The following is a 57,671-nucleotide window of genomic DNA, read 5'->3' on the forward strand; positions in this document are numbered from 1 at the left end:
CTTCCAATGTTACTTGTTTACCATTTCCAACTTCTTCCATGAGGAACCTTAAAAATTCATCGTTAGGATTGTTTAGAAAAACAATAACAAACTTATCTTCAATTTGATTGACTTCAACAGTATTCTGTAAAACCAGAAATTGAGATATTAAGCAAGATAAATCTGCATGATCATACCCAGTATAGAGAATTTTTGCCATCACTGGATTGACGTTCGGAACACGTACCCACTTTTCGTAATCTTCAACATTGTATTTTATTCTATAAGAGTGATTGAAAGTAAAATATAGCATTATTATTGACGGTATTGAAACTATCATGATGGAAAAAAAACATATGAGTATAAACATCTAGATTCCCTTCAAACAAACAATTTCATTAGCTATTCGTAGTACTTTTTACGGTGGCCATATCTGTGACATCTGTGCCCCTCAACCATGCATTTGTACCAATTCTGTAGTATTTAACATTGGCAGTCAAATTGATTGACCGTCGATCTGTAGACCATTTAGTATCAGCACTAACATGGTCTGTAGTTGGATTTCCATAGTCGTTATAGATCATAGCGTTTGAGTTTGCTCGAATAATTTTACCATGAAGAAATGTTGCCCAAGGTAAAATATCAGTTGCCAAAACGTAACCATCAGTTGAAACATGGAAATAATATGTACCATTAATAATAGCCATAATATCTGAGTACCAATCAGTATTTGGAGCTAAACGAACATTTGTGTATTGTTTTCCATTCTTTGAATAAATGTTAACAAAATTGTCAAGTGTACTAACACCACCACGTAAATCAACAAATGTATAGTTATTTGTTTGAGTATAATCTTGAGCGGCATTTCCGGTGTTTCTTTCAGAATTTGATAAATCATATTTTGAAACATTAGAATAATCATTGTCATGTGTATAGTAATATTTATTTCTGTCTAAAATTGAACTTCGTTCTGCATAATTATCATCATTGCCCATTTCTTGTGCGACATAGATAACTCCCCCTGACGTTATGGTAACCCCAGTACCCATGAAGCCTACATAAGGATTAAGAAGGTTCTTTCTGTGACCATAATTAGGATCAGGATCATTCTTTTCTTGATAGAATTCCTTAATGACGCCTTTAGCAATTGTCGAAGCATTACCATCGATATTTGCAATAGGCATTAAAAGGATATTTTCTTCTGCATCTTGGTTGTATGGTGCCATTGGAATAGCACTCCATCCTTTGTGGTAGTCGAGACTATTTGCATCGGAAAGTGTATCGGCACGTTTCTGAGCATAAGTATCAAGAAATCCAATGTCAGTGAGTGGATTTAATCCATTTTGACTGCGAAGTCTGTTTGTTTCATTAATAATCTCTGACTTGATTGCTGCAACATCATAACTAGAACTTGCTTGAGTAATAGCAATGTTGTTCGTGTTATTAGCATTGTCAGTCTCTTGACTCGATCCCTGTTTGACGTTATTTGAAACGTTTGAATTTGATACTTCGCTTGAATTTGCTTGTAAAGCATCGGTAGTTTCAGCAAAAGTAGTCGTAGCATTAGCAACACTTGTCCCCATAACCAGCATTGTCGAAAATAGAACGGCAATTTTCTTTTTAGTTGAAATCATAATATCCCCCATCTCAATTGGAAAAGTAACTAATGTAATTTTACCCTAAAATGTATATAAAAAAAGGTTCGAACCGAAAATTTGTTCGAATCTTTTTCTGTTAATATTCTTGACTATTTAAGATCTGTCGAAGTCACGTATCCAGGCAATTGCCAGTGCATTCTTTCCTAAATGAACACCAATAACTGGACCAAAATATGAACGATCAACAGTTAAATCAGGATATTTCTTTCGTAAATGTTCCGCCCATTCGTCACCAGATTTTTTATCATCAGCATCAATAACTAATAATCGCATTGGATAATCTGATTCTTTAAGAGCTTTTTTGAGCTTGTCCTCAGCCTTGAGTTTGGCCTTCTTCAAGGATCTTACTTTATCATAGGCAACAATATGATGACTTACCGAATCAAATTCAAGCATTGGCTTGATATTCAGCATAGTCCCAATTACAGCTGAGGCATTGGATAAGCGTCCACCTTTGACTAGATTTTTAAGGTCATTTACTACAAAAGACTCACCCATTGTATTTCTCAAGACATTTAATCTTGCGATAATATCATCAAGTGGTTTGTTTTGTTGTGCCATTTTTGCTGCTTCTTGGACTAAATATCCCATCAATCTAACAGTGATCCAAGAATCATAAACAACCACATTAATATTATCTACAGTCGAGGCGGCACTTTTGAGGTTATTAACGAATCCAGAAATGGAACTTGCCAAGTGAATGGAAATAACGGCATCATAGCCTTTTTGAGCTAAATCATCATATAATTTAAGCATTTCACCAATTGCAGGTTGTGTTGTAGATGGAAGTTCTGGTGATTTTTGTAATAATTCATAAAATTCAGATGTTGTAATATCGATATCTTCTCGATATGTTTTGTTATTAAAAACTACTTCAATTGGTACAATAGTAATGTCGTATTTTTCAACTATTTCTTGAGGCAGATAAGATGTACTATCAGTTACGACGGCAATTTTCATATATTTATCAATTCCTTGTTTTGGTCACGTATAATGAGTATAACCATTTGATTATATCATATTAAAGGCATATTATATTTAACGCACTCTAAAAAGTAAATGGTTAACAAACAGTATAGATTAATAAACCATTCTTGAATAGAACGAATTTTATATAAACCATTATAAAAAATAGAATTAGAAATAAGAGGTCACTAAATGTCATTTGACGGTATGTTTACCCATTCAATGGTAAACGAATTAAATAGAACGTTAAAAGGTGGAAGAATTTCGAAAATTCAACAACCTTTTGCAAACGAATTAATTTTGACAGTTCGAAGTAATCGTAAAAACGAGCAACTTCTATTGTCAGCACATCCTAGTTATGCAAGACTACAAGTTACAACTCAACCATTTGCCAATCCCGCAAAGCCATCAACTTTTGTTATGTCTTTAAGAAAATACATTACAAGTGCAATTGTGCAAGGATTTAGACAGTTGAACAATGATCGAGTTGTTATGATCGATTTGAGTGCAAAAAATGAACTAGGTGATATTCATCAATATACACTCACGATTGAAATCATGAGTAGACATAGTAATATCTTTTTGATCAATAACGAAACTAATAACATCGTTGATTTGATCAAACGTGTTTCCCCAGAAAATAATAGTTTTCGAGGACTACTACCCGGCGATACTTATCAACTCCCACCTTCACAAAACAAGATGAATCCTTTTACTGCCACTAAAGAAGATTTCGAAAATTTGGATGATGCCAATGCAATCAGAGAAAAATTTGAAGGTATTGGTTTGGATACATCTGATGAACTTGAAGAGATTATGAAGAAAAATGGAGATCCCATTGAGTTTATCAATAATTTTGATGAACTGATCTCGGCAAACACTGCTAATCTTCACAAGAATAAGAAGTTGGGATTCTTCCCGATTGAATACAAAAATACCACTGATATCATTGGATACTACCCTACTTTAGGTCAATTGCTGGATAACTATTATCTTGATAGAGCTAGAATAGATAGAATCGAACAACAAACTAAGAGTATTACTCATAGATTAAGTATTATCCTGAAGAAAGATAAATCGAAAATCAAAAAGCTCAATAAGCAACTTGAGCAAACCAAAATTATGGATCAATATAATTTATATGGCGAGTTGTTGACCACTTACATGTCGAAGATAGAACGTGGAAGTAAATCTATCATTCTAACCAATTATTACAATAATGAAGAAGTTAAGATTGCTTTGAATCCTGAATATTCTCCATCTGATAACGCTCAGAGTTATTACAAACGTTATCGTAAGTTACAAAATTCAATTCCACATATCAATGAACAGCTCGAAATAACAACCAACGAAGTCAACTATTTAGATTCTGTTCTGGCATCTTTGGAATATGTCGATATTGAAGACGTTGATGGAATTATTGAAGAACTTGAAGAATCAGGTTACATCAAGAAGAAAAAGAAGAATCAACGTCGTAAGAAGAAAAAGACTGTCGGTGAGAAATTTGAAACTTCTACTGGAATTCAAGTTATTGTAGGTAAAAATAATATTGAAAATGATAAATTAACGATGAAACTAGCACAGAAGAACCATTATTGGCTTCACGTTAAGGGAATTCCAGGTTCACATGTTATTTTGGAATCTAGTGATCCTGATGAACAATCATTAGTCGAAGCTGCATCAATTGCTGCATATTACTCTAAAGCTCGTGATTCAGCAAAAGTTCCCGTTGATTATTTACAAGTTAGAAATATTCGTAAACCGAATGGAGCAAAGCCTGGTTTTGTGATTTTTGAGGGTCAGAAAACTATGTTAGTTGATCCAGATAGAAATTTAGTTAATAAACTAAAAGTTGACACCAAATAAAAATATCAATCCAAATTAAAATGCCCTACAACTGTTAGACAAAAATTCTAACAATTGTGGGGCATTTTTTAGTAATCTTTTATTTCCTCATTTAGAAGTGTTTGTGTCTCTTTAAAATCAAATGTTTCAAATTTTTTATCGTTGATGGTAACTAGGTATTCGTCATCATCATTATAGAATATTTCATCAATATCCATTCCAATTTTAAACTTATTACCTAAGATCATTTTTACAAGTGTATCGATAACATGAACGGAACTTGCTAGTTCATGTCTTATTATGTCACCGTTCATACCTTCAGAAATCAACGTAACTAACCAATGTCCATTACTTTTTACTAATTCAAAATTAAAGACATTTATTTGGTTATTGTCAGACAACTCTTGTTTAACTATTTCCAGAATTTCATTCTTTTCTGGCTGAGTTAAAAAGTTGTTAAACGAACTAATTTCGTAACTTTTATCATTGATTGATTTTCTAAAAATTATTGATGGTATCGTAAAATTATCACCGTCAGAGACAACAATAATTCTCATTGTCGTCTCCCCTTTTACGTCAAGTGACTTGATTTTCTTTGAACTTATTTGGAAAACTTCATTATTTTCAACATCTTCTGCCGACAAAGTCTCTGAAAAATCAATAATTTTGAAAACAGATTCATTAGGTATCAAATTTAAATGGCGTAATTCCATATGAGGATCAGCAATCTCATAAGCGATATCGCGGATTTCCAATGGAGTACTCCAAGGTTCACGACCCACGATAACTGCTTCCAATCCATTTTGGTTGATTGATTTGACCAATTGTAAAAGAACAAATTGTCTGACCATAATATTCTTTTTTGAAGTAATAATTGGTGATCTTACAACAATTTTTTTACGATCTGTCATTTCAATATCATTACTGATACCACTAGTTACAAAATAATTTCTGTTTTCGAAATTTTCTGATGCAACTGAAATCGACTTTTTACTTTTAACAACCGATTTCGTTACTATTTCATCTCGATCTAATAAGACTTTGCTGTATCCGACACCTTTCACGCCCATTTCCACGAGTCGTTCAATGTTTTCTTCGTCGACAGCATCATCTCTAATGATCGCACTGTTTTCCATGATTCGTTTTAACACGACAAGATAAGGCATATTTATTCCCGTCACTTCAGAAAGTACCGGCAACTCAAAATCTCGTCTAATCGCTTCAAGTAGAACATCTAGCATCCAACTAGTCGGGTGAATTATTTTTTCGAATAATTGATCATCATCTAGTTTGTGCAACTGCTCGTATCTGGTCAAATTATCATTCAATTTATCGTTTAATGGTCCTTTATTGAAGACTTCTTCAATACTGAATCCATTGACTATGATACTTGAATCAGAAGTTTTACTAGGACCGATGTAACGTTGCTCTTTAGAATTCCATTGTGGAAATCTTGAAGTAATGTGGTCCATAAATGGTTCTTCGGCTCCGTTAAAACTATTTCCAGAGTCCAGCTGAAGTTTGTCTAATTGATATCCGAGATTTAATTCAACTGCAACGGTTGCTAACGGATAACAAGTAGCGTATTCCAAGAATTTTGTTTCTTCACTCATCCTAGGAATGAATTCTGTCAGGTAACACTCCCCTGTTTTATGATTTAACGCGAAGTGAGCCGTGCAGACTCCAACGATATCAAAGACTCTTGCTAATTTAATTGAATAGTTTCTTAGCTTTTGTAATTTTGAATCATTCAATGATAATGCTGGTGAAACCAAGTTGGAATCCAAATGGTGAATACCAATAGGTTCAATATCTTCAATAGTTCCAATCAATGCAGCATTATCAAATCTATCTCGAACTACAGTCATGGAGTATTCACTAAAGCCTCGGATACTACGTTCTATTTCAATCTTGGTAGTTTTGTCATCCTCTAATGCCATGAAATTATCAAGTTCAAACAGATTGTTGATATTTGTCCAACCACTTGAATGACGGTTGGAGAATCTTCGTCTTGCTATGATTGGAAAACCGATCGAACGAATGAAATCATATAATTCGTCTTCATCGTCAGATGAAATAAAGTTGATGACAGGCAGTTTATTTTGATTTAATTTGCTGATGAACAACTCACGTTTGAATGTTGCCAAAGCTGCAAAGTAACTCGTACCTAGGACTTTAGTAGTCGAAATTTTACCATTTAGACCAGAAACTATACCTAACGCATTCCGATCGCCGACCGTTGGCAAAATTGCATCAGGTCTGAATTGATTAACGTAATTAAGAACATTTTCACCATTAACTTTTTCAACTACAACACGATCAAAGAAATCTCCAGAGGACAATAAGGCAGTTGGGTTTTCAACGATTATCGTCGTTTTGTATCCGAGCTTATGCAAAATATCCGCTGTGTCGTAGAGTGCAGTAGATAGATCAACGTTTTTATCGCTGTTGGTTGGTCCAATAATCAATATGTTATGTATTCCACTTATTGCCAAACTATCTACTCCAATCTTGATGATTGATCGAGTCAATCAAATCTATAAACTCATCAAAAACATAGTATCCATCTGTAGGTCCAGGTGCGGCTTCAGGTTCGAAAAGAACACTCATAATTGGTAAATATTCATGTCTTATTCCTTCGATACTACCATCGGACACACAAATATTAGTCACAATGAAATCCGATGAACCAATCGATTTTTGATCGATCGTGTATGAATGATTGTGATTAACAAAGTCTATTTTCCCACTGGCTACTTCTTTGACAGCCAATGAAGATTCATGATGTGGATGAGTCAGTCGTGTTATTTTGCAATCATTAGCAATTGCAATCAATAAACTACCCAATCCGATTCCTAAAACTGGAAATTCTTTTTGAAGAACTTTTATATTTTTAATTGTTTGTGTTAAGTCATTGGGATCTCCAGGTCCATTTGAAAAAATAATCCCATCTGGATTTAGATTAGCAATTTCTTCTGGAGAAGCATTATAATTCACGATTACCGAATTGCAGTCTCGGTATGATAACTGTCTCAAAATAGAATATTTCAATCCCAAATCAACAATGACCATTTTCGTACCAATATTGGGATTGGGATATGATTGCTTAGTTGAGACCTGTTTCACCAAATCTGGAGGTAGAACTAAGGCTTTTATTTGGTCAATTGCATGTTGGTCATGCGTATCCATGATACTAGCTTTCATTTCACCATTATCATGAATATATCTGGAAAGTGCACGAATATCTACACCCTTGATTCCAGGAATCTCAAGACTTCCGACCCACTCCTCAAAAGGAATTGATCCGTCTACTGTCTCTGAAATACTTGAACCAATTACAACTCCCTTACATTGAGAATTGATTGATTCGTAGTAATCACGATTGATGCCAGAACTTCCTACTCCAGGAATAGTAAAAGCCATGATTTGACCTTCAGCATCAGGATCTGTCACTGATTGCTCGATTCCAGTTCGATTATTCGAAACTACTAATTGACCTGTGGTAATTGCAGAAGAACCAAATCCTTCACCAGGAAAGACTTTTCCATCTTCTAAAATTAAATAACGTTTCATTATGTCACTCCAATTGATTATCTATTCAATTTCGACTTTATCTTCGCCATCAATTTCTTTCATGAAGACTCTGATTTTTTCACGTTGTGAAGTTGGAATGTTTTTACCAACAAAGTCAGCTCTGATAGGTAATTCACGGTGTCCCCTGTCAACTAAAACAGCAAGTGAGATTTTCTTAGGGCGTCCAGAACTCATTAAAGCATCCATTGCAGCACGAATGGTACGGCCAGTATAAAGAACATCATCTGTAAGAATTACGTGCTTATTAGTGATGTCAAAATCTAGCGGAGAGGCCTTAACATCCCCAGTATCATGTTGATCATCCTTGTCATCGCGATAAGGAGTGATATCTAATTCAGCAACTGGAATACTAATGTTTTCGAGTTGCTTTAAGCGAGATTCAATTCTATGTGCTACAAATACACCTCTCGTTTTTATCCCAACTAAAACTAAATCCTCAATTCCTTTATTTCTTTCAATTATTTCATAAGTTATTCGTGTCAATGCTCGGGTCATAGTTTGACCGTCGATAATTTCTTTTGCCATTGAAGTTCTCCTTATCCAAATAAAGCACCCACAGCGTGAGTGCTCTATTTATTTAATCTCACATATCATAATTTTAGACTATAATACGTCTAATTAAGTGTCAACCGCGCAATTTGTTGAGGGTGTCAGTAAATATCTTCGGTGGCTCCACAGTAAACTCCATCCACTCTTTAGTCCGTGGATGTTCGAATCCTAAAGTTTTTGCGTGTAAGAACTGTCCATGGCCATTTAAAGTATTCTTTGGCCCATATAATGGATCTCCAGCTACTGGATGACCAATATACTGCATATGGACTCTTATCTGATGTGTTCTACCAGTCTCAAGGCGTAATTTTATCAGTGCATAATCTTCAAATTGTTCAATGACCTCAAAGTGAGTAATAGCTTTGCGACCATCATCAACGATTGCTTGTTTTTTACGATCACTTTTAGAACGACCTAGTGGTGCGTCAATGATTCCTTTTCGTTCCTTAAAATTACCGTGAACTATTGCAACGTATTCTCTTAGATTAGTTTTTTCTTTTAACTGATGCATCAATGATTGTTTAGCCAAATTATTTTTGGCGATCATCAATAGCCCTGAGGTATCTTTATCGATTCTATGAACGATCCCAGGACGGATCAAATCATCATCATTGATTTTACTGTGATATAAAATTGCGTTTACCAGCGTACCATCAGGATGACCTGCTGCGGGATGAACAACCATTCCTTGTGGTTTATTTACAACCATAACATCCTCATCCTCATAGACTACATCGATCGGTATGTTTTCTGGAACAGCTTCTATTGGTTTCTCTGCTGGAACGGTAAACGTAACTACATCGCCATTTGAAACTTTAAAGCCGGTCTTTTTGATTACTGAATCATTGACCAAGACTTCTCCGTCTTTAATAAATTTTTGAATCTGTGATCTAGAGATATCTGTGACTTGCTCACTAATAAAGTTATCTAGACGGCCTTTTTTCTCTTCTTCATATTTTAAAGTATATTGATTATTTGTTATTATTTTCACCTGCTGTCGAACGGAATAAATAGATTAAAAGTAGGATCACTCCTACGGTTATGTATGTATCAGCGAGATTAAAGATAGGAAAATTCATAAAGTCTAAGCTGAACATATCAATTACATAATGATGTGTGAAACGGTCGATCGCATTCCCGATCGTCCCAGTAAATAGTAATAACAGTGAAAAACGATATAAGTATTCATTCTTATTAGATTTAATAAATAAATACAGCAGTACTATCACCGCAATGATTGTCACAATAAAGAAGAAAAGCATTTTTCCTTCTAGCATGCTCCATGCGGCACCATTATTAGTAATATTCGTTAATGACACTATACCGGGAATAAACTGATGGGATCCAAATGCTGGAATATTATAGTGAACGTACATTTTTAGAGCTTGATCACCTGCAACTAAAACAATAAATACAACTGCATAAATAAATGGCATTAAAATAACCCACTTATCTTGCCGGCATTATCGACATCCATATTCAATGCAGCTGGTTCTTTTGGTAAGCCTGGCATCGTCAAAACGTTACCAGTTAGAACGACAATAAATCCTGCTCCAAGTTTTGGAATCAGACTTTTGACGTGTAAAGTGAAGTCTTTTGGACTTCCTAATTTTTTGGGATCATCACTCAACGAATATTGTGTCTTTGCGATGCAAACTGGCAGGTCGTCCCAGACATTATCTTTTAAAGTTTGCAGTTGTTTTCTTGCTTGTGTGGAATATTCAACATTATTTGCTCCATATATTTCGGAGGCGATCGTAGCAATTTTTGCTTCAGTGGTTTGGTCATCATCATAAAGTCGTTGATAATGTGACTCTTTTTCAGTAGCTTTAATAACTGTTTTTGCCAAATTAAGTCCACCGGCACTACCCTTGTGATGAATCTCAGTTAATTCAACGGGAACACCGACTTCATCACAGAGATTGGTTAGCAATTTGATTTCATTATCGGTATCTGTAGCAAATTCATTGATCGAAACTACAACTGGAATTTTGTAGTATCTCATATTGGTGATATGACGTTTTAGATTTTTGAAGCCTAAAGTCAAAGCATTCAAGTCTTCATTTTGTAAATCTGCTAATTTTTGTCCACCATTATATTTAAGTGCACGAATCGTTGCGACGATTACGATTGCATCAGGAGCATGCTTTAATTTTGGAGTTACAATATCCAAGAATTTTTCCCCACCAAGATCGGCACCAAATCCACCTTCAGTGACAGTATAATCGCCCAACTTCATGGCTAACTTCGTTGCTAAAATACTGTTGCAGCCATGTGCAATATTTGCAAAAGGACCACCATGGATGATTGCTGGAGTGTTTTCCAACGTTTGTACCAAATTAGGTTTTAATGCATCTTTTAATAGCATCGTAATTGCGCCTTGTACGCCGAGATCACGGACAAATATTGGTTTTCTGTCATAAGTGTAAGCAACTAAGATACTGGAAATACGCTCTTTTAGGTCGTCAATATCTTGAGATAAACAAAGAACTGCCATTAGTTCACTAGCAACTGTTATTTCAAAATGTTCTTCTCTAGGAATTGAATTGATAGGTCCACCAAGTCCCAAAACTATATTACGTAACGAACGGTCATTGATATCTAAAGCTCGTTTCCAAATAATACGTCTTGGATCTATGTTCAATTCATTTCCTTGATGTAAATGATTATCGATCAATGCTGCTAAAGTATTTACGGCACTGGTCAACGCGTGCATGTCGCCGGTAAAATGTAAATTTATATCTTCCATTGGAACTACTTGAGCGTATCCACCTCCAGTAGCACCACCTTTCATTCCCATAACTGGACCTAAAGATGGTTCTCTCAAAGCTAGAACTGTTTTTTTACCAAGAGCTTGCATTGAGTCTGCTAGACCGATGGCAACGGTCGATTTTCCTTCACCCGCGGGTGTGGGATTGATCGAAGTTACCAAAATCAATTTACCATCATCATTTTTCATAGCTTTTGAAATTCCATTACCTGACACTTTAGCTTTGTAGTGTCCATAAGGCTCTATATCTTGTTCATCGAGCCCAACTTTTTTTGCAATTTCAGAAATGTTTTTCATCTTATCATGTTCATTTAGTTGTGCAATTTCTATATCACTTGGAAATGCCATACTTATTCACCCACTCTTTTTCTTAAATTCGAAAGGATCTTTTTAGTCGATGTGACCTTGACTGGAAAATAATCACGGTTATCAAAGTCGATTTCTATTTGCCACTTGTTAGTAGACTTGATTGTTACGTTAGAACGATCAAAACTTCTCGTTTTGTGATAATTAGGTTCTTTAATGATAACTTTGGAATCTGTAACTTTTATCCAAGAACTTTTAATAATGTAATAAATATAGGCTAGGCCAACGATCCAAATGACAATTGGAAGAAAGCTGAGGCTCATAATTTCTAATTGCAAAACCACACCTAAAAAGATGATAATAAGTGCGAAAGACCACAAAACTATGCCCCAGGCGCCAGTTGGCTGAATGTAATACTTTTTCGACATAAAATACCCCCGAAAGGTTTGATTGAATGATTAAATTGTACACCGATGCCGGTTTAAATACTAACTTAAACTTAGCTGCAATCAGCTATGTATTTACCAATAATAACAAAGAATATGAACATGTTCAGCAAGAAAAAAGTCAAGACAATCATTACCTGGAATTTAAAGCAGTAAAAGTCGCACTTTTGAAGTTGATCGAGTTGGATTTTACTGATGAGATTTTGCAATTATGTAGTGATAGTCAAATCGTCGTCGATAGTATTTCCAAGAACTATTCAAAACATTATCAGGAATCTGTAGATGAGATACTTCCCTTGCTAGATAAGTTTCCAAGTTACTTTGTGAAACATATCTCAGATAAGGAAAATAAAGCCGCACATTCGTTGATACATCAAGAATTGATCCATTTAAGGAATTAATCACTAATTATTATTAAATCCTATGAAACTGTGCTATCATAAAATCGCTTACAATTTTATTCATTCAAGGAGGATCTTATTAATGTATTACGTTCTTATGAAAGATCGCGACATTCGTGATAATTTAGCTACTGAGCAATATTTGATGAACAACGTTGAATTTGATGAACCACTAGTTCTTTTCTATATCGAAGGACCATGTATCATTGTTGGTAGAAATCAAAATACTTTGGAAGAAATCAATAGTGATTATGTCAAGGAACACAATATTACTGTTACTCGCCGTATTTCTGGTGGTGGAGCTGTATATCAAGACCTTGGTAACTTATGTTTCAGTTTCGTGGTAGATTCGAACGATAAGAATTTTGGTGATTTTAAATCATTCACGCAACCTATTATTGATGCATTACATCAAATGGGAGCAACTACTGCTGAAGTTTCCGGAAGAAATGATTTATTAGTAGATGGTAAAAAATTCTCTGGAAATGCTATGTATTCAAGAAACGGTAAAACATTCTCACACGGTACACTTTCATTAGACGTTGATTTGAATGTCTTGACTGATGCATTGAATGTTTCAGCAGATAAAATTGCCTCAAAAGGTATCAAATCTATCAGAAGTCGTGTTACAAACTTGAGACCTTACCTTGCCAAAGAGTACCAAGATTTAACTACTGAACAATTTAGAGATCGTTTACTTTTGGAATTATTCCACGTTGATAATCTTGAAGATATCAAAGACAAAGAATATGTTGTTTCTCCTGAAGAACAAAAAGAGATCGACAAAATCAAAGAACAATATTACTACAATTGGGATTGGGTTTATGGTCAATCACCTAAGTTCACTGCCAAGCAACGTAAACACTTTGACATGGGTACTGTCGATGTTCGTTACAATGTTGAAGAAGGTAAAATCGAAAATGTCGAGATTTATGGTGACTACTTCGGTATGAAGGACACAACAGACATTAAGGAAAAGCTTACTGGCGTTAAATTTGATCATGACAGCATTTTAAGTGTACTGGATCAATTCGACCTAGACAGTTATTTCAAGGGAATCCCACAGGATGAACTTGTAAAATTATTTACTCCATAAAATTAAATTACGGAAAACTTGAGGAAACTTACTCAAGTTTTTTTATTATCAAGGGAGATCAATCATGTATTTTTATCGAATGAAATCAAAAGATATTCGTGATAACCTAGCGACTGAACAATATTTGATGAATAACGTTGAATTCGACGAGCCGTTAGTACTCTTTTACATTCAAAAGCCATGTATTATTGTCGGTCGAAATCAGAATACACTTGAAGAAATAAATTCTGAATACATCAAAGAACATAATATTACCGTCACACGAAGAATATCAGGTGGTGGCGCTGTTTATGATGATTTAGGAAACATCAGTTTCAGCTTCGTAGTTAATTCTGATGATGATAACTTTGGTGATTTTAAGAAGCTAACGAAGTCAATTATTGATGCATTAAAAGATATGGGAGCAACGACAGCAGAAGTTTCTGGGAGAAACGATTTGATGGTCGATGGCAAAAAATTCTCAGGAAATGCCATGTATACCAAAAATGGGAAAATGTTCTCTCATGGGACCTTAGCTTACGATGTCGACTTGTCCGTTTTGGCTGATGCATTAAATGTCCCGGCTGATAAAATCGCTTCGAAAGGCATAAAATCAGTAAAATCTCGTGTAACCAATGTCAAACCTTATCTCAAACCAGAATATCAATCACTTACTACCGAGGAATTCCGAGACAAATTAATTTTGGAGCTCTTCCATACTGACGATATGTCAAAAATTTCTGATAAAGAATATCAACTGACTGATAATGATAAAAAAGCTATTCAGAAATTGAACGCTGATTTTTATTATAATTGGGACTGGGTTTATGGAAAATCACCTGATTTCTCTGTAAAAAATCGTAAGCATTTCGATATGGGAACCGTAGATGTCAGATATCAAATCTCACAAGGAAAAATTAAATCTGTTGAAATTTACGGAGATTACTTTGGGAAAAAGGATTCTGAAACGATAAAACAGAAATTAGTTGGTATCCCCTACTCTAAAACATCGATTGAAGAAGCTTTGAACGACTTCGATCTGGATGAATACTTCAGCGGTATTCCTAAAGATGAACTTTATAATCTATTTACAAACTAAAATAGACTCAATACTTAGATTAATCTAAGATATTGAGTCTATTATTTTTTCGTTATCATCACTATGATAAAATAATTTCATGTGAGGGGTACTGACATGATTAAGATTGAAAACTTACAACAAAATTTCAAAATGGTTGATATTGCATCTGAAACTAATCTAAACGATTCAGATCGAACAGAATTGATTGAGACTTACGGTCTTACAAATGAAATTCTCGATTACGCTGATGATGTTAATGAACGAGCTAGATTAGAATTTGACGAAAACAACCAAATTTGGTTAGTTGTTTATTATGTTCAAAATGAAAATGACAAATCAAGTGCATCCAAAAGTACGATGCCGATATCAATGGTTATTAAAGACGATAAATTATTTTTATTTACAAATAAATATACTCACTATGTACGTGATTATGTTCTGAAAGCAGATTCACATTATAGTCCAATTATTAAAGACCGAATCTGGGCATTGATCTTCAATGCTTTTGATAGAATTGCTGACGATTTTAGCGATGAAATTAATGACATCAATGTTCGTCGCAACAGGATCCAAGAACATATTGAGCGTAGGAAAACATCATATAAGCAAATCATCAGTCTTTCAAAACTTCAAGATTTGATGATATATGTCAATACTGCCATCAACAGTAATTATACTGTTGCAAGACAAATTGACGTGATTGCCAACTCTAAAGCAGAGACAGTAAATTTGGCTGCCAAGACCAAAGAAAGATTGCATGATTCAGTTGTTGAAATCGAGCAATTAAGGGATGAAGCTGCCTTGGCATCAGACATCATTGATCGTGTTTCAAACACAAGCAATAACATCTTGAATAATCAAACAAATACAACCATGAAAATATTGACGGTTTATACGATTGTCCTTAGTATTCCAACAATTGTCTCGGGATTTTACGGAATGAATATGAAACTTCCGATTGCCGATAAACAATGGTCATGGATATTCTCGATCATTATAACGATTGCCATGATCATCTTTGTAATTTGGGACCTACACCGTCGGGATAGCCTTTAATTATCTTTCTTTTGCCCAGAATTGATAATAATCGGTTCTAATAGAACCGTTATATAATTTGCGTTTCTTTGTGGCTCTTTCTCCGAAATACTTTTCGAATTCCAAGTCACTAGTTACGATGTACTTGCTCCAAGAGTCGAGTGGATTGAAGACGTCACCCATTTCCTTGTAAAGCTTTCTAACGCCTTCCATATCACTCATACGTTGACCATATGGAGGGTTGGAAATGATTACACCGTCGCGACCTTCAATTTTTAGATCTTTAACGGCAATTTGTTTAAAGTTGATATCGTGCAGCACTCCAGCACCGTGAGCGTTCAATTTAGCGAGATCAATCATAGAACCATCAATATCACTAGCAAATATATCCAATTTTGGAGCACGCTGAACTTCTTTAGCTGCTTCTTTTTCTTTTTCTAAAATCTTAGGATCCATCCAGTCGAAACCTTCAAACGAAAACTTACGTAAGGTTCCAGGTGCTACATTTTTAGCCAATAATGCGGCTTCGATAGCGATTGTTCCAGAACCAGTTGTTGGATCAACGAATGGCATATCATCATGCCAGTTTGTTAACAGAATCAGTGCTGCAGCAAAGTTTTCTTTCATAGGTGCTACACCATGCTCCAAACGATAGCCACGTTTATACAATGAATCACCAGTGGTATCGAGCGTTATTTCAGCAACATCTTTATGAATTCTAGTTTCGATTTGGAAAGTTGCACCAGATTCTGGTAATCTTCCACGTCGTTTATAAACATCTGCCATCTTGTTTACGATGGCTTTTTTTGTGATTGCTTGAATATCACGTTCGGAATGTAATTTCGATTTGACTGTTCTAGCCTTGATCGGAAAAGCAGCATTTAATGGCAACCAGTAATCCCAAGCGATTGCATTGACTTTATCAAATAGTTCCTCGAAACTTCTAGCTTCAAAAGTATCGATCACAATTTTGATTCTATCTGCGCTACGTAACCACAGGTTCGCTTTGGCAATATCTTCATACTCACCTTCAAAATAAACCTTACCGTTTTCCGTAGTTGTCTCATAACCTAAATCTTGTAATTCTTTTGTGGTTATTGATTCAAAACCACTCGACATAGTTGCCATTAATTTCATAAAAATCCTCTTTTAAAATGCAAATTTTTTGTACAAAAAAAGGACGAACACGTCGTCCCTTACCTAGTAAATTTCTATAAGCCACGTTCTGTTCATGTACCGGCTCGGTACTCCGATACAGTTAGTAATCATCTATCTACAATTAAGCCTTCACAGTAGATTCATTTCTCGTTATGAAGCGCCCCTACCAAAGTTTGGGTTGCCCGCTCGTGGGGTTTACCTCGTTCCACCATCAAAGTTTCCCTTGATGCTACGTCTCTGTGGCACTTTCAAGCTAGTAACACATAGTATAACCTTAGTGCTTTCACTGCCGTTACCATAAGGTACCTTGGCTTATTGGGCCAAGCGCGAACACTACAAGCATCTCAGCTCGTGCGGGCGTGGACTTTCCTCAGCCTAGATAACTAGGCCGCGATTACTCAAAATTTACCAATGCGAATATTATACCTAAAATTGACCCATATTTCCATTGTTATTTAGATTTGGGTTAAAAGAATTCATATTTTGACGACTATCGTCAAAATGATTAGGACTCATATTAGGATTTTGGCTAGACATACTTTGATTGTTCAAGCCTTGATTTGACATTGATCCAGGATTGATTTCGTTATGTCCACTTTCAAAGTTTCCACGACTAGAATTCATGCTGTTTGGAACAGCAGCTGATGCGAATTGTTTAACTGGATCACTACCACTGTCTTTTACAGCGGAGTCATTAGGAATTCCATTAGCAAAATCACGACCAAAAACATGCTTCTCAAGGTTAGAAATTCTTCTGAGAATATCATAATTAGTTGAAGCATCTGTTGCCTTTGGTTGACTAGCGTTCATACTTGCCATTGATGCGGCCTTAGGTTGAACAGGAATGCTTCTGCCACTTCTTTGTCTGGATGTTGCTTGTTGTGTATCGTTGTTGCTTGTTTGTGCTTGAGCACCAGAATTGATTTGGGATTGAAGACGATTATTTTCTGACTTCAAACGATTCAACTCATTTGAATAAGCTTCGTAATCTTTAATGATACCATCTAAGAATTGATCAACTTCAGCTTGGTCATAACCACGCATCTTAGTTTTGAACTCTTTTTGTAAAATATCATTTGGTTGGAAATTTAAGAAAAATTTGTCCTCGTTACCATTTGGTTGACCTTGTGGATTAAATCCGTTGCCGTTCATTTGATTCATGTTGTTCATTATTTGCACCCCAATTGTGTTAAATATTTATCTCATAATATATATAATAGCTATTTTTCGGACATCATGTTAGCAAAATCTTGCATTGCATCGAAATCTATCAATTCAAGTGAATAATCATTCCCCTGTTCCTGATAATTCTTCATTGCATCATAATCATATTTAGGCTTGCCCTCATTGTCTGGATCGTAAAATATCAGTGAGCCATCAGTATGTTTTAGCATAAAACTTTGCCAAGTCCTTAGCTGTATACCTGAATGATAACCTAAAGTAGTAAGTTTATTGACATAGTCCGCATTTCTTAAAAAAATATTTAGTAATGACTGGTTTTTCTCATTCCATTGGCCGCCAAAGTTAGAAAATGGCAACATAACTGCATGTTTGATATTATATCCTTTATCCTTTAAAACTTTAACTGCTTTTCCAACAATTTGTTCAGTACCAAGTTGTGCACCAGTCAAAATCCATTCCATACCATCTTCAGCATAATTAATGAAACGTTCTTCAAGGAATTTTTGAATCACTTTTTCTTTTGGATCATCAGGTTTAAAGATTCCCAGTTCATATGAACGGTAACCTGTTACCCATAAATTTTTTATCACGAGGAACCTCCTTTAATTAATATTTCAATCAACATGGTATAATTCTGAAAGTAGGAGTTGATATATTGAATTTTAACTATCCTGACGGACGCAAGTTTCAACGAAGTCAGAAGCCAGCAAAGCTCTCTACCTCACAATCCAAAAAGATACTTTTTGGTGACCGTGGTATGCACCTTGAAGATGAAATTAATGAAAGTAACAAGTATTATAGGGGACACGATATTGCGGTAATATATAAAAAACCGACCCCTGTCCAAATTGTAAAAGTAGATTATCCTAAGAGAAGTCGTGCCGTTATTAAAGAAGCATATTTTAGGCAGGCTTCTACAACCGACTATAATGGCGTATACAATGGTTATTATATCGATTTTGAAGCGAAAGAAACAACTCAAAAGAGTTCCTTTCCGCTCAAAAACTTCCACCAACACCAAATAGATCATTTAAGGGCGTGTGAAAAGCAAAACGGAATCTGTTTTGTGATCATCAAATATGTTGCCTTGAAGCGATACTTTATCATGCCAGCAACTAAGCTTTTTAAATATTGGGATGGGCAAAAACATGATGGTCCCAAATCTATTCAATTGTCAGAAATAGTAAATGATTCTTATGAAATTACACCAGATTATAACCCAACATTGCCTTATATTGATATTATAAATAAATTAATTGAAAGCAGGAAGGAATAACAATGGATAAAACACCTAGACATAGCAACGATGATGTCAAACCTATCTCTCCCATCAAGAATTTCTTTAAATGGGTCGGGATCGTTTTGGGAACGATTGTTGGTATTTTCTTAATAATATTCATTTTTTATGCGTTTAAGGCCCCTGCTATAAGTCAAGAAACTTTGCAAAGCGGTGGTTCCTCCACAATAGTTGATTCTAGCGGAGACCAAATTGCATCTCTTGGTGACAATAAACGAAACTATGTGACAATCGATAAAGTTCCAGAACAGATGCAAGATGCGGTCATATCTATAGAAGATAAAAACTTTTATAATGAAACTTTTGGTATCGATCCAGTTAGAATCGTCAAATCAGCTTTCACTAACGCTACTCAAGGTACTCTACAAGGTGGTAGTACTTTGACACAGCAATTAGTTAAGTTGACTGCTTTTTCAACCGATGCAAAGGATCAAACTTTCAAACGAAAAATGCAAGAAGCTTGGTTAGCTATGAAAGTTAGCCATGATTTTTCTAAACAACAGGTTCTCGAATTTTATGTCAATAAGGTTTATCTAGATAACGGTATTTATGGTATCGAAACTGGTGCCAAATACTATTATGGTAAGTCGTTAAGTGACCTTACCTTGCCTCAAATGGCACTATTAGCAGGATTGCCAAATGCCCCAAGTAATTACGATCCATATACACATCCAGATCAAGCAAAGAATCGTCGTGATTTGGTAATTTCAGCAATGTACAACAATAACAAAATTACTAAAGCCGAAGCCGATGAAGCAATTGCTACACCGATCACTGATGGCCTACAACCATACAAGAAAATCACAACTGATGGAAACACAGATAAGATGATCACCGATCCTTACGTTAAAGAGGCTATTTCTGAAGTCCAGAAAAAAGGATTCGATCCTTATCGTGATAATTTAAAGATCACTGTAAATATGGACTATGATGCTCAAAAACGTTTGTATAATATCGTTAATTCTTCAAACTATGTTCAATTTCCAGATTCAAAAATGCAAGTTGGTTCCACTATCGTCGATCCTAGCAATGGTAAAGTTATTGCCATGATTGGTGGCAGAAATCTTGATAATATTCAATTTGGTTTAAACAGAGCGGTCCAAACTTCCAGAAGTAATGGATCAACAATGAAGCCAATCCTGGATTATGGACCTGCCATTGAATATCTAAATTGGTCAACCTACAAGCAACTGGAAGATTCTAAATATACATATCCAGGTACAGACATTGTCCTGCGTGATTGGGATCAAACATACAAAGGACAAATGAGTCTTCGTGAAGCGTTAGTGACATCAAGAAATGTTCCAGCGGTTAAAACACTTGGCGAGGTCGGATTCACTCGAGCTAAAGAATTCGCAGCGAACTTAGGGATCAAGATCCCAAGTAACCAAGGATTATCAGCTGGTATTGGTTCTGATGCTTCTAGTTTACAAGGTGCCAGTGCCTATGCAGCCTTCTCAAATGGTGGTTATTATTACAAACCAAGTTATGTTTCAAAAATTGAGACGGCAGATGGTATCACTCATTCTTATCATTCTGAACCAAAACGAGTGATGAAATCATCTACTGCCTACATGATCACTGATGTTTTGAAAGGTGTGCCAACATCTGCTGGATTTGCTGACTACGCTCAGATTTCCGGATTACATCAAGCTGGTAAAACTGGTACCACTAATTATTCAGATGATTCTATTTCCAGCAATCCCGCATTGAGTGGACAATCAAAAGATTCTTGGTATAACGGATACACTAAGAACTACTCTATGAGTGTTTGGACCGGATATGATTCTCCAAATGCTAATGGTATTTCTTCAACATATCAAAGTGTTGCAGGTAAGATTTACAAAGCTGAGATGGAATATTTGTCGAAACAATCAACTAATTCAGATTGGAGGAAGCCAAGTTCAGTAGTCTCACTTAGAATTAAAGATAACGGTTCTGAGTCCCCTTCTGTAGCATCTCCAAATGCTTCTCCAAGTTCATACACCAGGGAGCTGTTTGTACGTGGACACGCCCCTAACAATCCATACAAGGGCTATTCCAGTTCTTCAAGTTCAAACAGTACTTCTGAGTCAAGTGGTAATGACGTCATAATTAATCGTCGTCCAAGTGATAATGATACTGACTCTGATGAAACTCAAAACAATGAGCAAAACGGAAACACTACTACCGGCGACGGTACGAATAACAATAATCAAAACAATAACAACTCAAATGGCAATAATACCAACAATGGTGGAAACAACAACGGTGGTACTACTGACAACAATAACAATAATGGAAACAACGGTAACACAGGTGATAACACTGGGAACAACAATAATGGAGATACCGGTGGAAACACTAATAACGGCGGTACCCAGGGTGCAAACACCCAAGGTGCTGTTAATGAAAATGAGTAACAAAAAAGGCCAGAGAAGAAATTCTCTAGCCTTTTTTCATTTCATTTTGTTCATTTAGTTCATCACATTGAATAATCAATTCATTTTCTTCTTTGAGTGGATCGATCTTCATAGAATACTTCTTACCATATTCGATCATGGTGTGATGTGCTTGATGTAGTTCTTCAGGTTTTAAGGATCCGACAATAGTTTTCTCAACTTCTAAAACAGAAGCTTTACTATCAACGAAATGCAATCTCTTTGCAATAGCGGATACATGCGTGTCCACTGCAAAAGTAGGCTGTTCAAATACGTCGCTCAGAACCACGTTGGCAGTTTTTCTACCCGCCCCTGGCAATGACATTATTCCCTTTCTAGTCTCTGGTACGATGTCATTAAGTTCGTTATGAATGACACCAGCAGTTTTGATGATATTTTTAGCCTTGTTGTGAAATAGACCCACACTCTTGATTATTTTTTCAACATCAGTCAAGTTTGCATTCATCAAATCAACTGGTTGAGGATATTTTGAGAATAATTCAGGAGTGACTTTGTTGACGGAAACGTCAGTAGCCTGAGCACTCAAAATAACCGAAATCAGATATTGGAATGGAGTTCTAGAATCTAGAGATGGACCAACGGGACCAATATCCTTTTCCATTTCATGAATTGCCCATGCTATTTGTTCTTTAGTTAACATTAGTATCCCAACTTCTTTCGGCGTTCTTGCAATTGATCTGCAGTTTTTATATTGCTCTTTTCCCAACTTATCAAAATTCGATCCATATACTTCAATGAATAAGCCTGATTTAGTACTGCTTCACGTAGTGCCAAGTCAATCAATTTTAAACTAAAATGGTCATCATCGATCCATTGATGAACTTGTTCTTGCTCGATCGGTGATATTGGTCGACCAAATTCAACTTCTATTTTTTTAAATAGTTCTTGAGTATCGGTCAACAACTTTTGGTGCTGATTATGGTTTTCGTTTTGTTCCAATAAAGTATTGATTCGTTCAAAAACTGGAGTCAAATCATAAATATCACGTTGTTGATGATTTTCAATAACTGTCTTTAAATCGATGATTCCGATTTTGATCAAGTTTTGAATAGTGTTATATACTTCCTCTTCGGAATAACCCGTGTGATCAGCCATTAAGGCAGCACGAGGGAATTGGATCCCCTGTTGTGAAAACATCAATAGATTCAAATAAATTATCAAATCTTTTTCAGTCATTCGTAATTTACGATAGTTCTTTATTAATAAATTACTGATGGTTGTATTACCACTGGATAAAAACTCATTAAATATTTTATTTTCCATAAATTACAACTTTCTTCAAATAAAAAAGGTAAAGGCTTCCTGCCTAATACCTTTTTTTATTTTTTATAATTTGTGATTCCAAATTTACAATTTAAATATTATTAATTAGCTGAACACTTTTGCCTGTTTTAAAATCGACCAAATTGTAACCCACGGTGTTGTTTTTGTTTTCAAAAGCAACTTCCCATGTTGGTTTACCTTTATACAATCCTAAATTTATATGCAAAATTTTGGTAGGACTATATCGATCTGCTACACCCTGCAATACTTTTTCACGTAATGGTGCATTACCTTTATCAAATGTTTCTGTTTTACCACTTTTAGCATTAATAATAATATAACGATATTGTTTTTTATTCGTCAATCCACCGACTGCAAAATAACGATCAGTTCTTGTGTAATCACCAAAGTAATCAGGTTGAACGATATTTGCCTTTTCTTCAGCAATAGAATTTGATTGTGATCTTGCACTAGAATACGGTGCAAATGAAAGATTTATATATGTTATCACCGAAACTATAGCTAAAGTAATCAAAGAAATTACTAGCAATATTTTTGTACTTCTATTCATAAGGTCTTCCTTTTACTTAGTCAATTAAACATAGTATAGCAACTTTGCTTTTAATTCAAAAACTGATTTATGTCTTTTTTAATATAAGGCATGTCTTCATTAATGACAGGTAAACCATCTGGTAACGAGTTTAAAATATCTTTACCATAATTTTTGGTCAAAATACGGTTGTCGAGTAACATTATTACTCCCCTGTCACCTGAAGTTCTCACGAGTCGACCAAGTCCTTGACGCAACTGTAAAATTGCCCTAGGTAATGTATCCGCTCTGAAAACATTTATTCCATGCTTATTCATAATTTCTTGTCTGACTTTAACATCGATCATTTCTGGCGATTCAAAAGGAATTCTAGTAACAATCAATATTTCCAGCATTTTCTTTGGAAAATCCACGCCTTCCCAGAAAGAGTTTGCTCCTAAAAGAACTGAACGATTTCCGATGGCAAAACGTTTCTTAATTTTTTCGTTCGTACCAGTAATGCCTTGGGCAAGTATTTCCCACTTTTCTTTGACGTCTGTTTCCATCAATTTTGAATAGACTGCATTCAAAGTTGCTAATGAGTTAAATAATATCATGGTTTGATAGTCCATGTCGTCCAATATTTGAACAATGTGGTCAGTGACCATGCTGTAATATTCCTCATTTGAAAGCGATGTAATATCAGGAACATCACTGGGAATATATATTTTACTATTTTTTGCCATTTCGTTTGAATCCGGCAAGATAAGCATCTGATTGATTTGTTCCTGGTCTAATTGCATATCCATAATAAAATGTGAAAAATCTTTTTGAACTGTAATGGCAGCACCAATTGCAAAAATCTGGCTAAACGAATCAGTTGTCTCTTTGATCAAACGTTTAATATCGTATTGACGCCAACTAAGTTTCATGCTGTTTGGTTCATAATAGTCACGCATGTCCAATTGCACACCAAAGTCTGCATCAGCAGTCTTCAACAATTGCAACAATTCATCTAACCCACTTAGAACAGTTCTTATCTTGGAGTTTTCAATTATCAAGTTAGAAATAATTTTAGAAAGTTCAATTGAAATAAAGTTTTTTTGAAAATTATATTGATCAAAAAGTACATCGATACGATTAACTACCATCGATAATTCAACGATTAAATCTGATAACAAGTCAGTTAATTCCTCGTTATTAGCACCAAATTGTTTCTTATCCATAATCAAAGAAACCATTTGATTACGTTCCTTTAACCCCACTTGATCTTGAATATAATTTTCAAAAATATTGTATTCTAGTCGTTCCATTAATTCCTTTATTGCTTGAAAATGAGATTCCATATCTTGGAGATCTTGATAATTCCATAATTGTGTGGTCACTTCAGTAAACGCATATCTCAAAGTTACACGATTTTGATATAAAATATCGCTAAGTTTTCTAACAAACTCATTTAATTTGAAGAAATCAATCGTTGGCGACGCCACCTCACGCAGGCTGTCGGCAAAGTGGTTAGCTTCATCAATAACCAAATATGAATTGTCCCCCCACATTGTGCTATCGAGATGTCGAGCCAAATATGACTGATTGGTAACCAAAATTAAAGATTCATGATATCTGTTTTGTTGATACGTCCAAAAATCATCATCACTAAAAATAGTTTTCTCTTTAGCTTCACCTCGATGACGAATTATTGTGAACAATGGATTATTATAATTCGTCAAGTGCAGTTCGTTTAAATCTCCGGTAGTAGTCATAGTTAGCCAGACGATAATTTTCATCTTAAGTAAGGCTGTGTGCCTATGACCAAGATAGTTGTCGAGAGCCTCATAAAATCTATCAATATCAATAAAATTGTAGCTACTCTTAACAACTTCAGCATGATAATTATTATTTGTAACTTGATTAAGTAGTGGAATTGCTTGGTCAACTATTTGTTGTTGTAAAACTTTTGTTGTTGTAGAAATAACCAACTTCTGCTGGCTGTTCACCATATACGATAATGGTAGTAAATAACCCAAAGTCTTACCAGAACCGGTTGGAGCCTCAATCAAATTCCATTCCTGGTCTTTTTTACGATTGTTGGCGTTTTTAAAAATATCGTCCATCAAATCAGATTGATTCTGACGATAATCTAAAATCCCTCGAAGCATTTCACGCTTAGTTTTTTCTGACGATGGATAATTCCTATTTTGATCAATTTGTTCACTGACATGAAAGTCTTTTTTTCTTAGAACAAGGCCATTCTTCTCAAATAAATAATCAGGTAAAAGTTGATTATTGTTTTTCCGTTCTTCATATATCTTTTTAAAAACGATATTTGTTTCTCTTATCGTTTCAGTCCCCAAATTAGCCAGCGATTTCAAGGTCATCGTTGGCAACTCGCTGATTCTGCTAACAAGTACTTGGAACAATTTGGCAGTCACCAATGCATCACTATCAGCACTGTGCGGATTATCATGTTCAATACTTAAATAACTAGTTAAGTCCTGTAACTTGTAGCTACTTACAGTTGGAAAAATTATTTGCGATAATTCTACTGTATCGATTGCCTTAACATTTAATTGATTCATCCCTACCCGACTGAATTCACGATTCAAAAATGGTAAGTCAAAATTAACATTATGTGCAATAAATACCCTATTTTTGAGTAGCTTAAAAATCTTCGGTGCAATTGCCTTAAAATTTGGAGAATCTTTTACATCAGAGTCACTCAAACCTGTCAAAGCAGTAATTCTACTTGGAATTGGCACTTCTGGATTTACTTTTTGATTAAAAATTTTGGTAATTTGGCCGTTTTCGATCAAGGCACAACCAAATTGAATGATACGCCCGTTGTCATGCCAATTAGCATTTGTTGTCTCTAGATCAACAACAGCGTAAGAATTTTTCAATATTAAATCACCACTAATCTAATTTCTCTGCTTGATTGATTTGAAGGAAGTAAAGATATTTACCACTAACTTTTTTATCTTTAATAATGGATGAAATGGCTTCAGAATAAAGATTTAATTGTCCAGAATACTTTTCAATAGCATCTTTTAATTTCCCATTTTTAACATTGTCTGTTTTGTAATCAAAGACAATGATACTGGTATCAAGTTCAATCACTCCATCAATAATACCATGAACTAGTATCTTGTCATCATTAGAGTTATCAACATTATCAGATTTAAATAATTTTTTTGCTGGCATCAATATTGAAAATGGATATTCACGACTAACATGATCCTTATTTTCTAATATCAATTTACCCAAATCACTTTGATAAAACTGAACCAGACTGGAGACATTTATTTTTTTACCTACTGCTGGATCAATAACTTTGCTATCTTCCAAACTTTTGATCAATTGTTCGAAATCTTCAGCGTCAGGTGTCTTGTCTAATGATATTTTTTGCAAAACCAAATGAGTTGCGCTACCAACATCAGTCGCGGAAACTTTGGTAGTCTTTTGAAGAAATCTTGGCGTTTTGAATTGATCAAGAACATATCTACCCTTATCAGAAATTATTTCTGATCTAGCCATCTCATTATCATCAGGATCTGCAAACAGACCTTTGATTTCAGAAACTGATTGATAAGCAGTTGTTTCGACCGCCTCTTGATGTTGATATGTAAATCCTAAAATATTATTAACTGTATCTTTAAAAATCTTGGTCGATGGTTCTTCAGAAATCGTAGAATCGACTTTTTTACTTACAGAATCCTTAAGATCATCGGATTCAATGAACTGAAAGTGTAGTTGGCAGTTTTCATTCACCAATTCATTTGAGTCAGGGACTCTTCTACGCTCATCAGATGAAAGTGTACTCATTCCGATCAAATTCTGGTACGTTCTAGCAGCTAATCTAGAACCAGCATTGATAACACCATCGTCTTCTCGTCTGGCGTGATCCCAAGCACTAAGTGTTTTTTCAGAATCTTTTGAATGACCGATCAAAATTAGCTTTTGTTTTGCTCTAGTTAAAGCAACATACAATAATCTCATTTCTTCAGAAACTGCAGAAATCTTCTTTTGATCACTGATAATTGCTCGTTGGATGGTCCTGACATTTGCACGAGTCGTAGTATCCAGGACATTGATCCCAACACCTAATTTAGAATCAAATAAAGTTTCACTTACATAATCCATATTGTTAAACAAGCCATCGATATTCAATAAAATTACAACTGGGAATTCTAGTCCTTTACTAGCGTGGATGGTCATGACTTTAACTGTATCATCGGTTGCTTCAACACTATTTGGTTGAGATAAGTCACGGTCCATCTTCTGCATTTGCTGAATGAACGCAATAAAACTATGGAGACCTTTGAAATTATTTTGTTCATAATTGTTTGCTCGTTGATATAAAGCATGCAAATTAGCAGTTCTTTGCTTTCCTCCAGGCATCCCTGCAACATATTCAAGAATTCCGGTCTCTTGATATATTTTCCAAATAAGTTTGACCAAACTATTTTTGTTGGCAAAATCACGATAACGCTCCAATCGGACAAAAAATGCAGCTAATTTATCTTTTAACTTGGGACGAATATCTTCTGAATCTAAGGTAATGTAATCCTTCATTGCAGTGAAATAGTCATCTGATTTGTTTGCCAAACGGATCTCGGCAAGTTCTTCTTCATTCAATCCAACGATCGGTGAACGTAAAACTGCCACAAGTGGAATATCTTGGCGAGGATTGTCAACTATTTCCAACATAGACATCATGATCTGCAATTCTGTCGTTTGGAAATAATTCTGTGCATCAGTGACCATTACTGGAATCTCAGCTTTAGCAAAGTATGATATCAAATCAGTATTGCTGTTCTTATTTCTAGCCAAAATAGCAATATCTGAATATTTTAATTCCCGATACTTACCCTTTTTACCATCAAAAACCTTAAAATTCTGTTGCTTTAACTCTTTGATCTTTTTGGCGACAAATCGAATCTTACTGATTCGTTTATTTTCGACCACTGAATCATCCATTTCATCTGTTGACTGGTCATCGTTCAATAAATACATCTCAGTGTCAGCATCAACATCATCAGGGAAACTAGTACCTGCCACAAGTTGAACGCTCTTATCGTACTTTACATCACCGATTTGTTCATCGAATATACTTTTAAAAATAGTATTTACAAAATTATCAACGGGGACTGATGAACGAAAGTTTTTGGACAGTTGTATCAATTCATTGGGATTGTCTTCCTTTTGAAATTCTTGATATTTACCAGTAAAAATATAAGGTGCAGCCTGACGGAACCCATAAATAGATTGTTTGATATCGCCAACCATAAACATGTGATTATTCTTGTTTGATAGAAGTTGGATAATATTTTCTTGCATGGCATTCACATCTTGATATTCATCGATCATAATTTCATGAAATCTGTTTTGGTAGAAGCCTAAGGCAACTTTTTGTCCTTCTACTTCACTTGTCAAAATGCTTACGGCTTTGTGTTCCAAATCATTGAAGTCTAGCACATGTTCTGAAGTCTTGATATTGTTAAATTCCTTGATAAAGGCTAATTCAACCTCGACTAGTTTTGCCATAATCTTTTCGGCGTTATGAATTGTGTCCAGAGTATCAGCTTCATTTTGGATGAAAAAGCTATTGACGATGTCCTTTTCAAATTCGGTTTTGACGTCATCCTTTTGTTTCTTGACCAATTTCAAAATTGAATCATCATCAGATAATTCTTTAGTTTCCTTTGAGACTGGTTTGGCGCGACCATACTTAAAACTCAAAACTTGTTCTCTAATTTCATCAAATGTCTTTTCAGATTCAAGAAGATCAATCGTATTCATTATTTGAACGACAGCTGAATTCATTACTGGCGCGTAATTTTGACTCAATGGGTCATCTTTTGCACGTTCAGCAATACTATTCATTTCGTCTATCAAATTCCTTAGTGATTTAATAACTTGAGGTTTAAAGGATTTTTGGTAAAAGTCTGAATCGGTCAAACTATCGCCAACTTGATAACTATTTGTCAGACTATTAAGCCATCCATTAGTGTCATCATTGGTGATCGCAAAATCATAAAGTTTATAAACAGTGTCTGCCAAACCATCATCTGTCTTATCGTTTGAAAAATTTTCAGTTAGATCAAGGAAATCAGCATCGTTTTTCTTGTAGTATTTATTTCTAACGTTATCAAATGCTCTTTGTTGCATCATAGTCTTTTCGGTCTCATCACTGAGTAGACGAAAACTTGGATCAAGATCGATAACATAATAGAATTTTTTGATAACACTCAGACAAAAAGCGTGCAGCGTACTGATATTTGCCACAGATACTTTGAAAATCTGGCTTTGTAAATGTTGTTTATCTTCATCATCAAGTTCACCAGAAGCGACTAGCTCTTTTATTCTGTTTACAAGTCTCTCTTTCATCTCCAAAGCTGCAGCTTCAGTAAATGTAGCCACTAAGAAATTATCGATATTTTCTCCATTTTTTAACATTTCAATGATTCGTTCAATCAGAATGGTCGTCTTTCCTGATCCAGCGGCAGCTGAAACTAATATGTCATGTCCATGATGAAAAATAGCTTTATTTTGATCTTCTGTCCATTTGGGCATTTTCAGCACCACCTTCCAAAATACTCTTGATTCGGTTCAAAACATCGGTCTTATCACGTTTTATTATTTCGTGATACTCATTCTCTGGTAACATTGCATCAAACTGTAAGATCGAACGGTAATCACTAAATTGCAGACCTGTATTCTCCTGGCTATCACGGTAAGGATTAATTTGTAATTTACCGGAATAAATTTTCTCGCCAGCATTTGTGATCAAGTGTTTGTTGTAATTTAAAATTTTAAATAGATCATCATCGCTAATGGCATTTTTAGGATTAATAGAAACCCCACTTTTAGCATTTTTTAGTGGAAGAATATTGGATGAACGACCTGATATCAAATTATCAAGATTACTGATCAACTCTTCATCATTAACGATCAATCCATCAAGTTTGAACTGTTTAAGTAATTCTGTCTGCAGGTCTACACCCTTTTTCAAAGTGATTTTTGGATTTTGAATGTGTGAATAGAAGGCTCCAGCTATCCTGACATCCAAGTTTTTCGAAAACAGATTCTTATTAGCAACTAAATTTTGAAGATAAGTTGGCATTTGCATCGTCAAACCTTCAAGAAAGGCATCAAATGCGAATTTACGGGCACTGGATTTGTAATCAATAACCGCCAGGTAATCAGCATCCTTTAATGTCATTTGATCAATTCTGTCAATTTTTCCACGAACATTAATAACATGTCCCCCAGAAATCTTATATGTCAGTCCAGGTAAATCTTGATGATTATTTCTGATTCTACCGAAGGCAACCTCAGTAGCAGTCGGTTTAAATTTGTTTCGACTCAACTGTTGTTTGATTGCATTCACTAGTTGCAACAGTGTCGTTTCTGCTTTTTTTGATAGATAACCCATACGATCTGATGATAGATAAATTTTATTTTGAGGTAATTTCAACTGCTCTTGAAAAATTTGACCGACAAAATCCTTTAATTGTGTATCATTTAAATCTCTGATATCGACATCTTTTTGATTGATCAGCTTAACAAATCCATCCAGAACTGCATGATATAGCGAACCATTTTGGGCAGGTGTAATTTCAAATAATTGTCGTGGCTTCAAACGCAAGCCATATTTTAAGAAGTACTCATATTCGTTTTGGTAGAAAGTTTCCAAACGAGAAATAGAAACATTGATGTTATTCCCGTATAGCTTTTCGACTACCATTGGATCGAGATTTGTTGGGACATTCTGATAATTTAGAGAACTCAACGCAAATTTTGAGCGGTCCGAATCGCTACTTAAAAGAGTATTTTGAATATATTTCCACTTGTTTGATAATGAAGTTTTATTGTCCAATGAAGCTCGAGAAACTCGGATCAGATAGTTTAATGTAGAATCCTGTGAACCTACGTACCTCAAAATATTGTTTTCACTAAGGTCATCAGGTTGAGGGTTGAGTAAAACATCTTCAGTCGATATATTGAAATGTTCAATTATTCTTATCACGTAACTTGATAGGTCCTGTTGCTTATTGTCATCAGTAAAATTTGGATAAGTAAAAATCAACCGTTCAGAAGATGTGCTGAACGTCAAATCATGCAAATATGGCTCTGAATTGTTCATTACTTCGTCTGAAGCGTTCAAGTACTTTTCTGAAGATAGATTTTCTGAGATCAATTGACGTTCTTCGTCTGCAATAATACCGTTGGAGACTGAAGTTCCTGGCATATTGTTGACGGTAGAACCCAATATTAAAGTGATTTTTCGATTATTAGGTTGAACCATTCCAATTTCAGAAATATTTACGGCATCCAAAGTTGATGGAATTTGTGAATACTGAGCGCTCTCAAATGCTGAATCAAGTATCTCAATGAATGATTGGCTGTCAAAATTGGTATCGCCAAATACACTGACGTATTCATCCAAAATATCATTGAATTTATCAACGACCTGTTCTGGTTGGTCAGCAATAGTCAACTCATTTTGTTCAATGGCTTGGTTTTGCCATTCTGTCAATCTTTGAAAGACCCCGTTTTGTGTCAAAAATTCATATAGAAAAGAAGCAACATCAGTGGCAGAATGAGTTTCACTCAAGAAGTCATTGAGCTGGGTATAGATCTCAGATAAATAGTTTTTAATTCTATTTATCGATTGATAATCGTTGATGATGTTTTTATCAATTTCTTCATCTAACGTAGCGTCTGATTCAAATTCTTTTCCTAACCATCTACGTCGAGTGATTCCATTTGCAAGGACGTAATTCTCAGTCAAATCTACAGCATCCCTAAATTTTGCAATATTGTCATTTGCAAACCCTTCTGGAATCAGAAGTTCCGTACGTAAAATTGAAATGGCATCATCACTTTGAAAACCGTGATTAACTAAATTAAATAGCAAGTCTATCAGTTGTTTAAAGGGATGGTCAGTCATCTTTCTTTGAAGATCGATAAAATATGGCAATTCATTTTCATCCATGAATGCTTCTACAAAAGAACTATATTGATTCAAATCGCGTGCCAAAATCAAAAAATCGTTATAGCGATATCCTTGATTTGCGACCATCTGGCGAATATAAGTACTTACAGCTGATACCTCAGTCTGTTTATTGGTACACTTCCAAACTTGAACAGAATTCCGTGAGTCGAAGTTGCTGGCCTTGATTGGTTGTAAAGTGCTAGATTGTATCCAATAATCTTCTAATTTCGCCAGGTCATCACTGATCCTGTTCTGCTTAGCAAAATAATTATAGAATGCTACACCATTTTCGTGTGCATAATTATAGAGTTGGTTATATGTTCCAGCTGGTCTGGCATAAAAGTCAGTTTTGTCGATTGGTTTAATAGCTGGATTTTCGAGAACTAGTGAAATATCGACATTAGCACAATTAATTAGCATTGATTTTATAACTTGTAATTCAACCGCTGTAAATGTAGAAAAACCTTCGACATAAAAATGAAAATGTTTGGAATTAAGTGATTTATTGAAAAAATCTGCTAAGGCATCCATTTTGAAATTGTTTGTAGCAAATTGGGCTATTTGTTCACAATAATTTTTATAAATTAAGTTGATTTCATCAATTTTCCCAGTAAATAATTCATCTGACTTTTCTGATAATACTTTGGAAATGTCTTCTGGAGCAACTTCCCCATTTTGGAATTCTGTAAACTGAGACGATAATTGATCAATGAAGCCCGGTTTGTTTGACATCCCTGACAAAATTTTTAAGTGAGATTTTTGTTGATTGATAATATTACGGATTATCATTGCTGACTTTGTATCTGTTAAAGTTTCAGTATTGAAAATATCAGTCCCACGCAAAAAATACCAAGCTAATCGAGTGAGTGAGAAACATTGAACTTTGTTTGTCGCCACCAACCCATCAATTCCTTGGATATCACCGAAGTCTTTTAACATATTTATTTCGGATTCAAATTTTATATGATTAGGTACAATAAAAAAGAATTCATCATTTTTAAATTTACTAAAATCATCGCTAAATAGCTTCATTATTTCATGATGATGATCTTGTTGATTCTTACCTAGAATAAAATTAAGCGTCATAATATATCTCCTTGTAAAAATTCTATCATAGTTAAACCTTCAGACAGTGGAATTATGTTTCGAGTATGTATAAAATATATTCTTAGAGAAACTGAGGTGAATGCTGTGCGTAACGGTATTGGAAAAAGTCATGGAAAAATGATCATGATGGGAGAACATGCTGTAGTTTACAATTATCCAGCTATTGCACTCCCTCTTGTTAGTATCCCAGTAATAATTAGAGTAAAAGAAAATTCAGATAAAGTTCTTTCTTCAAATTACTTTGTTGGAAAGATTTCTGAACTACCCGAATCTTTATCTGGAGTCAAATATTTAATTTCCTTATTAGATGATGATTTGAACAAGGAACAATTGAATTACGCAATGTCGATCGATAGTGGTCTTCCTATTGAACGTGGGCTTGGTTCGTCTGCTGCAATTGGTGCAGCAATTACCCGAGCAATGTTCGATTTTTTTGATGTTGAACTTGATAATGAGACATTGCTGGATTATATCAATAAATCAGAAACCGTAACTCATGGTAAAGCTAGTGGACTTGATGCGAGAACAGTTATTTCTGACTCGCCGATAAAATTTACCAAAGACAAACAAGTCGAACATTTTACATTTAATTCGGACGGTTTTATAGTCATAGCAGATTCAGGAATCAAAGGTAAAACTAAGCAAACTGTATCTGACGTTAGGTCGATGTACGACAATGATCCCATAGCAATCGGAAACAAGTTAGAACAGCTGGGGAAATGCACAGATTCCACCATCAAAGCTTTACAAACAAACAACCTTAAATCGTTGGGACAAACTTTCAATCATGCTAACGATATTTTAACCGATTTAAATTTATCTGTACCAAAAGTTGATTTGATGATAAATGCTGCTAATAATGCTGGTGCCTTAGGCAGCAAAATTACTGGTGGAGGTAGAGGCGGCTGTATAATATGCCTAGCTAAAAATCTGACCAGTGCACAAATGATTCAAAAAGCACTCATTAAAAATCAGGCAGAACAAACGTGGATCCAACCACTTTCAATTTATGAAAACGAGGACTGATTCGTTGACCAAAATTGCACGCGCATACACAAATATTGCCCTTATTAAATATTGGGGGAAAAAAGATAAGACTTATAAAATACCTTATACTGACAGTCTTTCATTAACGTTGGATAGATTTTACACAGATACTAAGTCTGAAGTGATCAATTCAGACAAAGATGTCGTATTTTTGAACAATCAAGAATTAGATGATTCGAAAAGTTTAAGGATTCGTAATTATTTGGATACAGTCAGAAAAATGTATTCGTTTGACGAACATTTCCAAATCAATTCGACCAATCATGTGCCAACATCTGCTGGTTTTGCGTCTTCGGCATCTGGATTTGCAGCATTAGCAGCCTCAATCAATAGCACAATGAATCTTGACTTATCCAAAAAATCACTTTCAATATTGTCTAGAAATGGCTCTGGATCAGCCAGTCGATCCATATTTGGAGGATTTGTACAATGGCATGCCGGAACAAACAACGACACTTCCTTTGCTGAACCAATTGATGAAAGTCCTGATATTGGCATAGTTTTGCTTTCAGTGGTAATTTCTAAGGCGGAGAAATCAATTTCATCAACCACAGGGATGGAATCTTCAGTAAAAACCTCCCCTTTTTATTCAAATTGGAGTACACTAGTGGCTTCAGAACTAGTCGAAATTAAGCAAGCAATTGCTAATAAAGATCTTCAAAAAATTGGAGAGATCTCAGAACACAATGCTATGTCGATGCATGCATTGACCTTGTCTGCGAATCCTCCTTATACCTACTTTGCGCCTGAAACTATACAAATTTTAAACATAATAAAAAAGTTAAGAAATAATGGAATTCTCGCATATGCTACTATAGATGCTGGTCCTAATGTTAAAATAATTTGTAGCAAGGAATCGGTACAAAAGGTCAAAGACTTCATTGAAGCTAATATAACAGGTATCTCCACTGTTGAAGCCCACATTGGTCGAGGTATAGAATACATTTGATAAACTGAAAGGTATGATATTTTGTCTACAGGAAAAGCACCTGGAAAATTATATTTGGCAGGAGAATACGCTGTTGTAGAAACTGGTTTTCCAGCAGTAATAGCTTCTGTAAATCAATATGTGACCGCAAGAGTTACAGAATCTGAAAACGGTGGAACCATTCAATCGAAGAATTTAAATAAAGAATTGATCCACTGGAACAGACAAGGTACAGAATTAGTATTTGATGATACTGAAAGTCAATTACAGTACATCTTAACTGCCATTAAATTTGTTGAAAGATATGCTCTCGAGAAACAAAAGAAACTAGCATATTACGATTTATTAGTTACAAGTGAACTTGATTCAAAAGACGGTAAAAAATTTGGATTAGGCAGTTCCGCTGCAGTTACAGTCGCAGTTGTGAAAGCTCTTGGTGACTTTTATCAGCTTGAATTATCTGAAATGGACGTTTATAAATTAGCTTCTATTGCTCACTTATCGGTTCAAGGAAACGGTAGTCTTGGAGATATTGCCGCTAGTGCCTTCGGTGGAATCGTTGCTTACAAATCACCAGATCGTAACTGGGTATTCAATATGGTACGAAACCATAGCCTCGGAAAGTTACTCAAATTAAATTGGCCAAACTTAAGGATCGACCCTTTGACATTGCCAAAAGAATTGGAATTGGTAGTTGGTTGGACGGGATCCCCTGCATCAACTTCTATCCTAGTTGATCGTATTGCCTTAACTAAAGCTCAAAAAGTTGAAAAATATCAACACTTCTTGAAATCAAGCCGTCAAAATGTTGAAAAACTAATTGAAGGTTTTAAAAATAATGATGCCGAACTAATTAAAGAAATGATCAGTCATAATCGTAAAATACTAACTGATCTGGCAAATTTCAGTAATGTTCATATTGAAACAAAATTATTAACTAAACTATGTGACATTGCAGAAAAGCTCGGCGGTGCAGCCAAAACATCTGGTGCAGGTGGTGGTGACTGTGGAATCGTTATCGGCAATAAGAATATCAATATCGCTACTCTTAAGTCAGAGTGGGAAAAAGTTGGAATCACTCCCCTACCATTAAAAATTGGAGATATTATCGAACATGCCTAAACAGGATGAACAAATTCAACGTAAGGTTGAACATTTATTCTTAGCAGAAAAATATTTTACAGATGAGTCTTATGCCGGTTTTGAAGGTGTAAGGCTTATTCATAATGCAATTCCGGAATTATCAATGTCCGAAATAGACACCAGCGTTGATTTCTTGGGATTTAAAGCCAGCCATCCTTTTTATTTTAATGCCATCACCGGTGGTTCAAATCAGTCAGAAAAATTTAATTCTGAACTTGCAAAATTAGCGAATGACTTTAACATACCTGTTTCTAGTGGTTCGATGGGTGTCTACTTAAGGATTCCTGAAACTGCTAATAGTTTTAAAGTTCTTAGAGAAAATGATCCAAAAGGATTTGTTATCGCCAATGTCTCAGCCAAAGCAAACGCAAAACAAGCTCAAAAGGCAATTGATCTCATTGACGCCAATGCCCTTCAAATTCATCTAAACGTTCTGCAAGAACTAGCCATGCCTGAAGGTGAACGTGAATTTTATTGGTTAGACAATATTAAAGACATCGTTTCAAATGTAAATGTTCCAGTTATTGTCAAAGAAGTAGGATTTGGTTTAAGCCAAGAAAATATTCGCCAGTTGAAAAAATGTGGTGTTAAAAATATCGATATTTCTGGCTTTGGTGGTACTGATTTTGCTGAAATCGAAACCGCTAGAAATCATGAACTAGATTTAACATATTTAGATCAATTTTCATTATCAACTGTGGAATCTCTGCTCGAAGCCCAATCAAGTCTTGATGATACAACCATATTTGCTTCTGGTGGGATTCGCACCGCAATGGATATCGTTAAAGCTTTGAAATTAGGAGCTACCTCAGTCGGAATCTCAGGATTAGCTTTACATCACCTTCAAAAGTTCTCTTTAGACGAAACAAAATTACTTTTTGAAAGTATTTCTGTACAAATAAAAATCATCATGGCAGCCATTGGCGCTAAAAATATTCAAGAAATCAAAAAAGCCCCCATCCTTTTTGATGGAGACTTGAAAGATTATGCAATTCAAAGAAATATCGTGTTACCTTCTTAATCCTTTGGGATAAACGTTTTTTATCTCTTTATTGGAGTATCTTCCCCAACTGAATAATTTATTTTGATAACTGAGCCCAATCCATTTGTTATTGAAATCAGGTTGCTTTTCCAATATTACGGACTCACCGTGAAGATACTTTCCGAATTGATCATCACTTAAATCATAAATAATTTTTAATTCTTTAGGTTCGATAGCTAATATCATTGCGATATCAGGTTCGAATCTATTTTTTTTGAATTCACCCAATTTAAGCCCATTTCGTAAAACGTGTAACTTCTTAAAACGAGAATCAAGGGATGCGGGATTGTAAAGATAATCAGCAATATGTAAATAGTTGCTGTATGGATTTTCTTGCAGGTTTTGCTTGATGAACTTATCAAATAACTGTGTATCTTCTTTTTTCATACCAGAGTTAAGTTCACGAGACTTTGTATTTTCAGCTGTTCCAACCTTCTGCATCTTACAAATGAAATGTCCTTCACCATTAAATTGATCAGGAAACATTCTCAATGCTTTAGTTAGGTTTTGATTATCATTTCCCCATTCTGGTTTTCCGTCTTCCATTCCAGGGTATTTTTTTATCTCAACAATTTGCATATCAGGATATTTGTTCAAAAAGTAATCAATATTTTCTTCATTTTCTTCTGGAGAAAATGTACAAGTGCTGTAGACAAAAGTTCCACCATTATTTAACAACTTGTAAGCTGAATCCATAATATGTTTTTGACGGTTTGCACATGATTCCACATACTCTTGCGACCAATATTTGACTGATTCTGGGTCTTTTCTAAACATTCCTTCGCCAGAGCATGGAGCATCTACCAAAATTTTATCAAAATAATTGTTAAAGCCTTTTTCAAAATCCTTTGGTGAATTGTTTGTTACAACTGTGTTTCTAATACCCATTCTTTCAACGTTTGAAGACAAAACCTTAGCACGCTTATAATTTATTTCATTGCCCACTAAAAGCCCTTCAGAAGCCATTTTGGAGGCAATATGGGTAGTCTTGCTTCCGGGCGCTGCACAAAGGTCTAAAACTGTCTCCCCTGGTTTTGCATCCAAGACCTCAGCAACATACATCGCACTTGGTTCTTGACTATAAATATAACCAGAAAGATGATCGATAGAATTTCCGTCGATATCACCGTAAAAGCCAATATCTGTATACTCAATTGGTCGTTCTAAACTCTCTGTCAGAGTTTTGTAACCAGGTTTCAGTGGATTGATTCGGAATGCATTCTCACTTTCAGTTTCAATCGCTGAAAATAATTTTGGTGCACGGTCACCTAATAGATTAGTATATTTTTCTTTAAACTCTGAACTTAGATTCACATTCATCGGTTAATCTTCACTCCGTTTTTTTACAAAATAAATTTGATATATTCCCACAATAACAGTCGCCAGCATGGACAAGATCAAGTAAGTGTTAAGGGTCGAATAGCTAATGATCACGATTCGCCAATTGATCCAAATGTAACCTATAACATACGGAATCATGGTGAATAGTAGATATCTTAGTAATAATCCATTTCGATAATTGTTCTTCAAATCACCGGTCAACTGAGTCTTCTTAACGTCAAATCTCAACGGTAACAAGATGTATATATCTACAGCAATCAGGGCTAAGAAAATCAATAATAATGACAAAATATATAAGTTATCACTTTTGTTTGTTTGTACTTCACTAAAGTCGTCTGATTGTGGACTATATTTATGAGTTGAATTAACTTTTATTATCTTTTTCATCTTCGTGAGATCAGATTTATTAGATAAAACTCGGCCATCAACAACAGGTATCAGTTGATTTAACTTTTTATTAGATTTTGGTTGCGTTGGTGATAATGAGACTAAAGTCTGTTCATTTAGAATATCAGCATTATTAAATCCAATATTCCCGATAACTGAAATATATCGCTTGTCCGTTTTGATATATTCCTGACTCTGAGGTTTATAGCTTGTGGTTTCAGACTGTTGTCCTTGTACAGCAAAAGGTATCTCAGACTTGAAGTCAGTCTTTGAAAAATATCTACCTGACACGGTCGGAAGTTTTCTTAACAGATTATGACTATAAATATAACCAAAACTACTGTTGCTCTTATCAAAGAAGATAATTTGATAGTCTGATAACTTTGCTTTACTCAATGCTTCAACTGTTGAAGTCAAGTTTCGTTTTGAACTTGTCTTCATAACTGTCGCATCATCACTCATGCCCAGCCGGTTCATTGTATTATTGTATTTGATCGAATCACTCTTAGAAACCGCAACAGCAGCCAAAAGGACTAGAAGAAAAATAATAATACTAGAAATAATTTTTTTCATCTAAGTTCACCTATTATTGTATTAAGAAAATTTTATCATTAACCAAGTCATATTGGGAGTAAACCTGATTTAATTCGTCAATTTCAGGATTTTTGATCACGTTGATCGAATCCCAAAACTTCTTGCTATTGGTAGCACCATATTCTTCGCCAATAACAAAGAATTCCAAATTGAATTTTCTAATTTCTTTTAGTATTTCAAAATCAATTTCATCTCGATCAGGACTCCAAGCTAAAACGACTGAGTCAACTTGATCATGGTACTTTTTAATTGCTGATAAGGCGTCCAATTGTTCGATATCAGTAATAAGTGTCTCGCCTGTTTTACTTTGTGCAGACCAACTCAAATTATCCGTGCAGACTACGGACATATTTCGATTCCTCAATCCCTTCGAAATGTACCCATTACCTGCCATCAATTCCAGATACTTTCGATCAGGGAATAACTTGACCCACGAATCCATCAAATTATCAGTAATAGTTGCCCAATAACCAAATCTGACTTGCAAATATGTTCTAAACTCGCCTAATTGTTTATCAAAATTCTGCAAAGTTTCTACCATTTGCTGAAACTTTGACTCATCGTCAGTCATGTTTGAACGCAAGTAATTTTTGATTTCAGATTCTGATAACTCAAAAGTTGGGAAACGATACTTAGGAAGGTTTCCGGATTTAAGAGCATCACAGACATGTTGCATGAAATTAATTCTTGCTGTAAAGACTTTTGGCTGTGGCAAGGTAGATACAATTTGACGTAGGTTTTCAATATAATCCAAGATAATATTTCCTTTACGTAATTTTAATATTACTAATACTACATTTTATTTCAAATAATTGCCAAAAAGTGTAATATTCTAAGTAGTACAAGTTTGAGGTGAAATATGGCAAAAAATGAAAAAAAGAAACAACCTGAGAAGGAAGAGTCTGGCTGGAAATTTTGGCTTCAGACGATTGCACTTACCATTGCTTTATATGCAATCATCATGCTAGCTTTTAAATTTACACTAGCGAACGAACGAGTCTCAGGGCCTTCAATGCAGCCGACGTTTGAGGACGGGCAGAAACTTTTAGCCGTTAAGCATTCAAACATTCAACGAGGCGACGTAATTATTTTGAAGGCTCCTGATGAACCAGGATCTTTCTATATCAAACGTGTTATAGGTATGCCCGGTGATACAGTGGTTTCTAAAAATAATAAAATGTACATTAACGGTAAACGTTATAAAGAAACTTTCTTAGATGCCGGATCCAAATTGAAAGAAAGCAGCACGAATCTCTATGCTGGACGTTCTTACAGTTACACCTATAACTTCACCCTTAGTCAATTAGCTCAATCTCCTGAATATCAGCAGATTTACAACAAGAGCTATTTAAATAAGGTCAAGAAAACAAATAAAGTACCTTCCGGCACTTACTTCGTAATGGGAGACCATAGAACAGTGTCAAAAGATAGTCGACTTATAGGTTTCATCAAAAAAGGAAGTATTGTTGGTGAAGTTAAATGGCGCTATTGGCCACTTAATAATTGGACAATTTTTTAAAAATAATGTCTAAAAATTAATCTTAATGATAATATTGAGTTATGGAGGTCGTGAATTTATGGATAAACCAAATATTTCAGAGTCAATTATTCAATACGAAAAAGATAAGAATATGAATGACACACAGTTCGCGTTTGAAAGTCACCTTGCTGTTGAACGTGTTCATAACCTCAAATCTGGCGAGTATGAAGCAACACCAGACGAAGAAAAAACGATTCTCGAATACATCAAATTGCATAGATAGATAATTGATTTAATGCAGCAATATCTTTAAGACTTAAATAGCCAAGATAAAATATCTTGGCTATTTTTGTGTGCAAATTTAAATATCAGTGTAAACATCTAGCAAGTATTATTACTATAAGTTATAATCACAATATACGTAACGGATAAATATTACTTATAGTAATATGAAAGTGTGATAAAGATGATATTAGGATCAAAATTCAAACAACAGCGTCTCAATTTGAAAATCAATCAATCTGAATTGTGTGCGGGAATCTGCACTCAGGCTGTGATAAGTAAAATTGAAAATCAAAATATTTCACCATCCACAGATGTCTTGATCAAACTTTGCCTGCGATTGCATTTAACTCTCAACGATGTTTTTTCTGACTTCTCTTCCCTTCCCAGTTCGAATATGATTTTAGATAAAATCCAGAAGATAGATGGATTATTGCAAGAAAAAAATGATTCAGATGCAATCGAAATTTTACAATCAATCGATGAAGCAAAATTACAAAATCTTGATAAGTCACACGTTTTATTCCAGCATGGACTTTGTTCTTTAATGGAACATGACTATGAGGATGCCCTCTTTCAATTCAATCGGACAATACAGCTTCAGGATCATAAATCTTCTTTTTGGAAATTTCTGGCATTTGTTAATTTGGCAAATTTGTATCTTTCAACCAATTCTCAAGACAAAGCTGCATATTATATGGAATCAGCAACTAAATTGCAGCCTAACGTTGATCCAAGTGATAATTACGAGTACTTCTACTTCATTGCTGCACTAGTGGACCTCTCAAACTTCTACACAAACACAAATAGTCCCCAAAAAGTCTTAAATCTCACTAATATAGGTTTAAAATCTCATAACGGATTTCTGCCAACTAAATACTCTGATGAGCTATTTTATTTATCTGCTCTAGCAAAACTACGTACCACACATAATAAAAATGAAATGAGTCATGATCTGACAATGGCGATTGCCTTTGCAGATTTTAATCAAAATGAAGAACTTCTCAATAAGTTAAATCAATTATTGAAAGACAACAATATTCAAGAGCTAAAAATTAAGCCATAAAAATAGCCAACTTACACAAAATGTAGGTTGGCTATTAATTCTATTTAGTTGTCACTTGCTAAAACTCCACCAACTGAGTAGTGGTTCTTTGGCATTTCGTTAAGAACAATATGAATATGTTCGGCAGGAGCACCGGTGTTTTTTGAAATAGCGTCGGTTACTTCTTTAACCATTGCTTTAAGTTGTTCTGGACTACGTCCTTCAATCAAATCAATATGTACTAATGGCATATTAGTCATCTCCTAGTATTTTTATTTCTTACGATTATTATTTAGTTTAACAATTTCTAGGATAACGTCAACTGCTTTTTCCATCGATTCTTCTGCAACGTACTCAAAACGACCATGCATATTCTCTCCACCAGCAAATAAATTAGGTGTTGGCAAGCCCATATATGAGATTTTAGACCCATCAGTACCACCACGCACTGGCGCTTCGTCAGGGACAATATCTAAGTTCTTCATAGCATCTTCAGCAATTTTAACAACATCCATATGGTCCTTGATAACATCGATCATATTGTAATATTGATCATACATATCTATTTCAACTGTACCTTCACCGTACTTGGCATTCAGTTCATCGGTGATTTTTTTGATATTAGCTTTTCTAGCTTCTAGTCCATCACGTTCAAAATCACGGATTATGTAAGACATATCTGCTGAATCAACTGTTCCATTGAGTTCAAGTAAATGATAGAAACCTTGACGACCATCAGTCTTTTCAGGCACTTCATCACTTGGCAACGCATTTTGAAAATCAACTGCAACTTGAACAGCATTGATCATAATACCTTTGGCTTCACTCGGATGAACATTTTTACCAGTAATGTGAACTTTTAATGCTGCAGCACTGAAAGTTTCGTATTCGAGTTGTCCAACTGGACCACCGTCAACTGTATAGGCAAAATCTGCACCAAAATCAGGGACATCAAATTTATCTGCACCTGTACCGATTTCTTCATCTGGGCCAAGTCCAATTTTTATTTTACCGTGTTTAATATCTGGATTGGCAATCAAATACTCCATAGTAGTGATAATTTCACTTACACCGGATTTATCATCGGACCCAAGTAAAGTATCACCGCTAGTTGTGATCAACGTCTGGCCTTGATATTTTAGCAATGAAGGAAATACCTTGGGATCAAGTGTATATTTTCCATCGTCATCAAGATTTATGATACTTTTACCGTCGTAGTTTTCGACTATTTTTGGTTTGATATCTACAGAATTAAAATCAGCTGTATCAATATGTGAGATAAGTCCCAGAACCGGTACTTCATGATCAAGATTTGATGGCAATTCTGCTGTCAAATAAGAGTTAGAAGGATTTATTTTAACATCAGACATACCGATTTCATTTAATTCATCCTTTAACTTGTTTAGAAAAACAGTTTGTCTTTCAGTTGAAGGAATTGTTGTAGAATTTTCATCCGAACGTGTATTTTGTTTAACATAACCTAAAAAGCGTGGTATTAACTTCTCATACTTAATTGTCATCTTACTAAACACTCCCTAAATAAAGTTATATGGCTCAGTATTAACTTTTGACTGGATAATTTCTAGATCATCCCAATGATTGTCGTTCTTCCAATCATTTAATTTATGCGCCATTTTTTCGGTAAAAATGGCTTCAATATGGTGTCCCGGATCGATAACATTCAAATTGTATGCCATCATGTCATGAGCCGTATGGTAATATATATCACCAGTAATAAAGGTATCTGCACCTGAAGCTAGTACTTCTGGATAAAACTTTCCAGCATCCCCACCGATCAAAGCAACCTTTTTAACAAGATGTTCATTTTCAGCTTTTACATAACGTAAGTTTGGTAAATTGTATGCATCTCTGACTTTCTTTGCAAAATCCAAAATATCCATCGGTGATTCAACTTCACCCACACGACCAATTGAGTAATCATCATCAGGGTTAAGGTATCCGACATTTTTTAGATCAAGTTTTTCCATTAGCCAATCATTCATACCACCATGTGCTTTATCACAATTGGTATGTGCAGCATGAACGGCAATATGATGTTCCAATAAATCACTATACATTTGGTTTTGTGGTGATTCTAAATCTAAATTTCTAGCTGAATGAAACATAATTGGATGGTGCGCCATGATCATATCAACATGTTGATCAATGGCTTCCTGAACAACTTTAGGACGAACGTCCAAAGTTGTCATGATTTTCTTGATCTCCATATCTATGTTACCAATTTGAAAACCAGTAGGATCTCCATCTTCTCTGATTGATAAAGGAGCAAACTCCTCGACCTTGTTTACAATATCTTGAACTTTAACCATTATAATATCTCCTCAATGTACTTAATATAGTCATTCATTTGAGTTATTTTGGCTTCATCAATGGATTTTGCATTTTTCATATTTGCCACAGCTTTTTGATAACTGTTCAACTTGTGAGCCCATTTATCAATGAAAACAGCTGAATGTCTTTGTATCAAAATTGGTCCCATTAAGTATTCAGATTCACTCAATTCAACCTTATTTGTAGTAAAACTAGCTTTGATTATCTCATAAACGTGGTTATCTTCTTCGACAATATCTTCATCGATTATTTCAAACGAGTTTTTAACTAGCCATTGTCTGACCAACGGTTCACCAATATTGGGCTGCAATATCAACGTCTTCACGTTAGATAGCTGTTCTTTTGTTGCTCGACTAAGGATGTCACTTATCAAAATTCCACCCATCCCGGCAATTACAACTGTTTGAATATCATCTTCAGCTTTGATTACAGCAAGACCATCACCTAATCTGACCTTGATTTTCTCGTCGTAACCAAATTTTGTAATATCTGCTTGTGAGCGACTCATTGGTCCAGGAGCCACTTCACCTGCAATTGCAAAATCAATTATATCTTTTGAAATCAAATCCACCGGCAAATAAGCGTGATCGGATCCAATATCAGCTAAACGAGTTTTAGGATCGACCATACTTGCTACGGCCTGTAATCTTTTCGATAATAAAGTCAAATAAGTCACCTATTCTGCAGATTTGCGATCCAAATCTGTCATGTATTCACGTGTCATTGGTAGGCTTGATCCTGAGGCACCATTTGTTAGAAGGTATTGAATAACATCAATATTTCCACTTTCAAATGAAGCAGCACATGCTTGCAAATAAAGATCCCACATACGTACGAATCTTTCATCGAACATATCTTCAACTTGATCTTCGACCTTCAAGAAGTTGTGACGCCAAATTTCAACAGTCTTTTGGTAATGACGACGTAGTGGTTCAATGTCATCTATTTGAAGTTTTGCATCCATAATGTGGCCAATGTTTTCTTTAATATCAGGAATGTAACCACCTGGGAAAATGTACTTAACTAACCAAGGATCAACTCCTAAGCCTTCATGTTGTCCAGTAATACCATGGATCAATGCAGTACCTTCTGGTTTTAGAAGTCTCTTAACTGTATTGAAGTAGCCCTCTAGATGTTTTTCACCAACATGTTCAAACATACCAACAGAAACAACATGATCGAATTTCTCATTTATTTCACGGTAATCTTCAAGAATAACTTCCATTTGATCAGTCAAATTCTCTTCAATAATTTTGTTGTTAACATAATCATATTGTTCTTGACTAAGTGTAACACCCTTAGCCTTCAAACCATATTCTTTGGCGGCAGTGAACATCATTGTTCCCCAACCACAGCCAATATCGATGATAGATTCACCAGGTTTTGTATTTAGCTTGTTAAGAATATGATGAACTTTATTCAATTGCGCTGTCTTCAAATCATCTTCTGGTGTTCTGAAATAAGCACATGAATATGTCATTGTATCGTCAAGCCATAATTTGTAAAAATCGTTTCCTATATCATAATGTTCTTGAATTTCTTTTTTATTGTTTTCTTCTGAGTGACTAAACTTAGGTACGATTTTCTTTAGTTTAGTACTAGACATAAAGCTATCTGATTGAGTGTATGCAGAAGTGATAAGTTTTTGAATCGAGCCCTCGATCTCGATGTCCTTATCCATGTATGCTTCTCCTAGTGTCAAAGTCGCATGTTTCACAACTTCTTTAATAGGAACCTCTTTATTAAACTTGATTGTTATGTCAGAGTTCCCTTCAGGTCCATAATGCTTTTCCTTGCCATCCCAGAATACTACTGTGATGGGAATCGTAAAGGAACGTTTAAAAATTTGGTCATAAATCGTTTTGTCTAACATAAAAATCCTCCAAAAATTGAATATAATTAATTGTAAATCAAAACTAAAAAAAACATAACCATTTCTGGTTATTTTCATAAAAAAAGCCGTTTGAAATATGAAAATTTCAAACGGCAAATATTAATTACTCTAAGAAATCCTTTAGTTGTTTAGATCTTGAAGGATGACGTAACTTACGAAGAGCTTTGGCTTCGATTTGACGAATTCTCTCTCGAGTAACACCAAATACTTTACCAACTTCTTCCAAAGTACGAGTTCTTCCATCATCCAAACCAAAACGAAGACGTAGAACGTTTTCTTCACGATCAGTCAATGTATCAAGAACATTTTCAAGTTGTTCCTTCAACAATTCATACGATGCGTGATCCTCTGGACTGGTTGCGTCAGAATCCTCAATAAAGTCACCAAGATGTGAATCATCCTCTTCACCAATAGGTGTTTCCAAAGAAACTGGCTCTTGAGCAATCTTCAAAATATCACGAACTTTAGTTGTAGGCATGTCCATTTCAGCACCAATTTCTTCAGGTAATGGTTCACGACCAAGATCCTGCAATAATTGACGTTGAATTCTAATCAACTTATTGATTGTTTCAACCATGTGAACAGGAATACGAATAGTTCTTGCTTGGTCAGCAATAGCACGCGTAATAGCCTGTCTGATCCACCAGGTTGCATATGTAGAAAACTTGAATCCTAGACGGTAATCAAATTTTTCAACCGCCTTCATAAGACCCATGTTACCTTCTTGGATCAAATCCAAGAATTGCATACCGCGTCCAACGTATCTCTTAGCAATGGAAACAACCAAACGAAGGTTAGCTTCAGCAAGTCTTTGCTTAGCTTCCTCGTCACCTTGTTCGATCTTCAAAGCTAAATCAACTTCTTGTTGTGCATTTAACAAAGGAACACGACCAATTTCCTTCAAATACATACGAACAGGATCGTTGACCTTGATGTCAGCGGGTGCTGCTGTATCTTTTGAACTTGGAGCTTTGGCGTCTTTCTTTTCTTTCATTAGGGCAAGTTTACTAGGATTACCCTTCTCATCAACTACAGAAACACCCTTATCTTGAAGTTCCTCCAAAATATCATCAAGTGAGTCATCTTTCAATGAGAATGGTTTTATAAGTCTTTCAGTCAATTCAGTATCGGTGATTTGACCTGCTTTCTTATACTCTTTAATTACTTTCTTAGTTGCAGATTGTAATTCTTTGGTAGATTTAACTACTTTCTTAGTCTTTTTACCTGTAGATACTGTTGTTTTTTTTGTTGCCATGTATATTCCTCCAGTATGCATTAATTACTAGTTAACAATCTTCTAACTTCAATCAACTGTTGTGTCAGATCTAATTGTAATTTATTGTCACCTACCATTGCCGCTTGTTTCAGTTGGCTGACTATATCTGTAAGTTGCGATTCCAAACTAGAGTTGGCAACTGTAGAGATATAATCTTGGATCTCTTGGTCATTATATTCTGCTGGCATCTGCATCATTTCAATATCGGCCAAAAGTCCCTTACTACCATCATCTAAAACATTCATAAAATCAGAAATATGTATATCTTCATCATAACTATCACTATAAGACAGCATAGCATCAAATAGCGTTTGGTAGTTAGCGTGAATGAAACGGAAATTATTTGCCTTCAGCATTGACCTAATTTCCGGAAACTCAACTGACCAATATATCAAATACCGTTCAGCTTTTTCAATACGATCAAACTTGTCAGGAACTGATGCTGTTACTGTTTCAAGTGCAGCTTGTTGGACATTCTTGTAATTGTTAGCCGGCTTTTGTATCGCCGTCTTACGTTTCAAGTTAGCCAACTCTTTATTGACTGAATCTTTGGAAATATTCAATTCATCAGCAACTCTACCAACGTACATATCAATTGCTACGGGCGAGTCTAGCTTGGCAATTTCTTGTAATGCCTTCTTCAGAAATTCCATCTGTTCTAGTTCATTAGATAGATTATAGTGACGCTTGTAATAATCTAATATAAATGAAATTGGACTTTGAACTGAATTTTCAGTCAACTGTCGGAATTTGTCAGATCCGGCACTCCGAATATACTCATCCGGATCTTGCTTATCTGGAATACTGATAACGCCATAATTGAATTTATTATCGGTAAGTTGTGTTAATGCACGGTAAGTCGCCTCAACTCCAGGGTCATCACCGTCATAACAAATGTTTATTTGATTGGTCAAACGTCCTAATGTATACAACTGTTGATCAGTCAAACTTGTCCCCATTGAAGCAACTCCATTAGAAACACCAGCTTTATAGGCGCTGATAACATCCATGAATCCTTCAAATAAAATCACATTTTGCTTATCTCTAATCGTTTTTTTAGCAGAATCAAGATTAAATAACACTTTGCTTTTACTAAATATCGGAGTCTCCGGACTATTCATATACTTAGCCGTGCTGTCGGCTTTATTTAGAATTCGTCCAGAAAATGCAATAATATTTCCTGCTTCATCTTTAATAGGAAACATAACACGATCTCGAAAACGATCAAATAATTCCCCATCTTGATTTTCAGAAAATAATCCTGATTTACGCATGATCTCATCAGAAATATTTTTGTCTTTGAATAGTTGCAACAGGATCTGAGAATTATTCGGGGCGTAACCAATATCGAAATGGTCAATCAGTTCCGAAGTAATGTCTCGCCCATCCAGATACTTCAAAGCAGGCTCACCATTGGCAGTCTTATTTAATATATGACTGTACAGTCTGGCTACCTCTTTGTACATTGACAATAATACCTTGGTATCAGAATTTTGATATTGAGCATTACTGTTAGGTTTAAATTTATCGGGAACCGGTGTATTACTCATTTCTGCAACTTCAATAACTGATTCAGGGAAAGTCTTATTTTGAATTTGCATAATAAATTCAAATACATTTCCGCCTCGGCCACAGCTAAAGCAATGGAAGAATTGTTTGTCTTCCGATACAGAAAACGAAGGTGTCCTCTCCTCGTGGAAAGGACACAATCCCATCAGGTTTTTACCTGATTTTTTTAATTGAACGTACTTACTTATTACGTCAACAATGTCGATGCTCGAGGAAACTTCAGCAATAAATTCCTTTGGAATCATATTCGCCATAGGCGTCACCCCCTCACAGATTATATGTAAAAACAGTGAATTATAATATATCACGTTCTAATATAATTTACAAGCATATTTACTACTTAACTACAATTTTAGACAAATCTCCCAATTTTGCAATTAAATGGTTTGTAATGACAAGCTGAGTAAGTCGGTTATTTTTGATTTTTTCATCTTTATCCATAATCATATTTTCTTCAAAGTAACTATTGATTGATTCTTTTAATGCGGCTAATCGATCATATAACTTTTCCGCACTATCAGGTTGTGATGTGTAAATTGCAGCAACCTTTTCATTCAAAGATTTTTCTGAAGGATTTTCGAATAAACTGTCATCCATCTTAAGTTCATCTGAATATTTAAAGCCTGCTTTTTGAGCCAAGTTTACAACTCTACCTAATGCTTCAATTACAGCCTTAAACTCGAGATCTGCTGAATGTGATTGTAATACTTTGGCAGTATCGACCATTGCTACCGGATCAATGTTGCTTCCAGACGTAACCGCATCAATAATATCGTTTTTAATAGAAGTAGTATTTAGTAATTGACGAACTCTATCGATCATAAATTGAATCAATTCATCAGAATGTTCTGAAAGATTTAAGTTGTCAGGGACTTTTAAATTGGCAGCAATAAAGTCTTGTAAATCATTCAAATTCATTGACCAGTTGTTGTCATCAAGAATTCTCACAATTCCATAGGCTTGTCTTCTTAATGCGTATGGATCATTTGATCCACTTGGAATCAATCCAACTGCATAAAATGTAATAAGGGAATCAAGCTTGTTTGCAATTGCTAGGGTTGCGCCAACTTTAGTTGATGGCAAATCGCCTTCAGCAGAGATTGGCATATAGTGCTCACGAACAGCCTTTGCGACTCCATTCGTTTCACCCATGATACTGGCGTATTTCTCACCCATAACACCTTGGAGTTCTGGGAACTCATCGACCATGCTAGTTACCAAATCAAACTTGTAAATATCGCTGGCACGTAATAAATCTTTTCTTTCTTGATCTGACAATCCAAATAATGTTGCCAAATGATCAGAAATTTGATGAACACGTTGCATTTTTTCATACATTGTTCCGATTTTTACGTGGAAATTAACTGTCTTCAATTTGTTGACGTAATCTTGAATAGTCTTGCTCTGATCTTCTTTGAAGAAGAAATCAGCATCTTCAAGTCTAGCAACAAGTACTTTTTCGTTACCCTGAATAACGTTCTCGAGATGTTCTGAGTTACCATTTCTTACAGAAATAAAGTCTGGTTCTAACTCCCCAGATTTATTTCTAACGTAAAAGTATCTTTGATTATCCTTCATAGAAGTAATCAATACCTCTTCAGGAATCTCGAGGTATTTACGATCGAATTTTCCATGGAAAGTTGTTGGATATTCTACTAAGTTGTTGACCTCTTCCAATAAATCAGGGTCAACATCAACGACCCAGTCATTATCTTGGGCAATAGTCTCAATTTGAGAACTTATCAAATCTTTACGTTCCTTGGCGTCAACTAAAACAAATTGTCCTCTTAAATCATCAACATAATCACGGACGTTATCAATTTCAACATCTTCACCTAAGAATCTGTGACCTCGTGTCATTCTGCCAGAATCAACATCTAATATTTTAATAGGAACTTCTTGGCTATCTAATAGTGACACAAGCCAATGGATCGGACGAATATATTCAAAGTCAAAGTTGGCCCAACGCATACGAGTTGGGAAAGTTAATGAAGTGATAACTTCTGTGATGTCCTTCAATACATCAGCAACATCTTTACCAGTCTCATGTTTTTGAATATATGCGTATTCAACACCCTTTAATTCTTCAAAAAAGATGTCACCAGCAGTCATACCTTGACCTCTGGCAAATCCTTGGGCAGCCTTAGTCCAATTGCCGTCAGCATCTTGAGCTATTTTTTTCGATGGTCCTTTAGCTTTGATATCAATATCTTTTTGTTTTTCATCCATATCTTTAACAATGATTGCTAAACGACGTGGAGTTGAATATTTATCGATCTCAGAGAAAGAAATTCGATTATCTTTTAAAAATTTAGCTGTTTTTTGGGCTAATTGATTGATACTGTTCGTTACGACATGAGCAGGCATTTCTTCTAGTCCAATTTCTAATAGGTAATTTTTAGTCATTTACTTTCTCCTTTGCTGGATCATCATTTGGTAAAAGTGGGAATCCACGTTTCTTACGTTCTTCAACAAATGCTGTGGCAACTTTATGTGCCATTCTTCTAATTCGTGATAAGAATGCAGCTCTTTCAGTAACTGAAACAGCTCCACGAGCATCAAGAAGATTGAATGTATGGCTACATTTCAAAATATAATCGTATGCGGGATGAACTAATCCAAGATCAATCAAACGATTAGCTTCTTTTTCGTAATCATTAAAGAACTTGAACAACATGTCTTGATTACTTTCTTCGAATGAATATTTTGAATGTTCATATTCTGGTTCTTTAAAAATATCACCGTAAAGAACTCCGTCGCCCCATTCCAAATCGTAAACTGAATTTACATCTTGAATATATGAAGCTAATCTTTCAACACCGTAAGTGATTTCACTAGTTACAGGGTGGCATTGTAACCCACCAACTTGTTGGAAATATGTAAATTGTGTAACTTCCATTCCATCAAGCCAGACTTCCCAACCAACACCAGCACAACCCATTGAAGGATTCTCCCAGTTGTCTTCAACAAATCGGATATCATGTTCAAGTGGTTCAATACCTAATGCACGAAGTGAATCCAAATAATATTCTTGAATATCCTTTGGAGCAGGTTTCATAACAACTTGGAATTGGTGATGTTGATACAAACGATTAGGGTTTTCACCATAACGTCCATCTGCAGGTCTTCTTGATGGTTCAACATATGCAGCGTTCCAGTGTTCTGGTCCGATTGCACGTAAAAATGTATAGGGACTCATTGTTCCCGCACCTTTTTCAGTATCATAAGCTTGCATCAACATGCAGCCCTTATCTCCCCAAAATTTTTGGAGCGTCAAAATCATATTTTGAACGTTTAATTTTTTTGTCATCATTTCTCCCTTCAGATGGATACAACACAAAAAGTCCCTTGCAGAAAGTATACTTGTACATACTGCAAGGGACGATTACTCGCGGTTCCACCCTAATTCAGAACTAATTCAGTTCTGCTCTTTTATATTAAAATTAGATAATTCTGCCATAACAAACTGTGGCTTTCACTGAACCCACATCGCTGTCTATATAAGTTAAATAATAGTCATTTTATTAAAAATTGTCAATCGCTATACGTGCCAACTTTTCATTTTGTCAATAAACAGTTTGCTTTTTGGATAGGGTCCAACAGTACCGGAGTAAATTGAATCGATGGCATGTTGTATTAAATCCTTATTAGTTTCTTTCAACTCAATTTTTCCAACTTGATCGATATTAATTTTAGAGAATAGTCGAAGAAAGTAGACTATTTTTTCAGGAATATGAAGTCGATTAGGATCATTAGCATAATGCTTTGAACAAATAATTCCACCCAGAACTACTGAGAAATCAAATTTCCCAGCGGTTTCTCCACCTACTACACAACTATCCATATTTGGTGCGACGCCAAATACTTCCAATAGATGCATTTGAATAATATTTACGATTATCTGACCATCTGAGCCATTATCGATGTACATCAAGGCTTTGAATATTGTTTTATACCAACTATCAGGTATTCTTTCTTCCATAAACGCAAGTCGAACCAAATCAAAAAGAAAAGTTGCATAAGCATTCAACTCGATGTCTTTGATGATCTCATCAAACTGTTTTATGTTGCTGGCCGAATTTATATAACTCAGGCCTTCATTTTTTACCAGTCCAGTGTAATCACCATAGGAGAAAGGAATAACTGAACCAGATAATTTTGATTTTCCGGTTTGAGTTCCGCGGACTAAAAACGTCCTGAATCCATACTCACGAGTCAAAATCGTTACAAGTGAATCACGTTCTCGATATCTCTGGCGCTTGACGACTATTCCAAAAAAGTTGGTGACATTTCTTGCCATTAATTAATATCCTTGACCGAATATCCTGCTCTAGCTAGGAATAATGGATCATCACGCCAATTCTTTTTAACTTTTACCCAAAGCTTCAAATTGATTTTTTCACCCAGCAAGTGTTCGATCTTGATTCGTGAACCAATACCGATGTTCTTCAACATGCTAGCACCTTTTCCGATCACGATTGCTTTTTGGCTATCACGTTCAACGTAAATCGTAGCTTCAACTTGAAGTTTGCCACTTTCTGTTCGTTGATTCATTTGTTCAACAATTACAGCTACTGAATGTGGAATTTCGTCTCTAGTATCTGACAAGATTTTCTCACGGATCAATTCTCCAACAATAAAGTACTCAGGATGATCAGTTATTTGATCCTCATCGTAATACTTTGGCCCTTCTGGTAAATGAGCAGTTAATGAATCAATCAAATCTTCAACATTGTTACCATTCGTAGCAGAAATTGGAATTACCTCAGAAAAGTCCAACAAATCTTTATATTCATCAATTTGTGGAGCAATATCATCTGGATTAACTAAATCTATTTTATTTAAGATTAAAAATACTGGGGCTTTTACGTTTGATAATTCATCAATTATGAACTTGTCTCCAGGTCCAGCTTGTTGTCCAGCTTCAGTCATGAACAAAACTGCATCCACTTCTTTCAAAGCTGAAATGGCGGCTTTATCCATATATTGATCTAATCCGTTATGTGGTTTATGTATTCCTGGAGTATCCAAAAATACAATTTGACGTTCATCATCAGTATAAATACCTTGAATTTTATTTCTGGTAGTCTGTGCTTTTGGTGATGTTATTGCAACTTGTTCCTTAATAATTCGATTCATAAAAGTAGATTTTCCAACATTTGGACGACCTACAATTGCGACGAATCCTGAACGATATCCGTTTGTCATATTAATCCATGTCCTTCTCACTGAATGCTAGTGGCAAAATTTGATCAAAAGTGAACTCTTTATAATCGTTATCCTTGTTGGCTAAAAATACCTGCCCATCAGCGTCCATGAATTCACTCATAACCTGACGGCAAGCTCCACAAGGCTTCGACATTTCCGATGTACCATTTACTATGATAATTGCTTTGATTTTACGATGTCCTTCAGAAACTGCCTTAAAAATAGCAGTTCTTTCGGCACAATTTGTCAGGCCATAGGATGCATTTTCGATGTTCACACCAGAATAAATTGCACCTCCAGTGGTAACAATAGTTGCACCAACTGAGTAATGTGAATAAGGTGCATATGCATTTTTCATAGCAGCCATAGCAGTATCAAATAGCTTTTGTTCGTCAATTTTCACTTTGAATACCTCTTATTTTTTTAAGCCGTAGGCGCTTAGTACTTTTTCTTGAAGACCGATCATTACTTTTTCATCCTCAGGTTTAATGTGATCATAACCATTAAGATGAAGAATTCCGTGAACGATCGTATAACCTAATTCACGATCAAAAGAATGCTCATAATCTTTAGCATGCTCGTCGACGATCTCAACACTAATGAATAGGTCTCCTAAATCAACTGGCAAATCAGGAATCTGCTGTTCGATATAGTCTAACGAATCTTCACCATCATTGATGGCAAAACTTATTACATCAGTCGCACGATCTACATCTCGATATTTCTTATTGATTTCATGAATCTCATCTTTAGAAACAAAATGGATCGACAGTTGTGTATTCTCTGCCAACTCCAATTCTGAAGCTGCAAAATCCACTAAATCTTCGACCCATTTTTGTCTATCTTCATCGATTAATTTATCATCATTGAATATTTCTAATTCCATTATTAACTCCGTATTATTTTTCTTTGTTGTTTGCATCAGAATCATCATATGCATCGATAATTTCAGCAACAACTGGATGTCTGACAACATCGGCAGATGTGAAATTAACGAAATTGATGTGTGGCAAGTTCTGCAATATCTTCTCAGCTTGAACTAACCCACTTCTGCCATGACCTGGTAAATCAATTTGAGTTGCATCACCGTTAACGATCATCTTTGAATCGAATCCTAAACGTGTTAAAAACATCTTCATTTGTTCACGGGTAGTATTTTGTGCCTCATCCAAGATAACAAATGATTCATCCAAAGTACGACCTCTCATATAGGCCAAAGGAGCAACCTCAATGACACCACGCTCTAGTAACCTATTCGTATGGTCTGCACCTAAAATTGCGTACAAGGCGTCATATATAGGTCTTAGATATGGATCCACCTTTTCTTTCAAGTCTCCGGGTAAGAATCCCAAACTTTCACCGGCTTCAACAGCTGGTCTTGTAAGGACGATTCTCTGAACTTTACCTTGTTTCAAGGCAGCTACAGCCATTACGACGGCAACGTATGTCTTACCAGTACCGGCAGGTCCAATTCCAAAAGTAATATCATTATGTTTTATGGAATTAACATACTGACGTTGTCCAAAGTTTCTAACTCGGACAGGTTTACCACTAAAGTCCTTGATCAACTCTTCTTTATAAAGATCTTCAAAATAATCTAAAGTTCCACGCTCAGCCATTTTTAAACCACTGGCAATATCTGCAGAACCTAAAGCAATTCCCGCTTTTGATAATTTTATTAATTTATTGATTAAAGCAACTGCACTTCCGACATCATTGGATTCACCGGCAACATCAATTTGTTCGCCAAACGCGTGAACCTCAACGTTAAGTCCCTCTTCGATCAAGCGTAAATTACTATCATTTACACCAAATATGTTAACCGCTACTTGAGGATCGTTAATCTGTACACTCTTTTTAATTTGTTGCTTATTATCAGCCAATAAATCACACCCCTATCGTTACTTGAAATGATACCATAACGACTGCAAAAACTAATAAAAAAAAGGTTAAAACATTGAATGTTTTAACCTTAATTATTAACGGCGCTTCTTATTGCGTTTACGAGCAGCCTCTGATTTAAGCTTCTTTTTAACACTGGGTTTTTCGTAGAATTCGCGTTTTCTGTATTCTTGAAGTGTTCCACTTTTTGAGACAGAACGTTTAAAGCGACGAAGAGCATCATCGAGCGACTCATTTTCATGAACGATAGTTTTTGCCATATGATATCCCTCCTTCCAATAATGAACGTAACTGTCTATTTCTTTCACAGTTCATATGTTATTATAACAAAAAGAGCTTAATGTTCAAACAATTTTTTCACTTTTTTAGGAGGAGATTTTCATGACCCAAAAACAAGATGTTTTTGTACTTTCTGATGCAGCTGGAGAAACGGCTCAACGTGTTGCTAGAGCTGCGTTTACACAATTTCCAATGCTCGATGTTGAGTATACCAAATTTCCATTT

Annotated in this window: 51 protein-coding genes, 1 other RNA gene and 1 pseudogene (2 of these 53 only partly in view); 15 read left to right on the top strand and 38 right to left on the bottom strand. The window is 35.2% G+C overall.

Annotated elements, in window-relative coordinates; all coding sequences use genetic code 11:
* From EKM63_RS01115 to EKM63_RS01125, 3 genes are all read right to left on the bottom strand, one after another.
* A protein-coding gene (locus tag EKM63_RS01115) for a DUF2207 family protein (protein ID WP_125702873.1) crosses the window boundary here: on the bottom strand, positions 1-349 show its 5' portion. Its footprint begins 533 nt before the window's first position; 349 of the gene's 882 nt are visible here — the first part of the coding sequence; its start codon is at positions 347-349; its stop codon lies off the left edge, out of view.
* 28 nt (positions 350-377) lie between these two features.
* Entirely contained in the window at positions 378-1,613 is a 1,236-nt protein-coding gene (locus EKM63_RS01120; protein ID WP_164504876.1) for a CAP domain-containing protein, read from the bottom strand.
* 117 nt (positions 1,614-1,730) lie between these two features.
* On the bottom strand, positions 1,731-2,597 hold the full coding sequence (locus tag EKM63_RS01125) for a DegV family protein (protein WP_125702877.1): 867 nt from the start codon (positions 2,595-2,597) through the stop codon (positions 1,731-1,733).
* Positions 2,598-2,795: 198 nt separating this feature from the next.
* Here EKM63_RS01125 and EKM63_RS01130 point away from each other — a divergent pair, with 198 nt between their 5' ends.
* Positions 2,796-4,469: an Rqc2 family fibronectin-binding protein gene (locus tag EKM63_RS01130; protein ID WP_125702879.1), complete on the top strand. Its 1,674-nt coding sequence runs from the start codon at positions 2,796-2,798 to the stop codon at positions 4,467-4,469.
* 68 nt (positions 4,470-4,537) lie between these two features.
* On the opposite strand, the gene EKM63_RS01135 is transcribed toward EKM63_RS01130, so the two are convergent.
* The 7 genes from EKM63_RS01135 to EKM63_RS01165 all read right to left on the bottom strand — a co-directional run bounded on the left by EKM63_RS01135 (position 4,538) and on the right by EKM63_RS01165 (position 12,095).
* Positions 4,538-6,979 (bottom strand): ATP-binding protein, encoded by a 2,442-nt coding sequence (locus EKM63_RS01135; RefSeq protein WP_225418238.1) that lies wholly within the window; start codon positions 6,977-6,979, stop codon positions 4,538-4,540.
* Positions 6,945-8,021 carry a carbamoyl phosphate synthase small subunit gene (locus EKM63_RS01140; protein ID WP_125702881.1) on the bottom strand — a complete coding sequence of 359 codons (1,077 nt, stop codon included), beginning with the start codon at positions 8,019-8,021 and terminating at the stop codon, positions 6,945-6,947. Before EKM63_RS01140 ends, EKM63_RS01135 begins: the two co-directional genes overlap by 35 nt.
* Before the next feature lie 21 nt (positions 8,022-8,042).
* A complete protein-coding gene (gene pyrR, locus EKM63_RS01145; RefSeq protein ID WP_125702883.1) occupies positions 8,043-8,567 on the bottom strand; it encodes a bifunctional pyr operon transcriptional regulator/uracil phosphoribosyltransferase PyrR in 525 nt (174 codons plus the stop codon).
* A gap of 100 nt (positions 8,568-8,667) precedes the next feature.
* Entirely contained in the window at positions 8,668-9,582 is a 915-nt protein-coding gene (locus tag EKM63_RS01150) for an RluA family pseudouridine synthase (protein WP_125702885.1), read from the bottom strand.
* Positions 9,563-10,027, bottom strand: a complete 465-nt coding sequence (gene lspA / locus EKM63_RS01155) for a signal peptidase II (protein WP_125702887.1) — start codon at positions 10,025-10,027, stop codon at positions 9,563-9,565. The genes EKM63_RS01150 and lspA overlap by 20 nt, the downstream gene beginning before the upstream one ends.
* Positions 10,027-11,709: a formate--tetrahydrofolate ligase gene (locus tag EKM63_RS01160; protein ID WP_125702889.1), complete on the bottom strand. Its 1,683-nt coding sequence runs from the start codon at positions 11,707-11,709 to the stop codon at positions 10,027-10,029. Before EKM63_RS01160 ends, lspA begins: the two co-directional genes overlap by 1 nt.
* Positions 11,710-11,711: 2 nt before the next feature.
* Positions 11,712-12,095, bottom strand: coding sequence for an EbsA family protein (locus EKM63_RS01165; protein ID WP_125702891.1), 384 nt, complete (start codon positions 12,093-12,095; stop codon positions 11,712-11,714).
* 26 nt (positions 12,096-12,121) lie between these two features.
* Between EKM63_RS01165 and EKM63_RS01170 the strand changes: the two genes are divergently transcribed.
* From EKM63_RS01170 to EKM63_RS01185, 4 genes are all read left to right on the top strand, one after another.
* Positions 12,122-12,514, top strand: a complete 393-nt coding sequence (locus EKM63_RS01170) for a reverse transcriptase-like protein (RefSeq protein WP_125702893.1) — start codon at positions 12,122-12,124, stop codon at positions 12,512-12,514.
* Between the two features lie 82 nt (positions 12,515-12,596).
* Positions 12,597-13,610 (top strand): lipoate--protein ligase, encoded by a 1,014-nt coding sequence (locus tag EKM63_RS01175; protein ID WP_125702895.1) that lies wholly within the window; start codon positions 12,597-12,599, stop codon positions 13,608-13,610.
* Positions 13,611-13,674: 64 nt separating this feature from the next.
* Complete coding sequence (locus tag EKM63_RS01180) at positions 13,675-14,688, top strand: lipoate--protein ligase (protein WP_125702897.1); 1,014 nt, start codon at positions 13,675-13,677, stop codon at positions 14,686-14,688.
* A gap of 96 nt (positions 14,689-14,784) precedes the next feature.
* Complete coding sequence (locus tag EKM63_RS01185) at positions 14,785-15,726, top strand: magnesium transporter CorA family protein (RefSeq protein ID WP_125702899.1); 942 nt, start codon at positions 14,785-14,787, stop codon at positions 15,724-15,726.
* On the opposite strand, the gene EKM63_RS01190 is transcribed toward EKM63_RS01185, so the two are convergent.
* From EKM63_RS01190 to EKM63_RS01205, 4 genes and pseudogenes are all read right to left on the bottom strand, one after another.
* Positions 15,727-16,848 carry a THUMP domain-containing class I SAM-dependent RNA methyltransferase gene (locus EKM63_RS01190; RefSeq protein ID WP_164504887.1) on the bottom strand — a complete coding sequence of 374 codons (1,122 nt, stop codon included), beginning with the start codon at positions 16,846-16,848 and terminating at the stop codon, positions 15,727-15,729.
* Positions 16,849-16,914: 66 nt separating this feature from the next.
* Positions 16,915-17,269, bottom strand: an RNA gene (gene rnpB, locus EKM63_RS01195) — RNase P RNA component class B.
* Positions 17,270-17,795: 526 nt separating this feature from the next.
* A pseudogene (locus EKM63_RS11585) lies at positions 17,796-17,907 on the bottom strand (DivIVA domain-containing protein); the annotation flags it as partial.
* A 176-nt stretch (positions 17,908-18,083) separates the two neighbouring features.
* Positions 18,084-18,635, bottom strand: coding sequence for a DUF1273 domain-containing protein (locus EKM63_RS01205; RefSeq protein ID WP_125702902.1), 552 nt, complete (start codon positions 18,633-18,635; stop codon positions 18,084-18,086).
* Positions 18,636-18,700: 65 nt separating this feature from the next.
* Here EKM63_RS01205 and recU point away from each other — a divergent pair, with 65 nt between their 5' ends.
* Both recU and EKM63_RS01215 read left to right on the top strand, forming a co-directional pair.
* Entirely contained in the window at positions 18,701-19,321 is a 621-nt protein-coding gene (gene recU / locus EKM63_RS01210) for a Holliday junction resolvase RecU (protein ID WP_125702904.1), read from the top strand.
* A gap of 2 nt (positions 19,322-19,323) precedes the next feature.
* Complete coding sequence (locus EKM63_RS01215) at positions 19,324-21,744, top strand: transglycosylase domain-containing protein (RefSeq protein ID WP_125702906.1); 2,421 nt, start codon at positions 19,324-19,326, stop codon at positions 21,742-21,744.
* A 25-nt stretch (positions 21,745-21,769) separates the two neighbouring features.
* On the opposite strand, the gene EKM63_RS01220 is transcribed toward EKM63_RS01215, so the two are convergent.
* The 6 genes from EKM63_RS01220 to EKM63_RS01245 form a co-directional block, all read right to left on the bottom strand.
* Positions 21,770-22,423, bottom strand: coding sequence for an endonuclease III domain-containing protein (locus EKM63_RS01220; RefSeq protein WP_125702908.1), 654 nt, complete (start codon positions 22,421-22,423; stop codon positions 21,770-21,772).
* Positions 22,423-23,046 (bottom strand): DnaD domain protein, encoded by a 624-nt coding sequence (locus tag EKM63_RS01225; RefSeq protein WP_125702910.1) that lies wholly within the window; start codon positions 23,044-23,046, stop codon positions 22,423-22,425. Before EKM63_RS01225 ends, EKM63_RS01220 begins: the two co-directional genes overlap by 1 nt.
* 91 nt (positions 23,047-23,137) lie before the next feature.
* Positions 23,138-23,617, bottom strand: a complete 480-nt coding sequence (locus EKM63_RS01230) for a hypothetical protein (protein ID WP_125702911.1) — start codon at positions 23,615-23,617, stop codon at positions 23,138-23,140.
* Positions 23,618-23,667: 50 nt separating this feature from the next.
* Positions 23,668-26,472: a helicase C-terminal domain-containing protein gene (locus EKM63_RS01235; protein ID WP_125702913.1), complete on the bottom strand. Its 2,805-nt coding sequence runs from the start codon at positions 26,470-26,472 to the stop codon at positions 23,668-23,670.
* A gap of 13 nt (positions 26,473-26,485) precedes the next feature.
* The gene (addA, locus tag EKM63_RS01240; protein WP_125702915.1) at positions 26,486-30,145 is read right to left on the bottom strand and encodes a helicase-exonuclease AddAB subunit AddA; all 3,660 of its coding nucleotides are present in this window, start codon (positions 30,143-30,145) and stop codon (positions 26,486-26,488) included.
* On the bottom strand, positions 30,117-33,656 hold the full coding sequence (locus EKM63_RS01245; protein ID WP_125702917.1) for a PD-(D/E)XK nuclease family protein: 3,540 nt from the start codon (positions 33,654-33,656) through the stop codon (positions 30,117-30,119). The genes addA and EKM63_RS01245 overlap by 29 nt, the downstream gene beginning before the upstream one ends.
* A gap of 105 nt (positions 33,657-33,761) precedes the next feature.
* Between EKM63_RS01245 and mvk the strand changes: the two genes are divergently transcribed.
* The 4 genes from mvk to fni are packed head-to-tail and all read left to right on the top strand — an operon-like array spanning position 33,762 to position 37,816.
* Positions 33,762-34,703 carry a mevalonate kinase gene (mvk, locus tag EKM63_RS01250; protein WP_125702919.1) on the top strand — a complete coding sequence of 314 codons (942 nt, stop codon included), beginning with the start codon at positions 33,762-33,764 and terminating at the stop codon, positions 34,701-34,703.
* A gap of 4 nt (positions 34,704-34,707) precedes the next feature.
* The gene (mvaD, locus tag EKM63_RS01255; RefSeq protein WP_125702921.1) at positions 34,708-35,673 is read left to right on the top strand and encodes a diphosphomevalonate decarboxylase; all 966 of its coding nucleotides are present in this window, start codon (positions 34,708-34,710) and stop codon (positions 35,671-35,673) included.
* Positions 35,674-35,694: 21 nt separating this feature from the next.
* A complete protein-coding gene (locus tag EKM63_RS01260; protein ID WP_125702922.1) occupies positions 35,695-36,774 on the top strand; it encodes a phosphomevalonate kinase in 1,080 nt (359 codons plus the stop codon).
* The gene (gene fni, locus EKM63_RS01265) at positions 36,767-37,816 is read left to right on the top strand and encodes a type 2 isopentenyl-diphosphate Delta-isomerase (protein ID WP_125702924.1); all 1,050 of its coding nucleotides are present in this window, start codon (positions 36,767-36,769) and stop codon (positions 37,814-37,816) included. The genes EKM63_RS01260 and fni overlap by 8 nt, the downstream gene beginning before the upstream one ends.
* Here fni and EKM63_RS01270 read toward each other — a convergent pair.
* Genes EKM63_RS01270 through EKM63_RS01280 form a run of 3 tightly spaced genes read right to left on the bottom strand, consistent with a single transcriptional unit; the run spans position 37,805 to position 40,913 of the window.
* Positions 37,805-39,157, bottom strand: coding sequence for an RsmB/NOP family class I SAM-dependent RNA methyltransferase (locus EKM63_RS01270; protein ID WP_125702926.1), 1,353 nt, complete (start codon positions 39,155-39,157; stop codon positions 37,805-37,807). The genes fni and EKM63_RS01270 overlap by 12 nt on opposite strands.
* 3 nt (positions 39,158-39,160) lie before the next feature.
* Positions 39,161-40,138 (bottom strand): hypothetical protein, encoded by a 978-nt coding sequence (locus EKM63_RS01275; RefSeq protein WP_125702928.1) that lies wholly within the window; start codon positions 40,136-40,138, stop codon positions 39,161-39,163.
* A gap of 13 nt (positions 40,139-40,151) precedes the next feature.
* Positions 40,152-40,913, bottom strand: coding sequence for a hypothetical protein (locus EKM63_RS01280; protein ID WP_125702930.1), 762 nt, complete (start codon positions 40,911-40,913; stop codon positions 40,152-40,154).
* Between the two features lie 105 nt (positions 40,914-41,018).
* On the opposite strand from EKM63_RS01280, the gene lepB reads away from it, so the two are divergent.
* The 3 genes from lepB (at position 41,019) to EKM63_RS01295 (ending at position 42,987) form a co-directional block, all read left to right on the top strand.
* Positions 41,019-41,678 (top strand): signal peptidase I, encoded by a 660-nt coding sequence (gene lepB, locus EKM63_RS01285; RefSeq protein ID WP_125702932.1) that lies wholly within the window; start codon positions 41,019-41,021, stop codon positions 41,676-41,678.
* A 58-nt stretch (positions 41,679-41,736) separates the two neighbouring features.
* Positions 41,737-41,922 (top strand): LBP_cg2779 family protein, encoded by a 186-nt coding sequence (locus EKM63_RS01290; protein ID WP_125702934.1) that lies wholly within the window; start codon positions 41,737-41,739, stop codon positions 41,920-41,922.
* Positions 41,923-42,105: 183 nt separating this feature from the next.
* On the top strand, positions 42,106-42,987 hold the full coding sequence (locus tag EKM63_RS01295) for a helix-turn-helix domain-containing protein (protein WP_125702936.1): 882 nt from the start codon (positions 42,106-42,108) through the stop codon (positions 42,985-42,987).
* A 44-nt stretch (positions 42,988-43,031) separates the two neighbouring features.
* Here EKM63_RS01295 and EKM63_RS01300 read toward each other — a convergent pair whose 3' ends face one another.
* The 15 genes from EKM63_RS01300 to rpsU form a co-directional block, all read right to left on the bottom strand.
* On the bottom strand, positions 43,032-43,217 hold the full coding sequence (locus EKM63_RS01300) for a 2-hydroxymuconate tautomerase (protein ID WP_125702938.1): 186 nt from the start codon (positions 43,215-43,217) through the stop codon (positions 43,032-43,034).
* A gap of 21 nt (positions 43,218-43,238) precedes the next feature.
* The gene (gene pepT, locus EKM63_RS01305; RefSeq protein WP_125702941.1) at positions 43,239-44,486 is read right to left on the bottom strand and encodes a peptidase T; all 1,248 of its coding nucleotides are present in this window, start codon (positions 44,484-44,486) and stop codon (positions 43,239-43,241) included.
* Positions 44,487-44,501: 15 nt separating this feature from the next.
* Positions 44,502-45,296, bottom strand: coding sequence for a Nif3-like dinuclear metal center hexameric protein (locus tag EKM63_RS01310; protein WP_125702942.1), 795 nt, complete (start codon positions 45,294-45,296; stop codon positions 44,502-44,504).
* Positions 45,296-45,985, bottom strand: coding sequence for a tRNA (adenine(22)-N(1))-methyltransferase (locus tag EKM63_RS01315; RefSeq protein ID WP_125702944.1), 690 nt, complete (start codon positions 45,983-45,985; stop codon positions 45,296-45,298). The genes EKM63_RS01310 and EKM63_RS01315 overlap by 1 nt, the downstream gene beginning before the upstream one ends.
* Positions 45,986-45,994: 9 nt before the next feature.
* A complete protein-coding gene (locus EKM63_RS01320; RefSeq protein ID WP_125702946.1) occupies positions 45,995-47,191 on the bottom strand; it encodes an SAM-dependent methyltransferase in 1,197 nt (398 codons plus the stop codon).
* A 124-nt stretch (positions 47,192-47,315) separates the two neighbouring features.
* On the bottom strand, positions 47,316-48,467 hold the full coding sequence (gene rpoD, locus EKM63_RS01325; protein ID WP_125702947.1) for an RNA polymerase sigma factor RpoD: 1,152 nt from the start codon (positions 48,465-48,467) through the stop codon (positions 47,316-47,318).
* A 20-nt stretch (positions 48,468-48,487) separates the two neighbouring features.
* Entirely contained in the window at positions 48,488-50,311 is a 1,824-nt protein-coding gene (gene dnaG / locus EKM63_RS01330; protein WP_125702949.1) for a DNA primase, read from the bottom strand.
* Positions 50,312-50,393: 82 nt separating this feature from the next.
* Complete coding sequence (gene glyS / locus EKM63_RS01335) at positions 50,394-52,463, bottom strand: glycine--tRNA ligase subunit beta (RefSeq protein ID WP_125702951.1); 2,070 nt, start codon at positions 52,461-52,463, stop codon at positions 50,394-50,396.
* The gene (gene glyQ / locus EKM63_RS01340; RefSeq protein ID WP_125702953.1) at positions 52,456-53,367 is read right to left on the bottom strand and encodes a glycine--tRNA ligase subunit alpha; all 912 of its coding nucleotides are present in this window, start codon (positions 53,365-53,367) and stop codon (positions 52,456-52,458) included. Before glyQ ends, glyS begins: the two co-directional genes overlap by 8 nt.
* A 231-nt stretch (positions 53,368-53,598) precedes the next feature.
* The gene (gene recO / locus EKM63_RS01345; protein ID WP_125702955.1) at positions 53,599-54,357 is read right to left on the bottom strand and encodes a DNA repair protein RecO; all 759 of its coding nucleotides are present in this window, start codon (positions 54,355-54,357) and stop codon (positions 53,599-53,601) included.
* On the bottom strand, positions 54,357-55,265 hold the full coding sequence (era, locus tag EKM63_RS01350; protein ID WP_125702957.1) for a GTPase Era: 909 nt from the start codon (positions 55,263-55,265) through the stop codon (positions 54,357-54,359). The genes recO and era overlap by 1 nt, the downstream gene beginning before the upstream one ends.
* 1 nt (position 55,266) lies before the next feature.
* Positions 55,267-55,668 (bottom strand): cytidine deaminase, encoded by a 402-nt coding sequence (locus EKM63_RS01355; RefSeq protein WP_164504877.1) that lies wholly within the window; start codon positions 55,666-55,668, stop codon positions 55,267-55,269.
* A 12-nt stretch (positions 55,669-55,680) separates the two neighbouring features.
* A complete protein-coding gene (gene ybeY, locus EKM63_RS01360) occupies positions 55,681-56,151 on the bottom strand; it encodes an rRNA maturation RNase YbeY (protein ID WP_125702959.1) in 471 nt (156 codons plus the stop codon).
* Between the two features lie 13 nt (positions 56,152-56,164).
* A complete protein-coding gene (locus EKM63_RS01365) occupies positions 56,165-57,148 on the bottom strand; it encodes a PhoH family protein (protein WP_125702961.1) in 984 nt (327 codons plus the stop codon).
* 96 nt (positions 57,149-57,244) lie between these two features.
* On the bottom strand, positions 57,245-57,427 hold the full coding sequence (gene rpsU / locus EKM63_RS01370; RefSeq protein WP_125702963.1) for a 30S ribosomal protein S21: 183 nt from the start codon (positions 57,425-57,427) through the stop codon (positions 57,245-57,247).
* Positions 57,428-57,548: 121 nt separating this feature from the next.
* Between rpsU and EKM63_RS01375 the strand changes: the two genes are divergently transcribed.
* Positions 57,549-57,671: the start of a pyruvate, water dikinase regulatory protein gene (locus tag EKM63_RS01375; protein ID WP_125702966.1), read on the top strand. The gene runs 699 nt beyond the window's last position; the window shows 123 of its 822 coding nt (coding positions 1-123); the start codon lies at positions 57,549-57,551; the stop codon falls past the right edge of the window.

The organism is Companilactobacillus mishanensis, assembly GCF_003946505.1.
Classification (GTDB): domain Bacteria; phylum Bacillota; class Bacilli; order Lactobacillales; family Lactobacillaceae; genus Companilactobacillus; species Companilactobacillus mishanensis.

Excerpts from the sequence above, each read along its gene's own strand:
- EKM63_RS01160 (WP_125702889.1), bottom strand. The coding sequence starts at position 11,709 with ATGGCATTTCCAAGTGATATAGAAATTGCACAACTAAATGAACATGAT.
- pepT (WP_125702941.1), bottom strand. The coding sequence starts at position 44,486 with ATGACAATTAAGTATGAGAAGTTAATACCACGCTTTTTAGGTTATGTT.
- EKM63_RS01170 (WP_125702893.1), top strand. The coding sequence starts at position 12,122 with ATGATTAAATTGTACACCGATGCCGGTTTAAATACTAACTTAAACTTA.
- rpoD (WP_125702947.1), bottom strand. The coding sequence starts at position 48,467 with ATGGCAACAAAAAAAACAACAGTATCTACAGGTAAAAAGACTAAGAAA.
- glyS (WP_125702951.1), bottom strand. The coding sequence starts at position 52,463 with ATGACTAAAAATTACCTATTAGAAATTGGACTAGAAGAAATGCCTGCT.
- EKM63_RS01120 (WP_164504876.1), bottom strand. The coding sequence starts at position 1,613 with ATGATTTCAACTAAAAAGAAAATTGCCGTTCTATTTTCGACAATGCTG.
- EKM63_RS01180 (WP_125702897.1), top strand. The coding sequence starts at position 13,675 with ATGTATTTTTATCGAATGAAATCAAAAGATATTCGTGATAACCTAGCG.
- EKM63_RS01290 (WP_125702934.1), top strand. The coding sequence starts at position 41,737 with ATGGATAAACCAAATATTTCAGAGTCAATTATTCAATACGAAAAAGAT.
- EKM63_RS01245 (WP_125702917.1), bottom strand. The coding sequence starts at position 33,656 with ATGACGCTTAATTTTATTCTAGGTAAGAATCAACAAGATCATCATCAT.
- EKM63_RS01125 (WP_125702877.1), bottom strand. The coding sequence starts at position 2,597 with ATGAAAATTGCCGTCGTAACTGATAGTACATCTTATCTGCCTCAAGAA.
- EKM63_RS01140 (WP_125702881.1), bottom strand. The coding sequence starts at position 8,021 with ATGAAACGTTATTTAATTTTAGAAGATGGAAAAGTCTTTCCTGGTGAA.
- rpsU (WP_125702963.1), bottom strand. The coding sequence starts at position 57,427 with ATGGCAAAAACTATCGTTCATGAAAATGAGTCGCTCGATGATGCTCTT.
- EKM63_RS01185 (WP_125702899.1), top strand. The coding sequence starts at position 14,785 with ATGATTAAGATTGAAAACTTACAACAAAATTTCAAAATGGTTGATATT.
- EKM63_RS01230 (WP_125702911.1), bottom strand. The coding sequence starts at position 23,617 with ATGAATAGAAGTACAAAAATATTGCTAGTAATTTCTTTGATTACTTTA.
- era (WP_125702957.1), bottom strand. The coding sequence starts at position 55,265 with ATGACAAACGGATATCGTTCAGGATTCGTCGCAATTGTAGGTCGTCCA.
- EKM63_RS01320 (WP_125702946.1), bottom strand. The coding sequence starts at position 47,191 with ATGTTAGACAAAACGATTTATGACCAAATTTTTAAACGTTCCTTTACG.
- EKM63_RS01220 (WP_125702908.1), bottom strand. The coding sequence starts at position 22,423 with ATGTTAACTAAAGAACAAATAGCATGGGCAATTCATGAAATGGAAAAG.
- lepB (WP_125702932.1), top strand. The coding sequence starts at position 41,019 with ATGGCAAAAAATGAAAAAAAGAAACAACCTGAGAAGGAAGAGTCTGGC.
- lspA (WP_125702887.1), bottom strand. The coding sequence starts at position 10,027 with ATGCCATTTATTTATGCAGTTGTATTTATTGTTTTAGTTGCAGGTGAT.
- EKM63_RS01300 (WP_125702938.1), bottom strand. The coding sequence starts at position 43,217 with ATGCCATTAGTACATATTGATTTGATTGAAGGACGTAGTCCAGAACAA.
- EKM63_RS01165 (WP_125702891.1), bottom strand. The coding sequence starts at position 12,095 with ATGTCGAAAAAGTATTACATTCAGCCAACTGGCGCCTGGGGCATAGTT.
- EKM63_RS01275 (WP_125702928.1), bottom strand. The coding sequence starts at position 40,138 with ATGAAAAAAATTATTTCTAGTATTATTATTTTTCTTCTAGTCCTTTTG.
- EKM63_RS01270 (WP_125702926.1), bottom strand. The coding sequence starts at position 39,157 with ATGAATGTGAATCTAAGTTCAGAGTTTAAAGAAAAATATACTAATCTA.
- EKM63_RS01215 (WP_125702906.1), top strand. The coding sequence starts at position 19,324 with ATGGATAAAACACCTAGACATAGCAACGATGATGTCAAACCTATCTCT.
- addA (WP_125702915.1), bottom strand. The coding sequence starts at position 30,145 with ATGCCCAAATGGACAGAAGATCAAAATAAAGCTATTTTTCATCATGGA.
- pyrR (WP_125702883.1), bottom strand. The coding sequence starts at position 8,567 with ATGGCAAAAGAAATTATCGACGGTCAAACTATGACCCGAGCATTGACA.
- EKM63_RS01175 (WP_125702895.1), top strand. The coding sequence starts at position 12,597 with ATGTATTACGTTCTTATGAAAGATCGCGACATTCGTGATAATTTAGCT.
- recO (WP_125702955.1), bottom strand. The coding sequence starts at position 54,357 with ATGGCAAGAAATGTCACCAACTTTTTTGGAATAGTCGTCAAGCGCCAG.
- fni (WP_125702924.1), top strand. The coding sequence starts at position 36,767 with ATGCCTAAACAGGATGAACAAATTCAACGTAAGGTTGAACATTTATTC.
- EKM63_RS01225 (WP_125702910.1), bottom strand. The coding sequence starts at position 23,046 with ATGGAAAATAAAATATTTAATGAGTTTTTATCCAGTGGTAATACAACC.
- dnaG (WP_125702949.1), bottom strand. The coding sequence starts at position 50,311 with ATGGCGAATATGATTCCAAAGGAATTTATTGCTGAAGTTTCCTCGAGC.
- ybeY (WP_125702959.1), bottom strand. The coding sequence starts at position 56,151 with ATGGAATTAGAAATATTCAATGATGATAAATTAATCGATGAAGATAGA.
- EKM63_RS01130 (WP_125702879.1), top strand. The coding sequence starts at position 2,796 with ATGTCATTTGACGGTATGTTTACCCATTCAATGGTAAACGAATTAAAT.
- EKM63_RS01295 (WP_125702936.1), top strand. The coding sequence starts at position 42,106 with ATGATATTAGGATCAAAATTCAAACAACAGCGTCTCAATTTGAAAATC.
- EKM63_RS01310 (WP_125702942.1), bottom strand. The coding sequence starts at position 45,296 with ATGGTTAAAGTTCAAGATATTGTAAACAAGGTCGAGGAGTTTGCTCCT.
- glyQ (WP_125702953.1), bottom strand. The coding sequence starts at position 53,367 with ATGACAAAAAAATTAAACGTTCAAAATATGATTTTGACGCTCCAAAAA.